Genomic DNA, 57,671 nt, shown 5'->3' with positions numbered 1-57,671 from the left:
CGGATCACGTCGTCGGTGACGACTCCGCCCGCGTTGCGGATGGTGTGGCAGTCGCCCAGCTCCAGACCGAGCGCGGCGTGCAGGTCGAGCCGCGCGTCCATGCACGCGACCACAGCGACGTGCAGAACGGGACGGGCGTCCATCCCGGGATCGGTGAAGGCGGCGGCGTACTGCTGGTTCGCGTCGACGAGGCGGTCGGTCACGGTGGGGCCGTCGCCGGCTATGGCGCCTTCGGGCTCGGTGGGAACGGAAGCGGAGGTCGTCATACCTACGACGGTACTTGGCGCGCAGGAAGCGGTCCTGCCGGGAGAAGGGACAATGAACGTGATCGTGGCTCGTTGTGAGGTAACCCACACGGGCGGTGTCGGCTCGCCCGGACGGGTTGTTCTTCCCGATGTACGGCTTCTCCGGGAGCGGGACTCACGACGCGCATGCCGGTTGATTGACCGCGAGACACCGTGGACTAAAGTGACGCGAAGCGGGAGGCGAGGCTCTCCCTGCTGGACTGTTTTCCCTGGAGACCCGGCGATTTTCCGGCGTTTCCGTACGAGCGCGGCGCGTACGTACGGCTCGGCCTCCTCCCGCTCCCGGTCGGCTGACGCCACTCTCCCGGCGCCGGCGGGCCTCCCCTTCTCGAGCGGGCGGGGACCTGGCGGTGCGTACGGCCGCGTGTATCTGAGAGGGCCCCTTGAGCGAGAGTCGACACGTCCCGGTGATGCTCCAGCGGTGCCTGGACATGCTCGCCCCGGCCATCGCCGGGCCCGGAGCCGTCGTCGTCGACTGCACGCTGGGGCTCGGCGGACACAGCGAAGCGCTCCTCACGCAGTTCCCCGAAGCCCGCCTGGTGGCCCTGGACCGCGACAAGGAGGCGCTGCGCCTCTCCGGAGAGCGGCTCGCTCCCTTCGGGGACCGCGCGACCCTCGTGCACGCCGTCTATGACGAACTCCCCGACGTACTCGACCGCTTGGGCGTCCCGCGCGTCCAGGGCGTTCTGTTCGACCTCGGTGTCTCCTCCATGCAACTCGACGAGGCGGACCGCGGGTTCGCGTACGCGCAGGACGCTCCGCTCGACATGCGCATGGACCAGACGACGGGCATGAGCGCGGCCGAGGTGCTCAACACCTATCCGCCGGGCGAACTGGTACGGATCCTGCGGGCGTACGGCGAGGAGAAGCAGGCCAAGCGGATCGTGTCGGCGGTCGTCCGCGAACGCGCGAAGGATCCCTTCAGTAACAGCGCACGGCTCGTCGAGCTGATCCGCGACTCGCTTCCCCAGGCCGCGAAGCGCACCGGCGGCAATCCCGCCAAGCGCACCTTCCAGGCGCTGCGTATCGAGGTCAACGGCGAACTCAGTGTTCTGGAGAGGGCGATCCCCGCGGCCGTCAAGACGCTCGCGGTCGGCGGCCGGATCGCCGTCCTGTCGTACCACTCGCTGGAAGACCGGCTGGTCAAGCAGGTGTTCGCGGCCGGCGCCGCCAACACGGCGCCGCCCGGCCTGCCGGTCGTGCCCGAGCGCTACCAGCCCCGGCTCAAGCTGCTCACCCGCGGTGCCGAACTTCCCACCGAGGAAGAGATCGCCGAAAACCGGCGAGCGGCTCCCGCCCGGCTGCGGGGGGCACAGCGCATCCGCGAGGAAGCCGAGTGACGCGCGCGGAGAGGGAGGACGAGTGAGTCGGAAACCCGAACTCGCGGGGTCGTTGGGGTGGGATGTCCCGGCTCGCGGTCCGCGTCTCGGTGCGGCGTCCAAACGCGCGGGAGCGCGCGGATTGGGTATCGGGACGCCTGGTCGGTGCCCGAGTGGGACGTCCGAACCCACGGAGCGGAGCGAGTCAGGGATTCCGACTCGCGAGGCGACGTGGGTCGGAGTTTCGAACTCGCGAAGCGCTCGTGAGCTGCAGAACCGAACCGGCAGGGAGGGTGTGTGAGTAGGAAACCCGAACTGAGAGGGCGAGCGGCTCGGCTCGCCCGGCTTCTCCCGGCCGGTTCCGGGACAGCCGCCCGTACCCCCTTCGTTCTCCTGGTCGTGCTGCTGCTCGGCGGCGGTCTCATCGGCCTCCTCGTGCTGAACTCCGCGCTCAGCGCGGGCTCGTTCCAGCTCGACGACCTGCAGAAGGACACCAAGAGCCTCACCGACGAGGAGCAGGCGCTCCAGCGGGACGTGGACGCCTACGCCGCCCCCGACGCACTCCAGCGCCGAGCCCGCGAGCTGGGCATGGTCCCCGGCGGCGACCCCGCGTTCCTCAACCCGGACGGCACCGTCAAGGGCGTCCCCGGCCCGGCCGCCCAGCAGTCCTCGGCACGCAATCCGGTGGTGCGCCCGCCGGAAGTCCTTGCCTCCACGCCGAGCCCGACTCCCACCGCGCCCCTGATGTCGACCGCGCCCCTGATTCCGACCGCGCTGACGACCCCGAGCGCGTCCCCGGCTCTCACCGCGCCTCCCGTGCCTCCCGTCCCGACTCCGCCGACGGCCGCCGGCTCCGTGCAGTCGTCGACGGCCACCCCGTCCGCGCAGCCCCCCACAACACCCGGCAGGTGACGGAAGTGTCCGACAGGGAACCGCCGCGTCGCCGAGTGCCCGGCCCCGCCAGGCCTGTACGTCCCGAAGGCCGGCGGCGTCCGGGACCCGGCGCCCGCCCCGCGCGCCGCCCGAGCGCGGCGAGGCCCACCGGCCCCCGTGTCCTCCGGCTCGGCAGCCCTCGCCCCCGGCTCCGTATGGTCAGCCTCGCGCTGACGCTCGTGATGATCGCCTTCGTCGTACGACTGCTCCAGGTGCAGGCCGTGGACGCGAGCACGTATGTCGCCAAGGCCGAGCAGAACCGGTACGTCGGGCGCACGCTGGCCGCCGAGCGAGGTGGGATCACCGACCGCAACGGCGTCGAGCTGGCGACCAGCGTGGACGCGTACGACATCACGGCCGACCCCACGTTGTTCACCAAGGGGGCCACGAAGATCACGGACGCGCCCGAGCAGGCCGCCGCGCTGCTCGCACCGATCCTCGGCCAGGACGTGGAGAGGGTCACCGAGAAGCTGAAGACGAAGAACACGCGCTACACCCTGCTCGCCAACCGCCAGACCCCTCAGGTCTGGACGCAGATCAAGGACCTGAGGAACACCCTCGCGGCCAAGGCAGAGACGGACTCGAGCACCGTCAACGTTCTCGCGGGCATCGTCGCGGTCCCCGCCAGCAAGCGCGTGTACCCGAACGGAGATCTCGCCGCCGGGATACTGGGCTGGGTCAACGCCGACGGAAAGGGCGGCGGCGGGCTCGAACAGGAGCTGAACAAGGAACTGGCGGGCAAGGACGGCGAGATCCGCTACGCCCAGTCCGGCGGCCTCCAGGTCCCCACCGTGGGCTCCACCGAGACGCCCGCCGTGGCCGGCTCCGACTTCGAGCTGACCATCGACCGTGACATCCAGTGGGCCGCGCAGAACGCCATCACCGAGCAGGTGAAGGAGTCCAAGGCGGACAGCGGGTACGTGATAGTGCAGGACACGCAGACCGGCGAGGTTCTCGCCATGGCCAACTCGCCGGGCTTCGACCCGAACGACCTATCCCAGGCCGACCCTACGGCGCTGGGCAACGCGGCCGTCCAGGACGCGTACGAGCCCGGTTCCACCGCCAAGGTCATGTCGATGGCCGCCGTGCTGGAGGAGAACGTCGCCACACCCGAGACGCACGTCATCGTGCCCAACCGGCTGCAGCGCGGCGACCGGCTCTTCCAGGACGACATCGACCACCCGACCTGGTACCTGACGCTCAACGGCGTGCTCGCCAAGTCCAGCAACATCGGCACCATCCTGGCGGCCGGTCAGCTCGGCAAGACACAGCAGGAAGCCAACAAGGTCCTCTACTCGTATCTGCGCAAGTTCGGCATCGGCGGCGCCACCGGTCTGGGCTTCCCCGGCGAGACGAAGGGCATTCTCGCGCCCCCCGAGGACTGGTCGACCTCACAGCAGTACACGATTCCTTTCGGCCAGGGAGTGTCGCTCAGCGCACTGCAGGCGGCCTCCGTCTACTCGACGATCGCCAACGGCGGCGTACGCATCGAACCGACTCTCGTGCGCGGTACGAAGGGTGCCGACGGCCGCTTCACACCCGCCCCCGAGCCCGAGAAGACAAGGGTCGTCAGCGCGAAGACGGCGAAGACCCTCGCCCAGATGCTGGAGTCCGTCGTGGACGACGAGCAGGGCACCGGCACCAAGGCGCGCATTCCCGGCTACCGGGTCGCGGGCAAGACGGGTACGGCCAACCGCGTGGATCCGGCCACCGGCAAGTACAACGGGTACACCTCGTCGTTCGCCGGCTTCGCGCCCGCCGACAACCCGCGCATCACGGTGTACTGCGCGATCCAGAACGCCACCAAGGGCAGCTACTTCGGCGGCCAGATCTGTGGGCCCATCTACAAGGAGGTGATGGAGTTCGCCCTGAAGACGCTTCAGGTACCGCCCACCGGGGCCAAGGCCGCGAATCTCCCCGTGACCTTCACGCCCTGATCAGCACGGAAACAGCCAGGAACCGCCCGTGACAACGATCACCCCCGATCCCGGGAACCACGCCGTGCCGCACATCCCGCCGCACACCCCGTCCACGCCCTCACTTCGCTCCGGCGGGGGTGCGCCCGGTACGCTCACCGCCGTGCCAGACCCTGATCAGTCCCAAACCACCCAGAAGGGCGTCCCTGTGACATATCCGGGGCCGCCGCGACCGGTGCAGATCTCCGCCACACCCCTGGAGGAACTCGCCGATCAGCTGGGTGCCAAGAAGCCACAGGGCGCCGCCGTGGAGGTCACGGGCATCACCCATGACTCCCGCGCCGTGCGCCCCGGTGACCTGTACGCCGCGCTGCCGGGCGCCCGCCTGCACGGCGCCGACTTCGTGACGCAGGCGGCCGGCCTCGGCGCCGTCGCCGTGCTGACCGACCCGACGGGCGCCGAACGCGCCACGGCCACCGGGCTGCCGGTCCTCGTCGTCGATGACCCGCGCGGGCAGATGGGCGAGCTGGCGGCCACCATCTACGGCCATCCCGGGCCCGACCTGCTGCAGATCGGCATCACCGGCACCTCCGGCAAGACCACCACGGCCTATCTCGTCGAAGGCGGTCTGAGGACGGTCCACAGCACCGGCCTGATCGGCACCGTCGAGATGCGGATCGGCGACGAGCGGATCAAGTCGGAGCGCACGACGCCCGAAGCCACCGACCTCCAGGCGCTGTTCGCGGTGATGCGGGAACGCGGTGTCGAGGCGGTCGCCATGGAGGTTTCCAGCCACGCGCTGGTCCTCGGCCGGGTCGACGCCTGTGTCTTCGACATCGCCGTCTTCAACAACCTCAGCCCGGAGCACATGGAGTTCCACTCCGGCATGGAGGACTACTTCCAGGCCAAGGCCCAGCTGTTCACACCGGAACGCAGCAGGCTGGGCGTGGTCAACCTCGACGACGAGTACGGGCGCCGACTGGTCAAGGAGGCCACCGTCCCGGTCGTCACCTTCTCCGCCGAGGGCCACCCCGACGCCGACTGGCGCGCCGAGGACGTCGAACTCGGCCCCATGGACTCGACGTTCACCGCCGTCGGCCCCAAGGGGGAGCGGATCACCGCGAGGTCGCCGCTCGCGGGCACCTTCAACGTGGCGAACACGCTCGCCGCGCTCGTCTCCCTCGCCGAGGCCGGGCTCGACCCGCAGACCGCCGCCGACGGCATCGCGGCGGTGCCGGGCGTACCGGGCCGCCTGGAGCGGGTGGACGCGGGCCAGCCCTATCTGGCGGTGGTCGACTACGCGCACAAGACGGACGCCGTCGAATCGGTCCTGCGCGCACTGCGCAAGGTGACGACAGGTCAGCTGCACGTGGTGCTCGGCTGCGGCGGCGACCGCGACAAGACCAAGCGCAAACCCATGGGCGCCGCCGTCGCCCGGCTCGCCGACACCGCCGTACTGACCTCCGACAACCCCCGCTCCGAGGACCCGCTCGCGATCCTCGCCACGATGCTCGCGGGGGCCGCCGAGGTGCCGGCGCACGAGCGCGGCGAGGTCCAGGTCTTCGAGGACCGGGCCGCCGCCATCGCCGCCGCCGTCGCCGCCGCCCAGCCGGGCGACACCGTGCTGGTCGCGGGGAAGGGCCACGAGCAGGGCCAGGACATCGCCGGGGTGGTGCGTCCCTTCGACGACCGCCAGGTGCTTCGCGAAGCTATCCAGAAGACTCAGGGATGAACTTGTGATCGCCCTCTCCCTCGCCGAGATCGCAGCAGTCGTCGGCGGGCAGACGTACGACATACCGGATCCGGCGGTACAGGTCACCGGACCCGTCGTCAGGGACTCCCGTGAGGTGGAGCCCGGCAGCCTCTTCGTCGCCTTCGTCGGCGAACGCGTGGACGGCCACGACTTCGCCCAGGCGGTCGTCGACGCGGGCGCGGTGGCCGTGCTGGCCTCCCGGCCCGTCGGCGTCCCCGCGATCGTCGTGGCGGACGTCCAGACGGCGCTGGGCGCCCTCGCGCGCCATGTCGTCGAACGGCTCGGCGCGACCCTCGTGGCGCTGACCGGTTCGGCGGGCAAGACCAGCACCAAGGATCTCATCGCGCAGGTACTGCGCAGCAAGGCGCCGACGGTCTTCACGCCGGGCTCGCTCAACAACGAGATCGGGCTGCCGCTCACCGCGCTCAGCGCCACCGAGGAGACCAGGTTCCTGGTCCTGGAGATGGGCGCCCGGGGCATCGGCCACATCCGGTACCTGACCGGGCTCACCCCCCCGAAGATCGGCCTCGTCCTCAACGTCGGCACCGCCCACATCGGCGAGTTCGGCGGCCGCGAGCAGATCGCGCAGGCGAAGGGCGAGTTGGTCGAGGGCCTTCCCGAGGACGGTGCGGCGATCCTCAACGCCGACGATCCCCTCGTACGGGCCATGGCATCCCGTACGAAGGCGCGCGTGATCCTCTTCGGAGAGTCCGACGAAGCGGACGTACGCGCCGAGAACGTCCGTCTCACGGAGAGCGGACAGCCTTCCTTCAGCCTTCGCACACCCTCCGGGTGCAGTGACGTGACCATGCGCCTGTACGGTGAGCATCACGTGTCGAACGCGCTCGCCGCGGCCGCCGTCGCCCATGAGCTGGGCTTGTCCGCAGACGAGATCGCAGTTGCGCTCTCCGAGGCGGGCTCCCTCTCCCGCTGGCGGATGGAGGTCACCGAGCGCCCGGACGGCGTGACGGTCGTCAACGACGCCTACAACGCGAACCCCGAGTCCATGCGAGCCGCCCTGCGCGCGCTCGTGGCCATGGGCAGAGGGCGTCGTACGTGGGCGGTGCTCGGTCAGATGGCCGAGCTCGGGGACGAGGCGCTCGCCGAGCACGACGCGGTCGGGCGGCTCGCCGTCCGACTCAACGTCAGCAAGCTCGTCGCGGTCGGGGGCAGGGAAGCGTCCTGGCTCCAACTGGGCGCATATAACGAGGGTTCGTGGGGTGAGGAGTCGGTGCACGTGTCCGACGCACAGGCGGCTGTCGACCTGTTGCGCAGTGAACTGCGCCCGGGGGACGTCGTGCTCGTGAAGGCGTCCCGGTCGGTCGGGCTCGAACGGGTGGCGCTCGCGCTGCTCGACAGCGGCGTAGAGGGTGAGGTTGCCGCCCGATGATGAAGCAGATCCTGTTCGCAGGAGTCATTGGTCTGTTCCTGACCCTGATCGGCACTCCGCTGCTGATCAAGCTGCTGGCCCGCAAGGGCTACGGTCAGTACATCCGTGACGACGGCCCGCGCGAGCACCACGCCAAGCGCGGTACGCCGACCATGGGTGGTATCGCCTTCATCCTGGCGACGATCATCGCGTACTTCATGTCCAAGGTGATCACGGGCTACCCGCCGACCTTCTCGGGTCTGCTGGTGCTCGGCCTGATGGGGGGCATGGGCCTGGTCGGCTTCCTGGACGACTACATCAAGATCGTCAAGCGGCGTTCGCTCGGCCTGCGGGCCAAGGCGAAGATGGCCGGACAGCTGACCGTCGGTATCGCCTTCGCGGTCCTGGCCCTGCAGTTCGCCGACAACCGCGGCAACACCCCGGCCTCCACGAAGCTCTCCTTCGTCCAGGACTTCGGCTGGTCCATCGGCCCCGTGCTGTTCGTGGTCTGGGCGCTGTTCATGATCCTGGCCATGTCCAACGGCGTGAACCTGACGGACGGTCTGGACGGCCTCGCCACCGGGGCCGCGACGATGGTGTTCGGCGCGTACACGTTCATCGGTGTCTGGCAGTTCCAGGAGTCCTGCGCCAACGCGCAGACGCTCACCAACCCGGCCGCCTGTTACGAGGTACGGGATCCACTGGACCTCGCGGTCGTCGCCTCGGCGCTCATGGGTGCCTGCTTCGGCTTCCTGTGGTGGAACACCTCGCCGGCCAAGATCTTCATGGGCGACACCGGTTCGCTGGCCCTCGGCGGCGCGCTCGCCGGTCTGGCGATCTGCTCCCGCACGGAGATCCTGGTCGCCCTGCTCGGCGGCCTCTTCGTCCTCATCACCATGTCGGTGGTCATCCAGGTCGGCTCCTTCAAGATGACCGGGAAACGTGTCTTCCGAATGGCCCCACTCCAGCACCACTTCGAACTCAAGGGGTGGTCCGAAGTCCTTGTCGTGGTCCGCTTCTGGATCATCCAGGGCATGTGCGTGATCGTCGGTCTCGGCCTCTTCTACGCAGGATGGGCAGCCAAGAAGTGACCAACTGGCAGGGCAGGAACGTCACCGTCGCGGGGCTCGGCGTCTCCGGGATCCCGGCGGCCCGTGTGCTGCACGGTCTCGGCGCGGTCGTCACGGTCGTCAACGACGGCGACGACGAGCGCTCCCGGGACCAGGCCGCGGACCTGGAGGCGCTCGGCATCACCGTGCGCCTCGGTGACGGCGCCACCCTGCCGGAAGGCACCGACCTCATCGTCACCGCGCCCGGCTGGAAGCCGGACAAGCCGCTGTTCGCCGCGGCCGCCGAGGCTGGCGTCCCGGTCTGGGGCGACGTGGAGCTGGCCTGGCGGCTCAGGGGTCTGGACGGCCGGGAACCAGCCCCCTGGCTCGCCGTCACCGGCACCAACGGCAAGACCACCACCGTCCAGATGCTCGCCTCCATCCTGGCGGCGGCAGGGCTACGTACGGCGGCCGTCGGCAACATCGGGGTCTCGCTCCTCGACGCGGTCCTCGGCGAGGAGACGTACGACGTCCTCGCGGTGGAGCTGTCGAGCTACCAGCTGCACTGGGCGCCCTCCCTGCGCGCCCACTCCGCCGCCGTACTGAACCTGGCACCCGACCACCTCGACTGGCACGGCTCCATGGAGGCGTACGCCGCCGACAAGGGCCGTATCTACGAAGGCAATCGGGTCGCCTGCGTCTACAACGTGGCCGACAAGGCCACCGAGGAACTGGTGCGTGAGGCGGACGTCGAGGAGGGCTGCCGGGCGATCGGGTTCACTCTCGCCGCGCCCGGGCCGTCCCAACTCGGCGTCGTGGACGGCATCCTGGTCGACCGCGCCTTTGTCGACAACCGACAGAAGAACGCCCAGGAACTCGCGGAGGTGTCGGACGTCAATCCGCCCGCCCCGCACAACATCGCCAACGCGCTTGCGGCGGCGGCCCTGGCACGCGCCTTCGGGGTGCCCCCCGCGGCCGTACGGGACGGTCTGCGGGCCTTCCGGCCGGATGCCCACCGCATCGCGCACGTCGCCGACGTGGACGGGGTCGCGTACATCGACGACTCCAAGGCCACCAACACCCATGCGGCGGAAGCCTCTTTGGCCGCCTACGAGTCGATCGTGTGGATCGCGGGCGGCCTCGCCAAGGGCGCGACCTTCGACGAACTGGTCGCCAAGTCGGCAAAGCGACTGCGGGGTGCGGTGCTGATCGGCGCCGACCGGGGCCTCATCCGGGAAGCGCTCGCGCGACACGCGCCGGAAGTACCCGTCGTCGACCTCGACCGGACCGACACTGGGGCGATGCTCGCGGCGGTTCGGGAGGCGCGGGGGCTCGCTCAGGCGGGCGACACGGTGCTGCTGGCACCGGCCTGCGCCTCCATGGATATGTTCGCCAACTACAACAAGCGCGGTGACGCTTTCGCGGAAGCGGTTCGCGAACTCGGCGCCGTCGGCGCCTGACGGCGGGTCCGAAGCCGCCGGCCCGGGCGCCCGGGACCCTTGGGAGCGACGCGTGACGCCATCGTGGCCGGTGCTTCGTCGGCGGCTTTCCGCCGGTGGCACGGCGCTGTTCAAGACCGTCCCTCCTCTCGCGCCCGAAAGGCCGGGAGAGATCCCCGGCGGCGCGACCTCCCGCAGCGACGACGGGAGCCGGTGATGCCCAGCAGCCGCACCGGCAGGCCGCCGGTCCAGCGGGCCCCGAAGCGGCCCGTCGCCGCCCGCTCCCCGCGCGACAACCCCCTGCACACCTTCTACGTACGCGTCCGCAAAGCCTGGGACCGGCCGCTGACCGCGTACTACCTGATCTTCGGCGGCAGTCTGCTGATCACTGTGCTCGGTCTGGTGATGGTCTATTCGGCCTCGCAGATCACGGCGTTGCAGCTGTCGCTGCCGGGGTCGTACTTCTTCCGGAAGCAGTTCCTGGCCGCCTGTATCGGGGGCCTGCTGATGCTCGTCGCCTCGCGGATGCCTGTGCGGCTGCACCGGGCGCTGGCCTATCCGATACTGGCGGGCTCCGTCTTCCTGATGATCCTTGTGCAGGTGCCGGGGATAGGAGTGGCGGTCAACGGCAACCAGAACTGGATCTCCGTCGGTGGCCCCTTCCAGCTCCAGCCGAGCGAGTTCGGCAAGCTCGCGCTCGTGCTCTGGGGCGCCGACCTGCTGGCCCGCAAGCAGGACAAGCGGCTGCTGGCGCAGTGGAAGCACATGCTCGTGCCGCTGATTCCGGTGGCCTTCATGCTGCTCGGGCTGATCATGCTCGGTGGCGACATGGGGACGGCGATCATCCTCACCGCCATCCTCTTCGGGCTGTTGTGGCTGGCCGGTGCGCCGACGCGACTGTTCGGCGGCGTGCTGTCCATCGCCCTGACGCTCGGGTTCATCCTCATCAAGACCAGCCCGAACCGCATGGCGCGCCTCTCCTGCCTCGGCGCGACCGAGCCTCAGGCGGGACCTGTCGACTGCTGGCAGGCCGTGCACGGCATCTATGCCCTCGCCTCCGGCGGGCTCTTCGGGTCGGGGCTCGGCGCCAGTGTGGAAAAATGGGGGCAACTGCCCGAAGCGCACACGGACTTCATCTTCGCCGTCACCGGGGAGGAACTGGGCCTGGCGGGGACGCTGTCCGTACTCGCCCTCTTCGCGGCTCTAGGCTATGCGGGTATCCGCGTGGCCGGACGCACGGAGGACCCCTTCGTGAGGTATGCCGCGGGAGGCGTGACCACCTGGATCACAGCCCAGGCCGTGATCAACATCGGTGCGGTGCTCGGTCTGCTGCCGATCGCCGGAGTCCCGCTCCCGCTGTTCTCCTACGGGGGTTCCGCCCTGCTGCCGACCATGTTCGCCATCGGACTGCTGATCGCCTTCGCCCGCGAGGACCCTGCGGCGCGGGCGGCGCTCGCGATGCGGCAACCCCGCTTTGGCAGAAAGCGGGCTGCGGTGAGAGGCTCCGCGGGGGAAAACGCGGGGCCTCGGAGATGGAACACAATGCGACGGCGTGCCTCGGCGGCGCGTTCGTCCGGAGAGCGGTGAATTTCGGTGCATGTCGTACTCGCCGGCGGGGGGACCGCCGGCCACATCGAGCCTGCGCTCGCCCTCGCTGACGCCCTGCGCAGGCAGGACCCGACCGTGGGAATCACGGCACTGGGCACGGAGCGCGGCCTTGAGACCCGACTCGTACCCGAGCGGGGTTACGACCTCGCGCTGATCCCCGCCGTCCCGCTGCCACGCAAGCCCACCCCTGAGCTGATCACCGTCCCGGGGCGGCTGCGCGGCACCATCAAGGCGACCGAGCAGATCCTGGAGCGCACCAAGGCGGACGCGGTCGTCGGCTTCGGCGGCTATGTCGCCCTGCCCGGCTACCTCGCGGCCAAGCGCCTGGGCGTGCCGATCGTCATCCACGAGGCCAACGCCCGGCCGGGCCTGGCCAACAAGATCGGTTCCCGGTACGCGGCCCAGGTCGCCGTCTCGACGCCCGACAGCAAGCTCCGCGGTGCCCGTTACATCGGCATCCCGCTGCGCCGCTCCATCGCCACCCTCGACCGGGCCGCCGTACGCCCCGAGGCCCGCGCCGCCTTCGGCCTGGACCCCGCGCTGCCGACCCTGCTCGTCTCGGGCGGCTCCCAGGGCGCCCGCCACCTGAACGAGGTCATCGAGCGGGTCGCTCCCTACCTCCAGCAGGCCGGTATCCAGATCCTGCACGCGGTCGGCCCGAAGAACGAACTGCCGCAGGTGCACCAGATGCCGGGGATGCCCCCGTACATCCCGGTACCGTACGTGGACCGGATGGACCTCGCGTACGCCGCGGCCGACATGATGCTCTGCCGTGCGGGCGCGATGACCGTCGCCGAACTTTCCGCCGTCGGGCTCCCTGCCGCCTACGTCCCGCTGCCCATCGGCAACGGCGAACAGCGGCTGAACGCCCAGCCGGTGGTCAAGGCCGGCGGCGGACTCCTTGTCGACGACGCGGAACTGACGCCCGAGTGGATCCAGGGCAACGTCCTGCCCGTGCTCGGCAACCCGCACCGGCTGTACGAGATGTCCCGCGCCGCCAGTGAGTTCGGCCGCCGGGACGCCGACGACCTGCTCGTCGGCATGGTGTACGAGGCGATCGCCTCACGCCACCGCTAGGGTCTGTCCGACGGGTCGGGCCGGAGGGAAGAAGCGGTACCTGACAAGCACGGGCGAGCGGGGGTGCGTGCGGCTGCACGGCGGAGGAGGGTGACGGCGCGGAGCGTCGGCACCCGACGACAACGCCGCAGATGTGCGCACCGCACCCCGCTTCTCGGGCGATCCGCCGGACGGACCTTAGGGACGTATGAGGGAAGGCAGGGAGCGTGGCCGGACCGACGACCGCCGAACGCGGTGAACGGCAGAAGGTGGAGTCCGGCCCGCCCCGGCGGCCCCGTATCGGGAGGCTGCCCCGGCCTCGTACGCTCATCATCCTTTTGCTCGCCGCGGTGTTGCTGGGTGCCGCTTCCGTGTGGGTTCTCTACGGCTCGAAGTGGCTGCGCGTGGAGCGTGTATCGGCCTCAGGGATGCGGGTGCTGACGGATCAACAGGTGCGAGAAGCGGCCGATGTTCCGGTCGGATCGCCGCTGATTTCCGTCGACACCGACGCCATTGAGGAACGACTCCGTCGGAAATTGCCCCGAATTGACTCGGTTGATGTCGTCCGTTCCTGGCCGCATGGAATCGGACTGAAAGTGACCGAGCGCACTCCGGTTCTGATTGAGGAAAAGGGCGGAAACTTCGTCGAAGTGGACGCCAAGGGCGTGCGATTCGCGACGGTTTCGGATGCCCCGAAGAGCGTGCCCGTACTTGAAGTGACGGTGTCGCAGTCGGCAGGCGTGCGTCGCTTCGGGACCGACCGGCTGGTGCGCGAGGCGGTGAGGGTCGCCGGTGACATTCCGGCCGCCGTCGCCCGCGACACCCAGGTGGTCAAGGTCGGCTCGTACGACTCCATCTCGCTGGAGTTGGAGGACGGCCGGACCGTCGACTGGGGGAGCAGCGAGAAGGGCGCGGCGAAGGCCCGTACGCTCACCGCTCTCATGAAAGCGGCTCCCGAGGCGCGGCACTTCGACGTAAGTGTCCCCACCGCCCCTGCGTCATCAGGGAGTTGACGCACATCCGTGCAGGCCAGCACCCTGGTTGGGCACTGCTACGGCTGATCACATAGGGTGAAAAGAAAAACGGGAGGTTCGGCGTGTTCGTTGAACGTGCGCCACTTGTCGACTTAGTGTCCTGTTCGGAAGAGTCCAAGGAACAGACACACTGGTAACCCTAAACTTCAACGTTAGGGTTCGGGTCGGCGTTCGGACCGTCCCATTCGGCATCAGTCGTCGGATCGCGAACGTGCGAGGCGACGACACGTAACTCGAGGCGAGAGGCCTTCGACGTGGCAGCACCGCAGAACTACCTCGCAGTCATCAAAGTCATCGGTGTCGGCGGCGGTGGTGTCAATGCCATCAACCGGATGATCGAGGTCGGTCTCAAGGGCGTCGAGTTCATCGCCATCAACACCGACGCGCAAGCTCTGTTGATGAGCGACGCCGACGTCAAGCTCGACGTCGGCCGGGAACTCACCCGCGGACTCGGCGCCGGAGCCAACCCGGCCGTCGGCCGCAAGGCGGCCGAGGACCACCGCGAGGAGATCGAGGAGGTCCTCAAGGGGGCCGACATGGTCTTCGTGACGGCCGGCGAGGGCGGTGGCACCGGCACCGGCGGCGCACCCGTCGTCGCCAACATCGCGCGCTCGCTCGGCGCCCTCACCATCGGCGTGGTCACCCGCCCGTTCACCTTCGAGGGGCGGCGCCGGGCCAACCAGGCGGAGGACGGCATCGCCGAACTCCGCGAAGAGGTCGACACCCTCATCGTCATCCCGAACGACCGGCTGCTGTCCATCTCGGACCGCCAGGTCTCCGTCCTCGACGCCTTCAAGTCGGCGGACCAGGTCCTGCTGTCCGGTGTTCAGGGCATCACCGATCTCATCACCACGCCCGGTCTGATCAACCTCGACTTCGCCGACGTCAAGTCCGTGATGTCCGAGGCCGGTTCGGCCCTCATGGGGATCGGCTCGGCCCGCGGCGACGACCGCGCGGTGGCGGCGGCCGAGATGGCGATCTCCTCGCCGCTCCTCGAAGCCTCCATCGACGGCGCCCGCGGCGTGCTGCTCTCCATCTCCGGCGGCTCCGACCTCGGTCTCTTCGAGATCAACGAGGCGGCCCAGCTGGTGAGCGAGGCCGCGCACCCCGAGGCCAACATCATCTTCGGCGCGGTCATCGACGACGCGCTCGGCGACGAGGTGCGGGTCACCGTCATCGCCGCCGGCTTCGACGGCGGTCAGCCGCCCTCGAAGCGGGACACCGTCCTCGGCGCGTCCTCGGCCAAGCGCGAGGAGCCCACTCCGGTGCGGTCCTCCTCCGACAGCCGTCCGTCCTTCGGCTCGCTCGGCAGCGTCACGCCGAAGGAGACGTCGGCGCCCGCACCGGAGCCGGTGAACGAGATTCCGGTCTCGCCGCCGGTCCCGCCGTCCCGCTCCTACTCGGACAGCGCGGCCGAAGAGCTGGACGTGCCGGACTTCCTGAAGTGATAGGACAGCGCTCCGGAACGAGCACAGTGAGCGGCGCGCACTTCGCCTTCACCGACAGGTGGGGCGGGGTGAGCGCCGTTCCGTACGAGGAGCTCAACCTCGGCGGAGCGGTCGGCGACGACTCCGACGCCGTACGGACCAATCGTGAACTGGCCGCCAAGTCACTGGGGCTGGATCCGGCCCAGGTCGTCTGGATGAACCAGGTGCACGGCAACCTTGTCGCCGAGGTCGACGGGCCGTGGACCAGTCGGCTCACGCCGCCGGTCGACGGTCTGGTGACCGCGACCCGGGGCCTCGCTCTCGCCGTGCTCACCGCCGACTGCGTCCCGGTCCTGCTGGCCGACCCCGTCGCCGGCGTGGTGGCCGCGGCGCACGCGGGGCGGCCCGGCATGGTCGCCGGCGTTGTGCCCGAGGCCATCGATGCCATGGAGTCGCTGGGCGCCGATCCTGCGCGCATCGTCGCCCGCACCGGACCCGCCGTCTGCGGCCGTTGCTACGAGGTGCCGGAAGCGATGCGCGCCGAAGTCGCCGCCATCGAACCCGCGGCGTACGCCGAGACGAGTTGGGGCACCCCCTCGGTCGACGTGGTCGCGGGAGTGCACGCGCAACTTGACCGGCTCGGGGTGCGTGACCGGGAGCAGTCGTCCGTGTGCACGCTCGAATCGGCGGACCACTTCTCCTACCGTCGCGACCGCACCACCGGGCGGCTCGCGGGTTATGTCTGGCTGGACTGATAGGACATGACGGACCGCAGGGATCAACTCGCCGGAAATCTGGCGCAGGTGGAGAATCGCATCATGGCGGCGTGCGTGGCCGCCGGGCGCAAGCGTGAAGAGGTGACCCTGATCGTGGTCACCAAGACCTACCCCGCCAGTGATGTGCGGATCCTGTCCGAACTCGGTGTGCGTCATGTCGCCGAGAACCGGGACCAGGACGCGGCGCCCAAAGCCGCCGAATGTTCTGATCTGCCGCTCTCGTGGCATTTTGTCGGTCAGTTGCAGACCAACAAGGTGCGTTCCGTGCTCGGTTACGCGGATCTCGTGCAGTCCGTCGATCGCGCCAGGCTCGTCACCGCGCTGTCGAAGGAGGCGGTGCGGATGGAGCGTGAGGTGGGATGTCTCATCCAGGTCGCGCTGGACGCGGAAGAGAGCGGCCGGGGGGAGCGGGGAGGCGTAGGGGTCGGCGGAATCGAGGAGTTGGGCTCTCTGGTCGCCGCGGCTCCGGGGCTCCGTCTCGACGGGCTGATGACCGTGGCGCCGCTCACCGGACCCTATGCCGGACGCCAACAGGCGGCGTTCGAGAGGCTGATGGATTTGTCGACTGCTATGCGCCGTGCCCATCCGGCTGCGAACATGGTCTCGGCAGGTATGAGTACGGACCTCGAACAAGCCGTGGCGGCCGGAGCGACACATGTACGCGTCGGTACTGCGGTACTCGGAGTCCGACCCAGGCTCGGGTAACGTCGCCAAGAAGTCGGACCACAGCAGAAAATATGGTCATTACCGCCGATGGGCGGGCATAACGACCTCGTGGATCGCGGGCACTTGGCAACTCGTCAGCCGATCCACCACAGAGCGGAGGACTCAGAGCATGGCCGGCGCGATGCGCAAGATGGCGGTCTACCTCGGCCTCGTGGAGGACGATGGGTACGACGGCAGGGGCTTCGACCCCGATGACGACTTCGAGCCCGAGCTTGATCCGGAGCCCGAGCGGGACCGTCGGCGGCACGAGCCGCCGCACCAGTCACACCAGGCGCATCAGTCCCAACGGGACGAATCGGTACGAATGGTACAGCCTCCTATGCAGCGCGACTCGGTGCCGCATTCCTCTTCGCTGACCGCGGAATCCGGGCGTCCTGCGCGAATCGCCCCCGTGGCGTCCATCACACAAGAACGTCAAAGCATGGAGAAGAACGCCCCGGTGATCATGCCCAAGGTCGTGTCCGAGCGGGAGCCGTACCGGATCACCACATTGCACCCCCGGACCTACAACGAGGCCCGTACCATCGGGGAACACTTCCGTGAGGGCACCCCGGTGATCATGAATCTGACTGAGATGGATGACACAGACGCCAAGCGACTTGTCGACTTTGCGGCCGGTTTGGTGTTTGGTCTCCACGGCAGCATCGAGCGGGTGACGCAGAAGGTGTTCCTGTTGTCGCCTGCTAACGTCGATGTCACGGCGGAGGACAAGGCTCGCATCGCAGAGGGCGGGTTCTTCAACCAGAGCTGAGACGCAGGACCGAGTCAAGGTACGGAAACGTACGGAAACAGGGGAGAGGGAAGCACGGATCATGAGCGTGGTCGGGCAGGTTCTCTACGTCGCGCTGATGTGTTTCCTCATCGTGCTGATCTTCCGGTTGGTCATGGACTACGTCTTCCAGTTCGCCCGCTCATGGCAGCCCGGCAAGGCGATGGTGGTCGTTCTGGAGGCCACCTACACTGTCACTGATCCACCGCTCAAGCTTCTGCGGCGGTTCATTCCGCCGCTGCGTCTCGGGGGCGTGGCGCTCGACCTGTCCTTCTTCGTACTGATGATCATCGTCTACATCCTGATCTCCGTCGTGAGCCGGCTGTGAACGATACGGTCTTGCCGAATGCCGACGACTACGTTGAGGTGAAGAGATGCCGTTGACCCCCGAGGACGTGCGGAACAAGCAGTTCACGACCGTCCGCCTCCGAGAAGGCTATGACGAGGACGAGGTCGATGCCTTCCTCGATGAGGTCGAAGCCGAACTGACCCGCTTGCTCCGCGAAAACGAGGACCTGCGCGCCAAACTGGCGGCGGCCACGCGCGCGGCTGCGCAGAACCAGCAGCAGGGCATGCGTAAGCCGCCCGAGCAGCAGGACCAGCAGCAGGGCCCGCCGCAGGGCATGCGAGGCCCGGGTGGCCCCGTACCCGCCGGCATATCGGGCCCGCCGCAGCAGCAGATGGGCGGCCCCATGGGCGGCCCGCCCCAGCTGCCCAGCGGTGCGCCGCAGCTGCCCGCCGGCCCCAGTGGCCAGGGTGGCCCGCAGGGTCAGGGCCAGATGGGACAAGGTCCCATGGGCCAGGGCCCGATGGGACAGGGGCCGATGGGCCAGGGCCCGATGGGTCAGGGTCCAGGCCAGCAGATGCAGCAGATGCCCGGCCAGATGCAGCCGCAGATGCAGCAGCAGATGGGTGGCCCGATGGGCGGTCCCATGGGTGGCCCGATGGGCGGCCCCATGGGCGGTCACGGCCCGCAGATGCCGCAGCCCGGTCAGGGCCCCGGTGGCGACAGCGCCGCCCGTGTGCTCTCGCTGGCCCAGCAGACCGCCGACCAGGCGATCGCCGAGGCCCGTTCCGAAGCCAACAAGATCGTCGGCGAGGCCCGCAGCCGTGCCGAGGGCCTGGAGCGCGACGCGCGCGCCAAGGCCGACGCGCTGGAGCGGGACGCCCAGGAGAAGCACCGCGTCGCGATGGGCTCCCTGGAGTCCGCCCGTGCCACGCTGGAGCGCAAGGTCGAGGATCTGCGCGGCTTCGAGCGTGAGTACCGGACCCGGCTGAAGTCCTACCTCGAGTCCCAGCTGCGTCAGTTGGAGACCCAGGCCGACGACTCGCTGGCTCCGCCGCGGGTTCCGGCGACCGCGTCGCTGCCGTCGCCTTCCGCGCCCTCCATGGCTCCGGCCGGTGCGAGTGCGCCGTCCTACGGTGGGCAGATGGGCGGTCCGGCCCCGGTTCCGCCGTCCTACGGTGGGCAGCAGCAGATGACTCCGGCGATGACTCAGCCGATGGCGCCGGTGCGGCCGCAGGGGCCTTCGCCGATGCAGCAGGCTCCCTCGCCGATGCGTGGGTTCCTCATCGACGAGGACGACAACTGACGGCCTGCGGTACGCCTTAGGCGTCGGCGGCGTTCAGGGCGGGGCCCCCGGTTTCGGGGGCCTCGCCCTTTTGCGCGCCGCTTGTCGGCGACTGTGCGGGGCTTGTCGGCGACTGTGCGGGGCGTGATGTCGAAGGCCCGGGGCCACCAGAATCCTGGTGGCCCCGGGCCTTCTTGTGCGTGTTGCGGGGGTGGGCGTGGGGGTTTGTTCGCCCCCTCCGCCCCTGCCCATCCCTTGTTCCTGGGGGCTCCGCCCCCGTACCCCCGTATCGCGCTGAACGCGCTCGTCCTCAAACGCCGGACGGGCTGGAGGGTCTGCCCGGCCGGGGTTGAAGGGTGCGGCCGCCACGGGTGGGTGGGGGATCGGGATGGTATCGGCTCGTCCTCAGACGCCGGACGGGCTGAAAATCCCCAGCTCGACCGGAGCTGAAGAGTGCTGAGGGCCCCTACGCCTTGCGGAGGCGGAAGGTGAGGGACAGGGGCTCGTCGGTGAATGGGGTGCCGTAAGTGTCGTCCGCCTCGCCCTGGGTGAAGTCCGTGGCGAGGACCTCGTCGGCGATGAGGGTGGAGTGCTCGGCGAGGGCCGCGATGACCTTCGGGTCCGTGGAGGTCCAGCGCAGGGCGATGCGGTCGGCCACGTCGAGGCCGCTGTTCTTGCGGGCCTCCTGGATCAGGCGGATCGCGTCACGGGCGAGGCCCGCCTGGCGCAGTTCCTCGGTGATCTCCAGGTCGAGGGCGACGGTCGCGCCGGAGTCGGACGCCACCGACCAGCCTTCGCGGGGGGTCTCTGTGATGATCACCTCATCCGGGGCCAGCGTCACCGTCTCGCCGTCGACCTCGACCGAGGCCGTCCCCGCGCGCAGGGCGAGGGAGAGCGCGGCGGCATCGGCTTCCGCGACGGCCTTCGCCACCGCCTGGACGCCCTTGCCGAAGCGCTTGCCCAGGGCGCGGAAGTTCGCCTTGGCCGTGGTGTCGACCAGCGAGCCGCCCACTTCGCTCAAGGAGGCCAGCGAGCTCACGTTCAGCTCTTCGGTGATCTGCGCGTGCAACTCGCGGTCCAGCGTCTCGAAGCCCGTCGCCGCGACCAGCGCGCGGGACAGCGGCTGGCGGGTCTTGACGCCCGACTCCGCGCGCGTGGCGCGGCCCAGCTCCACGAGACGGCGTACGAGCACCATCTGCCTGGACAGTTCCGGGTCGATGACGGACAGGTCCGCCTCCGGCCAGGAGGCCAGGTGTACGGACTCGGGGGCGCCCGGCGTGACCGGCACCACCAGGTCCTGCCAGACCCGCTCGGTGATGAACGGGGTCAGCGGGGCCATCAGACGCGTGACCGTCTCGACGACCTCGTGCAGGGTGCGCAGCGCCGCCTTGTCGCCCTGCCAGAAGCGGCGACGGGAGCGGCGTACATACCAGTTGGACAGGTCGTCGACGAACGCCGACAGAAGCTTGCCGGCGCGCTGGGTGTCGTACGCCTCCAGCGCCTGTGTCACCTGGTCGGTGAGCGCGTGGAGTTCGGACAGGAGCCAGCGGTCCAGGACCGGGCGGTCGGCCGGGGCCGGATCCGCCTCGCTCGGTGCCCAGCCGGACGTCCGCGCGTACAGGGCCTGGAAGGCGACCGTGTTCCAGTACGTGAGGAGCGTCTTGCGGACGACCTCCTGGATGGTGCCGTGGCCCACGCGGCGTGCGGACCAGGGGGAGCCGCCGGCCGCCATGAACCAGCGGACCGCGTCGGCGCCGTGCTGGTCCATCAGCGGGATCGGCTGCAGGATGTTGCCCAGGTGCTTGGACATCTTGCGGCCGTCCTCGGCGAGGATGTGGCCCAGGCACACCACGTTCTCGTACGACGACTTGTCGAAGACGAGGGTGCCGACGGCCATCAGCGTGTAGAACCAGCCACGGGTCTGGTCGATGGCCTCCGAGATGAACTGCGCCGGGTAGCGGGACTCGAACAGGTCCTTGTTCTTGTACGGGTAGCCCCACTGCGCGAACGGCATCGAACCCGAGTCGTACCAGGCGTCGATGACCTCCGGTACGCGGGTCGCGGTCCCGGCGCACCGGGGGCACGGGAAGGTGACCGCGTCGATGAACGGGCGGTGCGGGTCCAGCTCCGACTGGTCGGTGCCGGTCAGTTCGGTGAGTTCCGCGCGGGAGCCCACGACGGTGAGGTGGTCGTCCGTGCAGCGCCAGATCGGGAGTGGGGTGCCCCAGTAGCGGCTGCGGGACAGCGCCCAGTCGATGTTGTTGTTCAGCCAGTCGCCGTACCGGCCGTGCTTGACGGTCTCCGGGAACCAGTTGGTGTTCTCGTTCTCCTGGAGGAGGCGGTCCTTGACGGCTGTGGTGCGGATGTACCAGGAGGGCTGCGCGTAGTAGAGGAGCGCGGTGTGGCAGCGCCAGCAGTGCGGGTAACTGTGCTCGTAGGGCACGTGCTTGAAGAGCAGACCGCGGTCCTTGAGGTCCTCGGTGAGCTTTTCGTCCGCCTTCTTGAAGAAGACGCCGCCCACCAGCGGCACGTTCTCGGCGAAGGTGCCGTTCGGACGGACCGGGTTGACCACCGGCAGGCCGTACGCGCGGCAGACCTTGAGGTCCTCCTCACCGAAAGCGGGGGACTGGTGGACCAGACCCGTACCGTCCTCGGTCGTCACGTACTCCGCGTTCACCACGTAGTGGGCGGGCTCCGGGAACTCCACGAGCTCGAACGGACGTTGATACGTCCAGCGCTCCATTTCGGCGCCGGTGAAGGACTCGCCCGTGGTCTCCCAGCCCTCGCCGAGCGCCTTGGAGACGAGCGGCTCGGCGACGACGAGCTGCTCCTCGCCGTTGGTCGCGACGACGTAGGTGACGTCGGGGCGCGCGGCGACCGCGGTGTTGGAGACCAGCGTCCACGGGGTCGTCGTCCAGACCAGGAGCGCGGCACGGCCGGCGAGCGGACCGGAGGTGAGCGGGAAACGGACGTACACGGAAGGGTCGACGATGGTCTCGTAGCCCTGCGCCAGCTCGTGGTCCGACAGACCCGTCTCGTCGCGCGGGCACCACGGCGCGACGCGGTAGTCCTGGACCAGCAGCCCCTTGTTGAAGATCTCCTTGAGCGACCACCAGACCGAGTCGATGTACTCGGGGTCCATCGTGCGGTAGGGATCGTGGAGGTCCGCCCAGTAACCCATGCGGGTCGTGAGCTCCTCGAAGGCGTCGGTGTGGCGGGTCACGGACTCGCGGCACCTGGCATTGAACTCGGCGATGCCGTACGCCTCGATGTCCTGCTTGCCGGTGAAGCCGAGTTCCTTCTCGACGGCCAGCTCGACGGGGAGGCCGTGGCAGTCCCAGCCGGCCTTGCGCGCCACGTGATAACCGCGCATGGTGCGAAAGCGCGGGAAGACGTCCTTGAAGACGCGCGCCTCGATGTGGTGGGCCCCCGGCATGCCGTTGGCGGTGGGCGGGCCCTCGTAGAACACCCATTCGGGGCGGCCCTCGGACTGCTCAAGGCTCTTGGCGAAGATCTTCTGCTCGCGCCACAAGTCGAGCACGGCGTGCTCAAGGGCGGGCAGGTCGACCTGGGCGGGGACCTGGCGGTACGTCGGCGCTGTCATCAGCGAGCTTCCTCCAACGGACTTGCTGCCTTCCGTCGGAGGGACGAGAGCCTGTGCGGCTGCCTAGCAGCCGCTGCGGACGCCGTGTGCGGCGCGCTCCCGCGGTACCACCCTCCTTGGCCCTCCGGTGCCCTGTGCGCACCGGTGAGCCCCCTCATTGGGGTCGCGATACCGGGTCTACTGGCCTTGGCAGCTGGGCTGCGGCTTTCTTCCGGCGGCTCCGGGGTGATCTTCGCGTCGCGCTCGCCCCCGGGCTTCCACCGCCCCCGGGTCGCTCCTGGCCGCTCACGCCGCTACTCGTCCCCATCCAAGCTTCTCGCTCCGCCCAGTGTACGGCGCCGCGAGGACAGTGCCCGACCGGTTTTCCGGTGAGGCCCGGTGGCCTGCGAAGTGACCCGAATGGCCAGCTGTCGACGTCCGGATCCTGGAACGCCGGACTCGGCGGATTACCGGGCGGGGAGCTGGGCACAACGCTTGAAGGCTTGTCGTGCGGGAGCCGCGGGGCGGGCGAATCGCTGGTGTGCCCCGTTGCCGCGGGTCGGAAGTCGATTTATCGTCCCAGCACGATTCGCGTGCAAGATCACAATATGTGAAGGGGCCGCGGCCATGGTGGCGAAGAAGACCGCCGTACAGCAGTCGGCGTCCGGCAGATCCACGGGTCCGGCGGCCAAGGATGTGAGTGGGAAAAAGAGCGTGCAGGGGACACCGGCGGAGGGCAAGAGCACCGCCTCCAAGCCGGTGAAGAGCACTTCCAAGAGGGCTGCCAAGGCGTCCCGGGCGTCCACGGCGCCCGAGGCGGCAACCGGGGCCACAGGGAAGGCGGCCGCCTCTGAGGCGCCGTCTGCGAAGACGGCCGCCTCCAGGGGGTCCGCTTCGAAGACGGCGGTCAACAAGGCTTCGGCCAAGAAGGCCGTGGCCAAGAAGACGGCGGCTAAGAAGACGGCGGCTAAGCAGGCGGTCGGGAAGAAGACGGTCGGGAAGAAGGCCGTCGCCAAGAAGGCCGCGGTGGCGGGGGCCGCTCCGGAGGAGTCGGCGGCTCCTGAGCGCGGTACGACGAAGAAGACCGGTGCGAAGCGTGCCGCAAAGAAGAGCACCAGCGGTACGAGCAGTACGAGCAGTACGGCGAAGAAGGCGGTCGCGTCCGCGGCCCAGGGCGCGGCCCAGGCCGCGAAGACGACGGGAGCCACGACGGTGGTTGCGAAGAAGACTCCTGGAACGGCCACGGCGGCCAAGAAGCCCCGCCCGGTCCCCAAGGCACGGGTCTCCGCGGTGGTGGAGCCCGGCGAACTCGCGGTGCGCCCCGGCGAGGAACCCTGGACCCCTGCCGAGGTCGCGGAGGCACGGGCGGAGCTCCAGTCCGAGGCGCTGCGGCTGAGCTCCGAGATCTCCTCGTCCGAGGAGGCGCTCGCGGGCCTGATGCGGGACTCCGGGGACGGCGCGGGCGACGACCAGGCGGACACCGGCACGAAGAACATCACGCGCGAGTCCGAGATGGCGCTCAACGCCAACGCGCGCGAGATGCTGGAGCAGACCCAGCGGGCGCTGGAGCGCCTCGACGCGGGTACGTACGGACTCTGCGAGAACTGCGGCAACCCCATCGGCAAGGCGCGTATGCAGGCCTTCCCGCGCGCCACCCTGTGTGTCGAGTGCAAGCAGAAGCAGGAGCGTCGCTACTGATCGGCGCGGGAGGGCTCCTGAGCACATGGGCGTCAGAGGGTGTGTCGTACCCTCGTCCTCAGTCAGGAACCTAGGTTGAGGGACTCACGTGGCAGAGGCGGAGCGCATCATCGGTACGCCGGACATCCCAGGCGCGGCGGGGTCCGGGCCGGAGGAGTCCGACGAGAACGCGGCGTCGGCCGACCGGTCCGGCGTGGACGGATCGGCCCAGGACGAGTCGGCCCCTGACGGGCACTCCGGCGTGGACGGGACCGATGCCCCCGCCGGGCGCTCCGGCCTGGACGAGAGCGGGGTCCCGGCCGGCCGCTCGGCTGTGGACCCGACCGAGATCCAGGCCGAGCGGCCGAAGGGCAAGCGGAGGATCGCCGTCCTGTTCTCGGTCGCCGCCCTGGCGTACGTCCTCGACCTGGTCAGCAAGATGATCGTGGTCGCGAAGCTGGAGCACCACGACTCGATCGAGATCATCGGGGACTGGCTGAAGTTCGAGGCGATCCGCAACGCGGGCGCGGCCTTCGGACTCGGCGAGGCCTTCACCATCATCTTCACGGTGATCGCGGCGGTCGTGATCGTGGTGATCGCCCGGCTCGCGCGCAAGCTGTACAGCCTCCCCTGGGCGATCGCGCTCGGTCTGCTGCTGGGCGGCGCGCTCGGCAACCTGACCGACCGCATCTTCCGCTCGCCGGGCGTCTTCGAGGGAGCGGTCGTCGACTTCATCGCGCCCAAGCACTTCGCGGTCTTCAACCTGGCCGACTCGGCGATCGTCTGCGGCGGCATCCTGATCGTGCTGCTGTCCTTCCGCGGCCTCGACCCGGACGGGACCGTGCACAAGAACTGAGCGCGGTCTGCGGGGCCGTTCAAAGGCACTGATGTTCGGGCTGTGGTCGGGCGGTGTCGGACCCGTCCGGCATACTCGACGGGTGAGCACCGTTCCCGAGATCCGCAACCTGCCCGTGCCCGACGGCCTGGAGGGCGAGCGCGTCGACGCCGCCATCTCCCGCATGTTCGGCTTCTCCCGCACGAAGGCCGCCGAGCTCGCCGCCGCGGGGAAGGTCACGGTCGACGGCTCGGTGGTCGGCAAGTCCGAGCGGGTGCACGGTGGTGCGTGGCTGGAAGTGGAGATGCCGCAGGCCCCGGCGCCCGTGCAGATCGTGGCCGAGCCCGTCGAGGGCATGGAGATTGTTCATGACGACGACGACATTGTTGTGATCATGAAGCCGGTCGGCGTCGCCGCACACCCGAGCCCCGGCTGGACCGGGACGACCGTCATCGGCGGACTCGCCGCCGCGGGCTACCGGATCTCGACCTCCGGTGCCGCCGAGCGCCAGGGCATCGTGCACCGGCTCGACGTCGGCACCTCGGGCCTGATGGTCGTGGCCAAGTCGGAGCGCGCGTACACCTCGCTGAAGCGCCAGTTCAAGGAGCGCGTCGTCGACAAGCGCTACCACTCGCTGGTGCAGGGCCACCCGGACCCGATGAGCGGCACGATCGACGCCCCGATCGGCCGTCACCCGAACCACGACTACAAGTGGGCCGTGACAGCGGAGGGCAAGCCCTCGGTCACGCACTACGACCTCATCGAGGCGTTCCGTTCCGCCAGCCTCCTCGACATCAAGCTGGAGACGGGACGTACGCATCAGATCCGCGTCCACATGTCCGCGCACCGGCATCCCTGTGTCGGCGACCTGACGTACGGCGCGGACCCGACGCTGTCCAAGCGGCTCGGGCTCACCCGGCAGTGGCTGCACGCGGTGCGGCTCGGCTTCGAGCACCCCGGTGACGGTCAGTGGGCGGAGTTCGAGAGCGGCTACCCGGAGGACCTGCAGAAGGCGCTCGACAAGGTCCGTGAGGAGAGTTACGCGTGAGTGCCTCCTACGAGGTGCGGGTCGCCGAGGACGCCCCCGACCGCGAGGCGTGCTTCGCGGTGCGCAAGGAGGTCTTCGTCGGCGAGCAGGGTGTGCCCGAGGACATCGAGTACGACGCGTACGACGACGGGGCCCTGCATGTGCTGGCCGTCCGTGCGGACGGCGTGCCGCTCGGCACCGGACGTCTCCTGTACGGCGAAGCCGCCGCCGCGAAGACCGACGGCGACGTGACGGTCGGCTCGCTCGGGCGGCTCGCCGTGACGCGGGAGGCGCGCGGACTCGGTGTCGGCGCCGCGCTCGTACGCGGCATCGAGGACGCGGCACGCGCGCGTGGACTGGCCGCGGTGGATCTGCACGCGCAGACGCATGCCCTCGGTTTCTACGAGCGGCTCGGGTACGTGGCCTACGGTGCGGAGTTCCCGGACGCCGGGATCGCCCACCGGGCGATGCGCAAAACGCTCTGAGGCGGAGTCGAGTGGCCGGCGCCGACCCTTTGTCGTAGGCGCGTGGCAGGCTTGGGGTCTGGATCTTCCCTGATCGCCCAGACCCCGCCGGAGCGTTGACCGTGGATCAGTTGGCCCTGCTGTTCGCGCTGTTGCTCGGGGCCGTGCTGAGTGTCCCGTTGGGGGACCGGCTGGGGCTGCCCGCGCCGGTGCTGATGACGCTTCTCGGGATCGTCCTCGCCGTGCTGGACTTCGTGCCCAATGTGGACATCCCGCCGGACCTGATCCTGCCCGCGCTGTTGCCACCACTGCTCTACGCATCCGTGCGGGGCACGTCGTGGAGACAGTTCGCGGCCAACAAGCGTCCGATCTTCCTGCTGGCCGTGGCGCTGGTGTTCGTCACCACCGCGGCGGTGGCCACGGTCGCGAGCGCGATCGTGCCCGGCCTGCCGATCGCCGCCGCGGTCGCGCTCGGCGCCCTCGTGGCCCCGCCCGACCCGGTCGCGGCGACCGCCGTCGCGGGCCAACTCGGGCTGCCGAGACGGCTGGTGTCGACTCTGGAGGGCGAGGGTCTCTTCAACGACGTGACGGCCATCGTGCTGTACCACGTCGCGATCGCAGCGGCCGTCAGCGGGACCTTCTCGCCCTGGCGGGCCGGCCTCGACTTCGTGCTCTCCGCCGTCATCGCGCTCGCCGTGGGGCTCGCCCTCGGCTGGGGCACGAACAAGCTGATGGGCCTGCTCGACGACGCCACGCTGCACATCGGTCTGACCCTGCTCGTGCCGTTCGCCTCGTACGTGATGGCCGAGGAGCTGCACGGGTCCGGGGTGCTCGCGGTGCTCACCACGGCCCTGTTCCTCGCGGAGTACGCCACCGATGCCGATGACGTCCTGATCCGGCTCGCCGGGCAGTCGTTCTGGGACGTGGTGGACACCCTGGTCACCGGGGTCGCCTTCGGGCTGATCGGACTCGAACTGCACAACGCGATCAGGACGGCGTCGGGGCGGTGGGGGGAGATGCTGGGCTGGGCGGCGGCCATCGTGGCCGTCGTCGTGTTCGTACGCCTCGCGTGGCTGTTGCCGGCGACCTGGCTGGCGCGGCGGCTGCACGCCAAGCGGGACTACGACGAGGACATCCCGGTCTCCTGGCGGGAGACCGTCGTGATGTGGTGGGCGGGGATGCGAGGGGTCGCCTCCGTGGCCCTCGCCCTGGCGATCCCGCTGAAGACGGACGACGGGTCGGCCTTCCCCAACCGGGACGAGATCGTGTTCATCGCTTTCGGGGTGATCATGGCGACGCTCGTGGTGCAGGGGCTGACGCTGCCCTGGATCGTCAAGAGGCTCGGCGTGCGGTCCGACACCAAGGCGGAGATGGCCTTCGAGAGAGAGCTCGCGGTGCGGGCGGCGAAGGCGGCCCGGGGGAGGCTGAAGGAGATCGAGGCGGAGGAGGAGCTGCCGGACGAGGTGTCCGAGCAGTTGCGGCGGCGGGCGCTCGACATCGGGTTGCGGATCAGCCCGGACCTGGGGGAGGGCGAGCGGCGGGAAGGGCATGAGCAGCGGGTCCGGCGGATCAAGAGGTTCCGCCGGATCCAGGGCGAGATGTTGAGTGCGGCCCGGCACGAGGTGCTCTCCGCACGGAGCGAGCCGGGGGCGGACCCGGAGATCGTGGACAGGGTGCTGCGGCACTTGGATGTGCGCAGCCTGCGGTGACGCGGCGCTGGGCTTGAGCGGGTCCTCTCCCGCCCGCGCACCGCCTGCTTCTGCGCTGAAGACAGGTGCAAGTTGCCTGTGGGATCGGTGTCGTTGGCGGCTGCGGGGGTGCATGACAGACCTTGAACCCAAGGTCAGCCTCTGCCCGGGCCTGTCCTCGGGGGTTCGGTGGCTCGGTCGCGGTTTTGGCGGGGGGCCACGCCGTTGGTGTGGCCCGGCGGGAGTATGGCGTCTGCTGTGTTGACCCGGGGGAGCGCGTAGGGGTGTGTCTCGGTCAGCCAGCGGATCATCCGTTCGCGGACGGTGACCCGTACCGTCCAGATGTCGTCCGCGTCCTTGGCGGTGACCAGGGCGCGTACTTCCATGGTGTTGGGTGTCGAGTCCGTGACGGCCAGTCCGTAGTCGCGGCCGTCCCAGGCCGGGCACTCGCGCAGGATGTCCCGCAGCTGCTCGCGCATCGCCTCCACGGGGGCGGCGTGGTCGAGTTGGAAGAAGATGATGCCGGTCATCTGGGCGCTGCCGCGCGACCAGTTCTCGAAGGGCTTGGAGACGAAGTACGAGACCGGCATCGTGATCCGTCGTTCGTCCCAGGTCCGTACCGTCAGGAACGTCAGTGTGATCTCCTCGACCGTGCCCCACTCGCCGTCCACCACGACCGTGTCGCCGAGGCGCACCATGTCACCGAAGGCGATCTGCAGCCCCGCGAACATGTTGGCGAGCGTCGACTGGGCGGCGACACCGGCGACGATGCCGAGGATGCCGGCCGAGGCCAGCAGGGAGGCACCGGCCGCGCGCATCGCCGGGAACGTGAGCAGCATCGCGGCGACCGCCACCACACCCACGATCGCGGAGACCACGCGCTGGATCAGCGTCACCTGCGTCCGTACCCGGCGGACCCGCGCCGGATCGCGGTGGGCGTGCGCGTAGCGCGAGTACGAGGTCTCGACGATCGCCGCCGCGATCCGCACGATCAGCCACGCGGCGGACCCGATCAGGACCAGCGACAGGACCCGGCCGATGCCGGCCGAGTGCTCGCGGGCGATCTGTGCCTGGTCGTAGGAGCCTCTCAGCAGTGCCACGCACAGTACGAGCTGGAAGGGGATGCGGGCGCGGCGGAGCAGGCCCCACAGCACGGTCTCACCGTGCCGGGCGTCGGCCCGTCGCAACGTGATGTCCACGGCCCACCCGATGAGCAGCGTGAGCACGACCGAGCCGCCGAGGACGATCAGAGGGCGCAGTACGTTCTCCATGCCTGAGACCGTAACCGGCCCGAGGGGCTCATGAACATGTGTTCTTGGCCCGGTACGGGGTACCGCGTCCTCGCTCCTGGCCTGATCAGGTGTTGTCAGTGCGGGCTGGCACGATGGGGCTCATGAACATCATGCTCTTTCACTCGACCTACGGGCTCCGGCCTGCGGTGCACGCCGCGGCGGACCGGCTGCGTGCGGCGGGCCACGAGGTGTGGACCCCCGACCTCTTCGAGGGGCGCACCTTCGAGACCGTGGAGGAGGGCATGGCCTTCAACGACGGGATCGGCAAGGACGAGCTGCTCAGACGCGCGGTCCTGGCCGCCGCGCCCTACTCGGATCGAGGCGTGGTGTACGCGGGATTCTCGCTCGGCGCCTCCATCGCGCAGACCCTCGCGCTGGGCGATGAGAAGGCTCGCGGACTGCTGCTCCTGCACGGCACGTCGGACATCGCGGAGAGCGCGTCGGTGGACGAGCTGGCCGTCCAGCTGCATGTCGCCGAGCCCGACGCGTTCGAGACGGATGACTGGCTGAGCTCCTGGTATCTGCAGATGCGCAGAGCCGGGGCCGATGTGGAGGTGTACCGGTACGCCGGTGCTGGGCACCTGTACACCGACCCCGAGCTGCCCGATTACGACGCGGAGGCCGCCGAGGCCACCTGGAAGGTGGCGCTCGGTTTCCTCGACAGTCTGTAACAGGTCTTTCTGTAACGGGATTTGGGCCGCAACGGGATTTGGGCCGCAACGGGATTTGGGCCGCAACGGGATTTGGGCCGTAACGGGGCTTCGGGGCCGTCACACCGGGTCGTACGTCCGCTCCACCTGCTGCGTGCCGCTGCGCGTGCGGTACGAACGGGCCCAGGACGAGGTCGCGTCCGCCTTCGTGCGGTCGGAGAGCACGTAGTAGTCCATCTGCGCCCGGTCGGCGGTGATGTCCAGGACGCCGTAGCCGTGGCGGTCGGTGTCGACCCAGTGGACATGCCGGTTGGCGACGCGGATGATCGGCGCGGCGATCGCGGAGACGCTGCCCTCGGGCACCTTGAGAATGTCGTCGAGGTTGTCGGAGGTGACCGAGGTGACGACGAACTCCGTGGCGGCGGAGGCGGACAGCGGGTACGTACCGGCGTCGACCGGCACGTCGTTCGCCCAGGCCATGTGGATGTCGCCGGTCAAAAAGACGGTGTTGCGGATCGCGTTGGACCGCAGGTGGGCCAGGATCTCGCGGCGGTCGTCCGTGTAACCGTCCCACTGGTCGGTGTTGAGGGCCAGGCCCTCCTTGGGGAGGCCGAGCAGCTCGGCGAGCGGCTTCAGGAGGTCGGCGGCGAGCGAGCCGATGGCGAACGGCGAGATCATCACCGAGTTGCCGACCAGGCGCCAGGTGGTGTCCGAGGTCTTGAGCCCCGACTTCAGCCAGTCGAGCTGGGCTCGGCCGGTGAGCGTACGGTCCGGGTCGTCGACCGAGCCGCTGCCGACGGCCGCCTGCTGGGAGCGGAAGGAGCGCAGGTCCAGCAGCGAGAGGTCGGCGAGCTTGCCGAAGCGGAGGCGGCGGTAGGTGGTGCCCGCGATCGCCGGGCGGACCGGCATCCACTCGAAGTAGGCCTGCTTCGCGGCGGCCTGACGTGCCGTCCAGGTGCCCTCCGCGCCCTCGGTGTGGTTCTGCGCGCCGCCCGACCAGGCGTCGTTGGCGAACTCGTGGTCGTCCCAGATGGCGACGACCGGGGCCGCGGCGTGCAGAGCTTGGAGGTCGGGGTCGGTCTTGTAACGCCCGTGCCGGGTGCGGTAGTCGGCGAGGGTGGTGATCTCGTTGGCGGGGGCGTGCGAGCGTACGACCGTGTCGCGGGTGCCGTAGTCGCCGGCCGCGTACTCGTAGATGTAGTCGCCGAGGTGCAGCCAGGCGTCCAGGTCGCCGCGCGCCGCGAGATGGCGGTACGAGGAGAAGTAGCCCGCCTCCCAGTTGGCACAGGAGACGACGCCGAAGCGCAGGCCGGTCACGGCGGCGTCGGCCGCCGGGGCGGTGCGGGTGCGGGCGGCGGGCGAGTCGGTGCCGCCGGCGGAGAAACGGAACCAGTAGTCGGTGGCCGGCTGCAGGCCGCGGATGTCCGCCTTCACGGTGTGGTCGGAGGCGGCCGACACGTTGGTGGAGCCCTTGGCCACGATCGAGCCGAACGCCCTGTCCGTGGCGACGGTCCAGCTCACCTCGGTGTCCGGGCCGAGTCCGGAGCCGGGTATCGCCTCGGCGGTGGGCGTCACCCGGGTCCACAGCAGAATGCCGTCGGGCAGCGGATCGCCGGAGGCGACACCGTGCAGGAAGGCCGGGGTCTCGGTGGCGGCGCGGGCCGGGAGAGAGGCCGCGAGCGGAGCAGCGAGGACGGCGGTGGCGGCCGCGGCCTTGACGACCGTACGGCGGCGCGGGGCGCGGGAGTCGGCGGCGCCCGAGGAGTCGGATGATCTGAAGCGACTGGTCACGAGCGAGCAGGTTACCGGCCAGTACAAGACAAGAGCGGGCGAACTCCGAAAAGTTCGCCCGCTCTTCGACTGCCGGACCCGTCAAGTCGGGGGAGGGACGGGCCTGTTCAGACCTTGTGGCTACCGGACTCGTCAGGCCTTGAGCGCCGCGTCGATCGCCGTGGTGAAGTCGGCCACCGTCATCGGCGCGTTACCGTCGGCACCGGTGAGCGTCTTGCCGTCCATCTTGAGCGTCGGCGTGCCCTGCACTCCGCTGTCGTCGAACTTCGCGGACATGTCCAGCGCCCACTTGTCGTACGTGCCGTCCTTGACGGCAGTCTGGAACTTGGTGTTGTTCTTCAGCGCCGGGACGGTGTCCGCCACCTCGATCAGGTACGAGTCGTCCTTGAACTTGTCGTCGGTCTCCTCGGGGTGGTACTTCGTCGAGTACAGCGCGGTCTTGTACTCGAGGAAGGCATCGGGGCTGACGTTCAGCGCGGCGCCCATGGCACTGAGCGCGTTCTTGGAGCCCTCACCGCCCAGGCTGTTGTCGAGGAAGGAGGCGCCGATGTACTGGATCTTGTACTCGCCGTCGTCGACGCCCTTGTCGACGGTCGCGCCGACGGTCTGCTCGAACTGCGCGCAGACCGGGCAGCGCGGGTCCTCGTACATCTCAAGGGTCTTCTTGGCGGTGCTCTTGCCGATGACGACGGTCGTGCCGTCCGTGCCCGTGGTGTTGGCCGGCTTGACGAGCTTGTCGTCCTTCGCGGCCTCCCAGTAGCCGGGCTTGTTGCCCTGGACGACCGCGTAGCTGATGCCGCCGGCTATCGCGAGGACGCCGACGATGGAGCAGGCGACGATGACCTGGCGCTTGATCTTGTCGCGCTTGGCCTGCCGCTCGCGCTCGATGCGCAGGCGCTCACGGGCCGCCGTCTTCGCGGCCTTGCTGTTCCGCTGGCTCATGTTGGTGATCTCCATGTGGGACGCGCACAGGTCGTACGCGGGATACGTATGGGGGACTGCAGGTGCTCGGATGCTGTCGCTCAGGCGGGCTCGGTCACGCGAAGGCGGCTGTCGCTCAGGCGGGCGTGCTCACGCGAAAGCGACGGAGCTCGGCGGTCCGCGGAGTCCCAGGGAATGCACGAGAAGGCGTGTGCGGGCGGTGGCCGTCCGGCGGGTGGGGCGCGGCAGCCGGCGGACCGGGGCGAGCAGCCGCACGGTCACCGCGGCGACCGCGATCAGCAGCGGCCGGAAGGTGGACGCGGCCGCCGCGTGCAGCAGCTGTTCAAGGGCACGCTCGCCGCGGCGCAGCCAGGCGGCCGCGAGCAGTCCGACGCCGATGTGCGCGCCGAGCAGCAGCCAGGCGGCGGTCGGGTCTGTGTGGGTGAGCAGGGCGGCGGCTCGGTCGCCGCCGGTGCCGGTCACCCTCGTCAGCGGGGTGCCGACGGCGCCCCCGCCGCACAGCAGGTCGAAGCCGACGGAGCGCAGCGGGCCGGCGACCGGGCCGCCCGCCCTGCCGTAACAGACGTGCTGGCCCGTGGTGAAGACGGTGTCGGCGGCCAGCTCCAGCGGTATCAGCAGGGCGGCGATCCGCCCGAAACCGCGCTCGCGGCCACCGAGGGCGTAGGCGAGGACGAAGACGGCGGCGGCGATCGCGGCCACCGTCCCCATCGGCAGCGGGACCCGGGACAGCAGCACGTGCGACGCGGTGCTGAGCGTCACGACCATGGCCGTGAACAGCACCGCGCGAACGGCTCTGAGATGGGTCCCGGATATGTCCATAGCGGGGAGAGTGTGTCACGTGCTCCTGTAGGGGACCCCTAAAGGGTCCCTGTGAGTTAGCCGCCCGCTACAGACCCGGAATCCGTCCGTTACGGAACAGGTCGACGAAGATCTGGTGGTCGGCGCGGGCGCGGGCGCCGTAGGTGTGGGCGAAGTCCACCAGGAGGCCGGGGAAGGCGTCCTCGTCGGCTGCGATCGCCGCGTCGATGGCGCGCTCCGTGGAGAACGGGACCAGCTCCGAGTGGCCGCTCTCGTCGTCCGCCGCGGCGTGCATCGTGGCCGTGGCGCGGCCGAGGTCGGCGACGACGGAGGCGATCTCCTCGGGGTCGTCGATGTCGCCCCAGTCCAGGTCCACCGCGTACGGGGACACCTCGGCGACCAGCTGGCCCGCGCCGTCCAGCTCGGTCCAGCCCAGCCACGGGTCGGCGTGTGCCTGGAGGGCGCGCTGCGAGATGACCGTGCGGTGGCCCTCGTGCTGGAAGTATTCGCGGATCGAGGAGTCCGTGATGTGCCGGGAGACGGCGGGGGTCTGGGCCTGCTTGATGTAGATCACCACATCGTTCTCCAGGGCGTCGCTGTTGCCCTCCAGCAGGATGTTGTAGGACGGCAGCCCCGCCGAGCCGATGCCGATGCCACGGCGGCCGACGACGTCCTTGACGCGGTAGGAGTCGGGGCGGGTCAGTGAGGACTCCGGGAGTGTCTCCAGGTAGCCGTCGAAGGCGGCCAGCACCTTGTAGCGGGTCGCGGCGTCCAGCTCGATGGAGCCGCCGCCGGACGCGAAGCGCCGCTCGAAGTCACGGATCTCGGTCATCGAGTCGAGCAGTCCGAAGCGGGTCAGCGAGCGGGCGACGCGCAGCGCGTCCAGGAGCGGGCCGTCGGCGGTGTCCAGGGTGAAGGGCGGCACCTCGTCGCTCTTGGCGCCGGTGGCGAGGGCGTGGATCCGCTCGCGGTAGGCGGCCGCGTAGGTGTGCACCAGGTCGGTGATCTGCTCGTCGCTGAGCGCCTTGGCGTAGCCGAGCAGTGCCACGGAGGCAGCGAAGCGCTTGAGGTCCCAGGTGAAGGGTCCTACATAGGCTTCGTCGAAATCGTTCACGTTGAAGATCAGACGGCCCTGGGCGTCCATGTACGTGCCGAAGTTCTCGGCGTGCAGGTCGCCGTGGATCCACACGCGAGAGGTGCGCTCGTCCAGGTAAGGGCCGCCCCGCTTCTCCTGCTCCAGGTCGTGGTAGAACAGGCCCGCCGTGCCCCGGTAGAAGGCGAAGGCGGAGGCCGCCATCTTGCGGAACTTCACGCGGAACGCGGCCGGGTCGGCGGCCAGGAGCTCGCCGAAGGCGGTGTCGAATACGGCGAGGATCTGCTCGCCGCGTTGCTCGTCGCTGAGCTGCGGGACCGACATCGCTGGGTGCCTCCTGGTGCAGGTGATGCTGATGTGTGGGACATGTGCGGGGTCAGGCGCCCCGTCCACGTGCAACGTGCGACGGAAGGCCGGAGTGCCCGGATTTCCCGGACGAAGGTACGCCCTCGGAGCCCGAGTACCCGCATGAAGGTACGTGTGATGGCCCGCGGAGTGTCAGTGCCCCGGCATAGACTTCGACGCTGTCCGCCCAGACTGTCCGCAGCCTGTCGCCCAGTGTTTCCTCAGGAGGCCGAAGCCGTGTCAAAGCCGCCGTTCACGCACCTGCACGTCCACACCCAGTACTCGCTGCTGGACGGTGCCGCGCGGCTCAAGGACATGTTCAACGTCTGCAATGAGATGGGCATGACGCACATCGCCATGTCGGACCACGGCAACCTGCACGGGGCGTACGACTTCTTCCACACGGCCAAGAAGGCCGGCGTCACGCCGATCATCGGGATCGAGGCGTATGTGGCCCCCGAGTCGCGCCGCAACAAGCGCAAGATCCGGTGGGGCCAGCCGCACCAGAAGCGCGACGACGTGTCCGGTTCGGGTGGTTACACGCACAAGACGATCTGGGCGGCGAACAGCACGGGCCTGCACAATCTCTTCAGGCTCTCCTCGGACGCGTATGCCGAGGGCTGGCTGCAGAAGTGGCCGCGGATGGACAAGGAGACCATCTCCCAGTGGTCGGAGGGCCTCATCGCCTCCACCGGCTGCCCTTCCGGTGAGCTCCAGACCCGGCTGCGGCTGGGCCAGCACGACGAGGCACTGAAGGCGGCCGCCGAGTACCAGGACATCTTCGGCAAGGACCGGTACTTCCTGGAGCTGATGGACCACGGCATCGAGATCGAGCGCCGGGTCCGCGACGGCCTCCTGGAGATCGGCAAGAAGCTCGGCATCCCGCCCCTGGTGACGAACGACTCGCACTACACGTACGCGCACGAGGCGACCGCGCACGACGCGCTGCTGTGCATCCAGACCGGCAAGAACCTCTCGGACCCCGACCGCTTCCGCTTCGACGGCACCGGCTACCACCTGAAGTCCACGGACGAGATGTACGCCATCGACTCCTCGGACGCCTGGCAGGAAGGCTGCGCCAACACGCTCCTGGTGGCCGAACAGATCGACACCAGCGGCATGTTCGAGGCGCGGAACCTCATGCCGAAGTTCGACATCCCCGAGGGCTTCACCGAGGTCACCTGGTTCCAGGAGGAGGTCCGCCGCGGCATGGAGCGGCGCTTCCCCGGCGGTGTCCCGGACGACCGGCAGAAGCAGGCCGAGTACGAGATGGACGTCATCATCCAGATGGGGTTCCCGGGGTACTTCCTCGTCGTCGCCGACTTCATCATGTGGGCCAAGAAGCAGGGCATCGCGGTGGGTCCGGGCCGTGGTTCGGCGGCCGGTTCGATCGTCGCCTACGCCATGGGCATCACCGACCTCGACCCGATCCCGCACGGTCTGATCTTCGAGCGGTTCCTCAACCCCGAGCGCGTCTCCATGCCCGATGTCGACATCGACTTCGACGAGCGCAGGCGCGTCGAGGTGATCAGGTACGTGACCGAGAAGTACGGCGCCGACAAGGTCGCCATGATCGGTACGTACGGAAAGATCAAGGCGAAGAACGCCATCAAGGACTCGGCGCGCGTGCTGGGTTACCCGTACGCCATGGGCGACCGGCTCACCAAGGCGATGCCCGCCGACGTCCTCGGCAAGGGCATCGACCTCAGCGGCATCACCGACCCCGCGCACCCGCGCTACGGCGAGGCCGGCGAGATCCGCGCGATGTACGAGAACGAGCCGGACGTGAAGAAGGTCATCGACACCGCCAAGGGCGTCGAGGGCCTGGTCCGGCAGATGGGCGTGCACGCCGCCGGCGTGATCATGTCCAGCGAGCCGATCGTCGACCACGCCCCGGTGTGGGTGCGGCACACGGACGGCGTGACCATCACGCAGTGGGACTACCCCCAGTGCGAGTCGCTGGGCCTGCTGAAGATGGACTTCCTGGGCCTGCGCAACCTCACGATCATGGACGACGCCGTCAAGATGGTGAAGGCCAACAAGGGCGTCGACCTCGATCTGCTGGCCCTGCCGCTGGACGACCCGACGACCTTCGAACTGCTCCAGCGCGGCGACACCCTCGGCGTCTTCCAGTTCGACGGCGGCCCCATGCGCTCGCTGCTGCGCCTGATGAAGCCCGACAACTTCGAAGACATCTCCGCCGTCTCGGCGCTCTACCGTCCCGGCCCGATGGGCATGGACTCGCACACCAACTACGCGCTCCGCAAGAACGGCCTGCAGGAGATCACGCCGATCCACAAGGAGCTGGAGGAGCCCCTCCAGGAGGTCCTGGCCGTCACCTACGGCCTGATCGTCTACCAGGAGCAGGTGCAGAAGGCCGCCCAGATCATCGCCGGGTACTCGCTCGGCGAGGCCGACATCCTGCGCCGCGTGATGGGCAAGAAGAAGCCCGACGAGCTGGCGAAGAACTTCACCATCTTCCAGGCCGGCGCCAAGAAGAACGGCTACAGCGACGAGGCGATCAAGGCCCTGTGGGACGTGCTGGTCCCGTTCGCCGGATACGCGTTCAACAAGGCGCACTCGGCGGCCTACGGCCTGGTCTCGTACTGGACCGCGTACCTGAAGGCGAACTTCCCCGCCGAGTACATGGCGGGGCTGCTCACCTCGGTCAAGGACGACAAGGACAAGTCCGCGGTCTATCTGAACGAGTGCCGGCGCATGGGCATCAAGGTGCTCCCGCCGAACGTCAACGAGTCGGAGCAGAACTTCGCCGCGCAAGGCGACGACGTGATCCTCTTCGGGTTGTCCGCCGTCCGTAACGTCGGGACGAACGTGGTCGAGTCGATCATCAGGAGCCGCAAGGCCAAGGGGAAGTACGGCTCGTTCCCCGACTACCTCGACAAGGTCGAGGCGGTCGCCTGCAACAAGCGCACCACCGAATCGCTGATCAAGGCGGGCGCGTTCGACACGATGGGGCACACCCGCAAGGGCCTCACCGCGCAGTTCGAGCCGATGATCGACAACGTGGTGGCGGTCAAGCGCAAGGAGGCCGAGGGGCAGTTCGACCTCTTCGGGGGCGGCGACGACGACACCAGTGAGCCCGGCTTCGGACTCGACGTCGAGTTCACGACCGATGAGTGGGACAAGGTCTATCTGCTCGCCCAGGAGCGGGAGATGCTCGGTCTGTACGTCTCCGACCACCCGCTCTTCGGCCTGGAGCACGTGCTGTCCGACAAGGCGGACGCGGGTATCTCCCAGCTCACCGGCGGTGAGCACGCGGACGGCGCGGTGGTGACCATCGGCGGCATCATCTCGGGTCTCCAGCGCAAGATGACCAAGCAGGGCAACGCCTGGGCGATCGCCACCGTCGAGGACCTCGCGGGCTCCATCGAGTGCATGTTCTTCCCGGCCACCTACCAACTGGTGTCGACCCAACTCGTCGAGGACGCCGTGGTGTTCGTCAAGGGACGCCTCGACAAGCGCGAGGACGTGCCGCGTCTGGTCGCGATGGAACTGCAGGCCCCGGACCTGTCGAACGCGGGCACCAACGCGCCGGTGATCCTCACCATCCCGTCGGTGAAGGTCACTCCGCCGATGGTGAGCCGGCTCGGTGAGATCCTCAGCCACCACAAGGGCGAGAGCGAGGTCCGCATCAAGCTCCAGGGACCGCTCAAGACGACGGTGCTGCGGCTCGACCGGCACCGGGTGAAGCCGGACCCGGCGCTCTTCGGCGACCTGAAGGTGCTGCTCGGACCGGCCTGCCTGGCCGGCTGAGCCGGCGGGTGACCGACGTACGCGAGGGGCGCATCCGGATCCGGATGCGCCCCTCACGGCGTGCCTGGGCTGCAACAGCCCTGCCGGGCCTCTCAACCTGCCGGGCTTCAGCGGCCCTGCCGGGCTTCAACGGCCCTGCACCAAAACTTAGTTGTGGCCGAAACGCTTCTGGTGCTTACGGGCGACATCCGCGGGGCTGCCCTGGGTCTGCGGCATCGGCGACTGCTGCGCCTCCGCCGAGGACCGCTCGGCCTGCTCCTGTGCACGCTCGGCCTGCGAGGAGCGGTCCTGCTGGCCGCCCTGCTTGCGGTTCTTGTTCTTGGCCATGGTGATTGCCTCCTACGGGGTTCCAGGGGCCAGGGCCGGGACCAGACTCACATAGGCGGAGAACCACCGCATTTCGGAGAATTACCGTGCGTAATAAGCCCTGTCGGAGCGTGATGTTCCGATACGCCACGCCGAAGATCGAGTTCCGGCCGTTAACCTCCGCGTGGTCGGGCAGACTCGAAGGAAGCCCAAAGCAAACCTCCCGGAAAGAGGGTGGACCGCGTGGACCGCTGCATCGTCCTGGTGGACGCCGGGTATCTGCTCGGGGCTGCTGCCAGCCTCCTCGCCGGGGATTCGTCCCGCTCCCGGATCACCGTCGACCACGCCGCCCTCATCCAGGGCCTGCGCGAGCGCGCCGAGTCCGACACGGAGCGCCCGCTGCTGCGCATCTACTGGTTCGACGGTGCCCCCGACCGGGTGCCCCAGCCCGAGCACCGCAGGCTGCGGGTGATGCCGCGCGTCACGGTGCGGCTCGGTGCCCTGACCCGTAGCGACGGGCGGTGGGCCCAGAAGGGCGTCGACGCCGCCATGCACGCCGAGCTGACCGAGCTGGCCCGCAACCGGGCCTGCTCCGACGTGGTCCTGGTGACCGGCGACGGCGATCTGCTGCCGGGCATGATGGCCGCCAAGGAGCACGGGGTCGCCGTACACCTGTGGGCCGTGCAGGCGGCCGACGGGGACTACAACCAGTCCGAGGACCTGGTGGCCGAGGCCGACGAGCGCCGGGTGCTCGACCGGGTGTGGATCACCAAGGCCGTACGCGCCAAAGAGCTCGGCGGGGTCTGCGCGCCACCGCCCGTGCCGCGCCCCGAGATCGCCGCGATCCTCTCCGCGCCGTTGCCCGAGTCGCACGGCACCGCGAGCGAGCGGCCGGCGCAGGAGACGGAGCACGCCTCGGCGGCCGAGTCCCCGAACGGCATCGAGGAGCGCGCGCCCGCGCCCAAGGGCGTACCCACCCCGAAGGACCTGGCCGCGCTGCGCGGTCCCGGCACACAGCCCGCCCAGCACCCCGCGAGCGCGACCCTGCGCTGGTCCTCCGACAAGGGCTGGGTCGAGCGCCCCGGGGGCGCCGCCGAGTCCGCGGAGGCCGCCTCGCTGCCCACGCTCGCCCAGCTGACCTCCGCCGAGCAGCGCTGGGCGGACCGCGAGGAGGACATCACCACCGTCGGTGGCGATCCGTACGAGGTGGGGCAGGTCTTCGCACGCCGCTGGATGGAGCGGCTCATCGACCAGAGCCATCTGCAGAAGCTGTCCGCGATGTACCCCCGTGTTCCGCACCGGGTGGACGGTGAACTGCTGCGCTACGCGGCCCGTTTCGGGCTGCTCACACACAAGGACGACCAGATCGACGAGCACGACCGGTATGCGATCCGGGCCGGGTTCTGGCGCGAGATCGACGTGCGTACGGCGGCGGAACACGCGCCTGTGGGGGAGTGAGCGGAGGGCCGCGGGCTGCTCTTGGCACAGGCTGAGACCGCCCCTCCCGGGAGCGGGCCAAGGTCCTGGAACAGGCCTTTCGAGGGTCGGCCGGCCATCGCCACCGGACTGGCCTCTCCCAGGCGGAGGTCCAGGAGCGGCCCGCGGAGGGGTGCGGCGAGGCCCCGGGCTCATATCGGGGCATCGGACCCCGTAGTCTCGTCCCTCGTGAGTACGCGCACGGCAGGGACAGCCCGGAACGGGCACAGAGGTGATCTGGTGTGCGCGGTGCGCGGGCTCACCAAGACCTACCCGGCCACCCGCGGACGGCGCGGCACCCCCGGTACGCCGGAGGTGCGGGCCACCGACGGGGTACGTCTGGACATCCGGCGCGGTGAGATCTTCGGGCTGCTCGGGCCGAACGGTGCCGGCAAGTCGACCCTTGTGCGACAGCTGACCGGGCTGCTGCGCCCCGACAGCGGCAGTGTGGACATCCTCGGGCACGACATCGTGCGCCACCCCGAGCGGGCGGCGCGGCTCCTCGCGTACCTCGGTCAGGAGTCGACCGCCCTCGACGAGCTGACGGTGTCGCTCGCCGCCGAGACGACCGCGCGGCTGCGCGGGCTCGAACTCCGTGCGGCGCGGGCCGAGCGGGACGCCGTACTCGACGAGCTGGGTCTCACCTCGATCGCCTCCAGCCCTCTGAAGAAGCTGTCCGGCGGCCAGCGGCGCCTCGCGTGCGTCGCCGCCGCCCTGGTGGGGGAGCGGCCGCTGCTCGTCCTGGACGAGCCGACCACGGGCATGGACCCCATCGCCCGCCGGGCCGTCTGGACCGCGGTGGACCGGCGCCGGGCCGAGCGCGACACGACCGTTCTGCTGGTCACCCACAACGTCATCGAGGCCGAGACCGTCCTCGACCGGGTCGCCGTCCTGGACCGGGGCCGGGTCATCGCCTGTGACAGCCCGGCCGGGCTGAAGGAGAAGGTCGCGGGCGAGGTGCGGGTCGAACTCGTCTGGCGCGAGAGCGCGCCGCTGCACGTCCCCGAGGTCGCCGCGCTGCGTGAGCGGGCCGTCGAGTCCGGCCGCCGCTGGACCCTGCGGCTCGCCCCCGAGGAGGCCCGCGCGGTCGTCGCCACGGTCACCGGTGGCGCCGCCTTCGCCGCCCTGGACGATTTCACGCTGGCCACCCCGAGCCTGGAGGATGTGTATCTGGCCCTCGGCGGGGCCGCCACGCAGGGGCTGGTGAAGGCGTGAGGGCCGTGAGGGTGGGAGTGGGTGTCTTGAGTGTGCGGGGCGCGGAATCCGTACGGACTGTCGTAGGCCCCGAGAGCAGGACTGCTGCCGGAGCGAAGAGGAGCAGCTCGACGTGAGTGTCGTACCCGCTGAGGTGCTGCCGGGCAGTGCGCTGTCCGTGGCCGAGGACGTCACCGATGCCGCGGAACCACTGGGGCCCCGGGCACGGCTGTGGCCGTCCATGGCCGCCGTCTACCGGGCACAGCTGTCCCGGGCGCGCGTCGCGCGGATTCCGCTGCTGTTCGTGGCCACCTTCCAGTCCGTCGGGATCATGGTCCTGATGCGGGGCGTGGTGGACGGCGGCGGCGAGGCGCAGGCCGTGGTGGCCGGGTCGGCGGTGCTCGTGGTGGCCTTCGTCGCGCTCAACCTCCTGGCCCAGTACTTCGGACAACTGCGCGCCGACGGCGGACTCGACCACTACGCGACGCTGCCCGTGCCGCCGGCCGCGGTAGTGCTCGGTGCCGCGGGAGCGTATGCCTCCTTCACCGTGCCCGGGACCATCGCCACCGCCGTCTGCGGCTGTCTGCTCTTCGGGCTGCCGATGGCCAACCTGTGGGTGCTGGTCCTGGTGATCCCGCTCGCGGGCGCCGCGCTCGCCGGGCTCGGGGCGGCGTTCGGGCTGCTCGCGCCGCGACCCGAACTCGCCACGCTCCTTGGCCAGATGGGGATGTCGGCGGCTCTGCTGCTCGGGGTGCTGCCGGCGGACCGGTTGCCGGTGGTCGTGCAGTACGGGCGGGATCTGCTGCCCTCGACGTACGGGGTCGACGCTCTTGCGCGGACCTTCGACGCGCATCCCGACTGGGCCGTCGTCCTCGGAGACCTGGCCGTGTGCGCGGGTGTCGGGGTGGCTTCGCTGGCCTTGGCGACCTGGGCGTACCGCCGTGCGGCCGTCCGGTGACGCGGCTGACAGACGGGCCTGGCACGATGTCAGGGTGACCGCTCCGCTGACTCCGCCGCCGCCGCCGCACCACCAGCCCTCGCACGACGCCTGGCAGGTCCCGCCCGCCGATGGTGTGGCGGGGGCCGCCGGGTATGAAGAGGACGGCCCCGGGATGAAGACCGAACTGCGAGAGGCCGCCGTGATCGTGGTGGCCGTGGCGCTCGGTGGGGTGCTCCTCGGGGTGCTGTGGTGGTGGCTGGCGCCGTCGGTGCCGTTGGTCGCGGACGACAGTGCGGTGTACCTCAAGGACTCCGAGGGGGAGCAGGCCATCGGGGTCGACGGAACGTTCACTCTGCTGGCGTTGGCGTTCGGGGCGGTGAGTGCGCTGGTCGTGTTCCTGTGGCGGCGGCGTGGGGGTGTTCCGCTGGTCGTCGCTCTCGCGGTGGGGGGACTGCTCGGGTCGCTGCTCGCTTGGCGGATCGGGATCTGGCTGGGGCCCACGCAGGATGTGGTCGCGCATGCCAAGGAAGTGGGCAAGGGGGTCACGTTCTCCGCGCCGTTGAAGTTGGGGGCGCACGGGGCGCTGCTCGCGTGGTCTCTGGCGGGGCTGGTCGTTCACCTCGGGCTGACCGCGCTCTTCGGGCCGCGGGACCCTGATCCGTTCCTGAGCCCGTACGAGGCTGCGCCGCCTTCGCCGCCGGTCGGTTAGTCGCCCTGGGTGGGGCGGGCCCTGGGTTTTTCGCCCCCTCCGCCCCTGCCCGTCCCTTGGTTCTGGGGGCTGCCGCCCCCAGGCCCCCGCTTCGGCCTGGACGGCCTCGTCCTCAAACGCCGGACGGGCTGAAAGATCCCCCCGACCGGATTTCGAGAGGCGGGCTACGCCGGGCGGCTGCCGTGGTTTGCTCGGCCCTTTTTGGTGCGCCATTTGCGTTTTCGGGTTTTCTTCGACATGTCTCTCGTGCTTAGCCGAGGACGGGACCTACGTCGAGGGGTCAGGCGCGGCCGATGGGGGCGGACACCGCTGCGGTGAGGGTCAGGAGGTCGGCGGGGGCGAGTTCGACCTCCAGGCCGCGGCGGCCGGCCGAGACGCAGATCGTGGGGTGGGCGGCGGCGGAGGCGTCGAGGACCGTGGGGAGCTTCTTGCGCTGGCCGAGGGGGGAGATGCCCCCGCGGACGTACCCCGTGGTGCGTTCGGCGGCCGACGGGTCCGCCATCGTCGCGCGTTTGCCGCCCACCGCCGTGGCCAGAGCCTTCAGATCGAGCGAGCCCGCGACGGGGACGACCGCGACGGTGAGCGTGCCGTCCACGTCGGCCACCAGCGTCTTGAAGACGCGCTCCGGAGAGACGCCCATCGCCTCCGCGGCCTCCTCGCCGTAGGAGGGGTGCGCGGGGTCGTGGTCGTAGGCGTGCACGGTGTACGGGACGCCCGCGGCCGTCAGGGCCACCGTCGCCGGGGTCCCCCCGGCCTGCTGCTGTTTCTTCGGCTTCTTCGCCATCGGCCTTCCCGGATGCGTCGGTGGGGAGTCGTCAGTTGAGACTCGTCGGGCCGCGCGTCAGCTCCGCCGCCGGCAACGACGGCAGGTTACGGATGATCGCGGTCTCCGCGCGCAGGAGTTTCAGCTCCGCGCGCAGGCGGGCGGCCGTGTCCGGCGCCTGGAGAAGCTGTTGCTTCGCCGGGATGTCCAGCATCACGGCGGCTGCGACGAGGTAGGAGACGACAGCCGGCTCGTCCGGAAGGTCGGCGCCGGTGGACAGCGAGCGCTCGCGGGCCCCCGCCAGCCGCTTCTGGTACTGCCGGAAGGCGCGCAGGACGCCCTCGGCGAGCGCGCCGGCCTCCTCGCCGGGGTCTTCGGGCAGTTCCTCCAGTTCGGCAGTGAGGAACTCGCCCGAGGTGTCGATGGAGAGAAGCCTGACACGCGTGGTGCCGGTCGCCAGTACCTCGAAGCTTCCGTCTGCGCGCTCCCGGATGGTCGCCGCGTCCGCGACGCAGCCCACCTCGTGGAAGGCCTTGGCCAGGTCGTCGCCGAAGCCGGCGGCGGGCCCGCGCCGGGGCACGGAGGTCTGGTCCGGCATGCCGGGTGCGGTGGGCGCGACCTCGTGGCCGTCCCGGATGGCGACGACGGCGAACCGGCGCGGTTCGTCCTCCGGGGTCTTCAGCAGGCTGCGCATCATGGCGCGGTAGCGCTCCTCGAAGATGTTCAGAGGAAGCACGAGCCCCGGGAACAGAACCGAGTTCAGGGGGAAGAGCGGGAGCCGCACGGTGGTCACGTCGGGAGAGCCTAATGGTCGCCGGAGTGGACGGGTCCGTCACGCTCACTCCGTGGATGCAGCGGCATACCCGCGGCGACTTCCAGACGGACCCCGTCGCGCAGTTCCAGGAACTGGCCCAGAGGGTCGTCCGAGACCCGGTCCCAGGGGAACGAGGTCGCGTACGGGCCGATCGCGCGGAGCTGTTCCAGCGCGTCCGCCCAGCGCTCCAGCCTGACCAGGACGTACGTGAGGAGGTTGCGTACCTCCGCGGGCCAGGCGTCGCCGTCGGTGTACGTCGCCGAGACCGCGATCGCCAGGTCGGCCGCCGCATCGAGGCGCTCGCGCGGCACCACGGCGCCACCGCCCTCGGTCAGATACGCGAACGCGGCGCGCACCGGCAGCGCCTGCACCAGGGAGCCGGGCAGTGCGTCGTGCGCGGCCCGCTCGGCGAAGTCGAAGCACTCGCGGTGCGAGCCGTACCAGGCTGCCGACAGATACCGCAGGGCGGCCACATGACAGCCGTAGTGATGCGGGGAACGGCGTACGGCCTCGCCCCACAGCTGCCCGAACTCGGTGTGCCCGGCGTTCGTGCCGCGGGCCTGGTCGAGCGCGATCCGCCAGGGCACCGGATCGCGCGGGTCGCCCTCGGCGGCGGCGGCGATCAGCGGGCCGACCTCGCGCAGCAGCTCGACGCGGGCCGGGGACTCCCAGCCCCGGGACACCGCCAGCTCGGCCTTGACCAGCAGGGCGTCCGGGTCGTGCGGGGAGGCGGCCTGCCACTCCTGGAGCCACTCGTCGCGGGAGCGCGCGAAGGTGGCGAGACGTGTCGCGTACCGGTCGCGGTTCTCCCACTCGGCGGCCTCCCGCGTGGTCGTGAGCAGTTTGGCCGCGGGGGCGTATTCGCCACGGCCCGCCGCGACCAGCGCGGGGCCGAGTCGCTCGTCCGGGGCGTCGAGCAGTACCTCCTCGTCGGCCGGCAGTCCGGCGGCGAGGCGCGAGGTGTTCTTGGCCATCCGGGCGGTACGGATGAACGCGCGCAGCAGTGCCATGGTGGAGACCATTGAAAGCTGCAGGTCGGGCCCGTACCAAGGAGGTGCGGTGAAGCTTTCGTAACCGCCGATTGGTTGTACGGGCAAGAGTCAAAGGAAGGTAAAAGGTGACTGTTGTTCTACTGTCGGTGAGCTGTCAACGCTGGTGAGCACAGTGCGCTGAACGTCAGCCGCGCCGCAGCAGCCGGGTCGCCCCCGCCGCCACCGTCGTGGCCAGGATCCAGCCAAGGAGGATCACCGCGGCGGCCAGCCACTGCCAGCCGCCGCGCAGCTGCCAGAAGCCCACCTGACCCAGGTCGATCACCGGAAGCAGCAGGTCCAGGGCGAACAGTGACGGGTTCCACGGTGGATGTTCGCCGCTCTTGAGAGGCGGATGGTCGGCATGCCGGAAGGCGATGGACGTCGCCGCCCACAGCACCGCCATCCACAGGGCGGCGCGCCCCGGCCGGTACCCGTAGGCGACTGTCAGGTCCTGCGCGTACCCCCAGAGCTTCGCGGCGAGCGGCAGCGTCTCGCGGCGGCGGCGCTGCTTGGCGAGCAGCACCTCGCGGGCGTCCTCGTCCTCGCCGGTGTTGCGCAGCACGGTGGCGAGGCGCTCGTAGGGCTCCGGGTTGTACTCGGCGGTCGCCGCGGCCACCCATTCCAGGCGCCGGGCCAGCGGGAACGCGCCCTGCGGCACCAGGTTCTCGTAGCCGAAGCCGCCCATGTGGAGGCCGCCGGGTCCCGGCCAGCTCGCCGCCCTGTCGACCAGGTTGACCACCTTGGCGCCCGACAGCACCACCTTGCCGCGCTCCGGCTTCTCCCCGAGGAAACGCAGCTCGGGCGTCTGGACCCGGCGCAGCGACAGTTCCTGGTCGTCGTCGAAGGTGAAGCGGGCCCGCTCCATGTCGAGCGCGTCCCCGAACCTCCCGTCGTCCAGGCGGATCCCGCCCTGGCACTCGAAGCGCTGCACCACCGTGCCGCGCGCCGGGGTGGTCCCGCCGGTCAGGATGGGATTGCCGACAGCGGCCGGGGTCAGGTAGAGCGTGCGGTTGACGGTGAGCTGGGGGGCGTTCAGCGCGAGGCGTGTGTACGGGTTGGTCAGCCTGCTGCCGCGCAGGCTGAGCGAGACGCCGACGGTGGCGCCCCGCAGGCTCAGCTCACCGTGCGACTCCAGCATCTCCGCCTGCAGGTCCTGCCCCACGGTCATGCCGTCGCCGGTGATCGAACGCCCGCGCCGGTCCCGGTAGACCACGGCCTGGTTGAGCAGCAGATCCGTGCCGATGTGCGCGTCGGTGAGGCGTACGCCGTTGTGGAAGCGGCAGCGCGGCAGATGCAGGTCGCCCTCGGTGTGCAGGCGGGCCGCCTCGAGGCGCGGCACCGAACAGTTCACCAGCCGTACGGTCTGGAACCGGGCCTCCGGCAGCAGGATCTCCTTCTCGAACCGGCACGCCTTCAGCTCGACGTACGGCACCACGGTGCCGCCCGCGAGATCGAGCACGTCGGTTATCTGCACCCCGGTCAGCTTCAGGGAGGAGACGCGGCCCTGGAGTGCGGGCGGCCCGTCGAGCAGCAGCCACGCCACGATCCGGGCCCGCACACTGCGCTCGGGGCCCCAGGGATGGCCGCCGTGCGGATCGTCGGCGAGCGCGTCGCCGCTGCGCAGGTCGTACACGCTGCCGTTGCGGAAGGACTGCCACATTCCGGCCTCGGCGGCGGTCAGTTCGTCCGGCAGGTCCCCATGGTGGATGCCGGCACCCTCGCTCACGGTTTTCCCTTCCTCCCCAGTTCCAGGCGTCCTCCCCAACTACTCGCGGGTTTCGGACAACCGTTCAATGCCCGCTGGGTGACGCCTCGAACGCTAACCGTGAAGCTGATCTTCCGGGGCTTGTATCAGCCATTGATACGGACGTCCGACGCCTCAGCGCCGTCTGAGAGAATTGGGCATGTGATCTCCCGAATCGATCTGCGCGGCGCTGCCCTCCCCGAGGGTTCCGCTCTGCGCGACCTGCTGCCCCGAGCCGACTTCGACGTTTCGGCCGCCCTGGAGAAGGTGCGTCCGATCTGCGAGGCCGTGCATCATCGGGGCGACGCGGCGCTGATCGACTTCGCCGAGAAGTTCGACGGCGTACGCCTGAAGTCGGTACGGGTCCCGGCCCAGGCGCTCAGCGCGGCGCTGGAGCAGCTCGACCCCGCGGTGCGCGCGGCCCTGGAGGAGTCCATCCGGCGCGCCCGGCTCGTCCACCGTGCGCAGCGGCGTACGACGCACACCACGCAGGTCGTGCCCGGCGGCTCCGTCACCGAGAAGTGGGTGCCGGTGGACCGCGTGGGGCTGTACGCCCCCGGCGGACGCTCCGTCTACCCCTCCTCTGTGATCATGAACGTGGTGCCCGCGCAGGAGGCCGGTGTCGAGTCGATCGCCCTGGCCTCGCCCGCCCAGGCGGAGTTCGACGGGCTCCCGCACCCCACGATCCTCGCCGCCTGTGCGCTGCTCGGCGTCGACGAGGTGTACGCGGCCGGTGGCGCCACCGCCGTCGCGATGTTCGCGTACGGCACCGAGTCCTGCCCGCCCGCCAACATGGTCACCGGCCCCGGCAACATCTGGGTCGTCGCCGCGAAGCGCTTCTTCACCGGCAGGATCGGCATCGACTCGGAGGCCGGACCCACCGAGATCGCGGTCCTCGCGGACGACACCGCCGACCCGGTGCACGTCGCCTCCGACCTGATCAGCCAGGCCGAGCACGACCCGCTCGCCGCCGCCGTCCTCGTCACGGACTCCGTGGCGCTGGCCGACGCGGTCGAGAAGGAGCTGGAGCCGCAGGTCGCGGCCACCAAGCACATCGAGGACCGGATCGTCCCGGCCCTGAACGGCAGGCAGTCGGCGATCGTCCTCGTCGACGGCATCGACGAGGGCCTGCGGGTCGTCGACGCGTACGGCGCCGAGCACCTGGAGATCCAGACGGCCAACGCCGCGGCGGTGGCCGACCGGGTGCGCAACGCGGGCGCGATCTTCGTGGGCCCCTGGGCGCCGGTCTCCCTCGGAGACTACGCGGCCGGCTCCAACCACGTGCTGCCCACCGGCGGTTGCGCCTGCCACTCCTCGGGGCTGAGCGTTCAGTCCTTCCTGCGCGGGATCCACATCGTGGACTACACGCGCGATGCCCTCGCGGACGTCGCCCACCACGTGGTGACGCTCGCGGAGGCGGAGGACCTGCCCGCACACGGCGCGGCGATCAAGGCACGCTTCGAGTGGAAGGTGCCCGGCAAGTGACCTTCGGAATTGATGACCTCCCGGTACGCGACGAGCTGCGCGGCAAGACCCCCTACGGCGCGCCCCAACTCGACGTCCCCGTACGGCTCAACACCAACGAGAACCCGTACCCGCTGCCCGAACCGCTCGTCGAGCGGATCGTCGAGCGGGTCCGCGAGGCCGCCCGGAACCTCAACCGCTATCCCGACCGGGACGCGGTCGAACTCCGGACCGAGCTGGCCAAGTACCTGACGAAGACCGGCAAGTACCCGGTCGCCGTCGAGAACGTCTGGGCGGCGAACGGTTCGAACGAGGTCATCCAGCAACTGCTGCAGACCTTCGGCGGACCCGGCCGGACCGCGATCGGTTTCGAGCCCTCGTACTCGATGCACGGGCTCATCGCGCGCGGCACGGGAACGGGCTGGATCTCCGGCCCGCGCAGCGAGGACTTCACGATCGACCTCGCCGCCGCCGAGCAGGCCGTCGCCGAGAACCGGCCGGACGTCGTCTTCATCACCACCCCCAACAACCCCACGGGCAACGCGGTGCCGCCCGAGACGGTCCTCGCGCTGTACGAGGCCGCGCAGGCCGCGAAGCCTTCGATGGTGGTGGTCGACGAGGCGTACATCGAGTTCAGTCACGGCGACTCGCTGCTGCCGCTGCTCGAAGGTCGGCCGAATCTCGTCGTCTCGCGGACGATGTCGAAGGCGTTCGGCGCGGCCGGACTGCGCCTCGGCTATCTCGCCGCGCACCCGGCGGTCGTCGACGCCGTCCAGCTCGTACGGCTGCCGTACCACCTGTCGGCGGTCACCCAGGCGACCGCGCTGGCCGCCCTGGAGCACACCGACACCCTGCTGGGATACGTCGAGCAGCTGAAGGCCGAGCGGGACCGGCTGGTCGCCGAACTGCGCGCGATCGGCTACGACGTGACCGAGTCGGATGCCAACTTCGTGCAGTTCGGGCGGTTCGCCGACGCCCAGGAGGTCTGGCGGAAGATCCTCGACCGGGGCGTCCTGGTCCGGGACAACGGCATCCCGGGATGGCTGCGGGTCACCGCCGGAACTCCCGCCGAAAACGACGCGTTCCTGGACGCGGTACGTGAACTGAAGAAGGAGCAGAGCGCATGAGCCGCGTCGGAAGAGTTGAGCGGGTGACCAAGGAGACCTCGGTCCTCGTCGAGATCGACCTCGACGGAACGGGCAAGGTCGACGTGTCGACAGGGGTCGGCTTCTACGACCACATGCTCGACCAGCTCGGCCGGCACGGTCTATTCGACCTGACCGTGAAGACCGAGGGCGATCTGCACATCGACTCGCACCACACCATCGAGGACAGCGCCCTCGCGCTCGGCGCCGCCTTCAAGCAGGCGCTCGGCGACAAGGTGGGGATCTACCGCTTCGGCAACTGCACGGTCCCGCTGGACGAGTCGCTCGCCCAGGTGACTGTCGACCTCTCCGGCCGCCCCTACCTGGTGCACACCGAGCCCGAGAAGATGGCGCCGATGATCGGCGAGTACGACACGACGATGACCCGGCACATCTTCGAGTCCTTCGTCGCACAGGCCCAGATCGCGCTGCACGTGCACGTGCCCTACGGCCGCAACGCGCACCACATCGTGGAGTGCCAGTTCAAGGCGCTGGCCCGCGCACTGCGTTACGCCTCCGAGCGTGACCCGCGCGCCGCCGGCATCCTTCCGTCCACGAAGGGTGCGCTGTAAAGCCATGACAGGCCTCAACACCATCCTCATCGTCGTCGGACTCTTCCTGCTCGGCGGTGTCTACTCCTTCGTCAAGCAGAAGATGCCGATGAGCCTCATCGTGCTGCTCTCGATCGCCGCCGCGATGTGCCTCGTGGCGGGGGTCCTGCGCTTGGAGGTGTGGAATTGACCGCGCCGAAGAAGGTTGTTGTCTTCGACTACGGCTTCGGGAACGTGCGTTCCGCCGAGCGGGCGATCGCGCGTACCGGTGCCGAGGTCGAGATAACGCGTGACTACGACAAGGCCATGAACGCCGACGGGCTGCTGGTGCCGGGCGTCGGCGCGTTCGAAGCGTGCATGAAGGGCCTGCGGGAGGCGCGCGGCGACTGGATCGTCGGCCGGCGACTGGCCGGCGGCCGCCCGGTGATGGGCATCTGCGTCGGCATGCAGATCCTCTTCGCGCGGGGCATCGAGCACGGCGTGGAGACCGAGGGCCTGGACGAGTGGCCCGGCGCGGTCGAGCCGCTGCAGGCCGAGATCGTGCCCCACATGGGCTGGAACACCGTCGAAGCCCCGGCCGGCTCGCAGGCCTTCGCGGGGCTCGACGCCGACGCGCGCTTCTACTTCGTGCACTCGTACGCCGTCCACGACTGGACCCTGGAGGTCGGGAACCCGCTGATACGGGCACCCCTGGTGACCTGGTCCACGCACGGCAAGCCCTTCGTGGCGGCCGTCGAGAACGGCGCCCTGTGGGCCACCCAGTTCCACCCCGAGAAGTCCGGCGACGCCGGAGCCCAGCTGCTCACCAACTGGATCGGAACCCTGTAGACCATGGCCAAGCTCGAACTCCTCCCCGCCGTCGACGTCCGTGACGGCCAGGCGGTCCGCCTGGTGCACGGCGAGTCCGGCACGGAGACCTCCTACGGCTCCCCGCTGGAGGCGGCCCTCGCCTGGCAGCGGTCGGGCGCCGAGTGGCTGCACCTCGTCGACCTGGACGCCGCGTTCGGCACCGGCGACAACCGCAAGCTGATCGCCGAGGTCACCGGCGCCATGGACATCAAGGTGGAGCTGTCCGGCGGCATCCGCGACGACGACACCCTCGCCGCGGCGCTCGCCACCGGCTGCACCCGCGTCAACCTCGGCACCGCGGCTCTGGAGACCCCCGAGTGGGTCGCCAAGGTCATCGCCGAGCACGGCGACAAGATCGCGGTCGGTCTCGACGTACGCGGCACGACGCTGCGCGGCCGCGGCTGGACCCGCGACGGCGGCGACCTCTACGCGACGCTGGAGCGCCTCAACTCCGAGGGCTGCGCGCGGTATGTGGTGACGGACATCGCCAAGGACGGCACCCTGCAGGGCCCGAACCTGGAACTGCTGCGCGATGTGTGCGCGGCGACCGACCGCCCGGTCGTGGCCTCCGGAGGCGTCTCCTCCCTGGACGACCTGCGTGCCATCGCCGAGCTCGTGCCCCTCGGCGTCGAGGGCTCGATCGTCGGCAAGGCCCTGTACGCGAAGGCGTTCACCCTGGAAGAGGCCCTGGAAGCGGTGGCTGCCCTGTGAGCGGCGTACGACGTATCCAGACCGGCGCGCCCTGGGAGGAGTCCTTCGGGTACTCCCGTGCGGTGGAGCTGCCGAACGGCCTGGTGCTGGTCGCCGGGTGCACCTCCGTGATCAACGGGGAGATCGCAGCCGGAGACCCGTACGAGCAGACGGTCAACTCCTTCAACGTGGCGTTCGCCGCGCTCGAGCAGCTCGGCCTCGGCCGTGACGACGTCGTCCGTACGCGCATGTACATCACCCACGCCCGGGACGTGGAGGACATCGGCCGCGCCCACAAGGAGCTGTTCGACTCAGTGCGCCCCGTCGCATCGATGATCATCGTCTCCGGTTTCGTGGACCCGAGTCTGGTCGTCGAGGTCGAGGTGGAGGCGTTCCGGGGAGAGTCGGCGTCATGACCCTCGCCGTACGAGTCATCCCCTGCCTGGACGTCGACAACGGCCGGGTCGTCAAGGGCGTCAACTTCCAGAACCTGCGCGACGCGGGCGACCCCGTCGAGATGGCCAAGGTGTACGACGCCGAGGGCGCCGACGAGCTGACCTTCCTGGACATCACCGCCTCCTCCGGCAACCGCGAGACCACGTACGACGTGGTGCGCCGCACGGCCGAGCAGGTCTTCATCCCGCTGACCGTGGGGGGCGGTGTCCGCACCGCCGAGGACGTGGACAAGCTGCTGCGGGCCGGTGCGGACAAGGTCGGGGTCAACACGGCGGCCATCACCCGGCCCGAACTCATCCGGGAGATCGCGGAGCGGTTCGGGCGGCAGGTCCTGGTGCTGTCGGTGGACGCCCGGCGCACGGAGAGCGGCTCCTTCGAGGTCACCACGCACGGCGGGCGCAAGGGCACCGGCATCGACGCCGTCGAGTGGGCGCACCGGGCCGCCGAGCTGGGCGCGGGGGAGATCCTGCTCAACTCGATGGACGCGGACGGCACGAAGGACGGCTACGACATCGAGATGATCGAGGCCGTACGCAAGCACGTGACCGTTCCGCTGATCGCCAGCGGCGGCGCGGGGCGGCTCGCCCACTTCCCGCCGGCCATCGCCGCGGGCGCCGACGCGGTCCTCGCCGCGTCCGTCTTCCACTTCGGGGACCTGCGGATCGGTGAGGTGAAGGAGACGCTGCGGGGGGCGGGGTATCCCGTTCGCTGAGGCCAACCGCCTTTGAGCCCCGGTCACTTGGTGGCCGGGGCTCAGTTGTGTGTCCGCACGGAGTTCATGAAAGGAAAGTTGCGCAATTTTAGTTGCGCAATTTTCCTTTCGCATCTAGGGTCGAGGCATGGCAAGCAAGGAGAACCGCCGGATCACGGACGTGGGCACGCTCAAGGCCCTGGGGCATCCGCTGCGGATGAAGCTGTACCGGGCGTTGATCGTGACCCGCGCCGCGACCGCGTCCCAGTTGGGCGAGCAGGTCGACGAGGCGCCCTCACTGGTCAGCTACCACCTGCGCAAGCTCGCCGAGCACGGGCTGATCGAGGAAGCCGAGCAGCGCAGCGAGGACGGCCGTGAGCGCTGGTGGCAGCCCGCCTCGGACGGCGTGAGCGTCCGGGGCGAGGACTTCCGGGACGCGCCCGAGAAGGAGGCCGCGCACCTGGCCTTCACCCGGCTCTTCTACGAACAGCGCGGCGACGCCTACCGGCGCTACCTGGACGAGCGTGCCACCTGGCCCACCGAGTGGAACGACGCCGCGGCCGACTCGGAGGCCACGCTCCGGCTGACGGCCGTCGAACTCGACGCGCTCAAGGACGAGTTGCTCACGGTCATCAGGAAGTACGACGACAAGGGCCGCGTCGACGAAGCGGCCGGCGCCACCGAAGGGCGCGAGAACGTCGCGCTGCACGTGTACGGCTTCCCCTTCCGCCCCTGAGAGCCCTGAGAGCCCTGAGAGCCCTGAGACCACTGAAAGTCCTGAGCCCCTGAGAGTCCTGAGAGGACGCGCTCCGTGACCATGACCGCCGCACCCCGGACCCAGGGCCCGGCCCCGGTCATCACCGAAACACCCGCCCACCGCGACGGCAACGTGCTGCGCTGGCTCGGCGCCTACGCCTCGTCGATGATCGGCGACAACGTCTACTACATCGCGTTGTCCTGGGCGGCCGTCCAGGCCGGTACGCCTTCGCAGGCCGGGCTCGTGATGGCCGTGAGCGCCGTGCCGCGGGCGCTGCTGATGCTGGGCGGGGGAGTCGTCGCCGACCGCTTCGGGCCGCGGAAGGTCGTCATCGGCAGTGACGCCATACGCTGCGTGGCCGTCCTCGCGGTGGCCGCACTGCTGTTCACGGCGAGCCCCGGACTGTGGCCGCTGGCCCTGCTCGCCGTCGTCTTCGGCGCCGTCGACGCGGTCTTCATGCCCGCGGTGGGCGCCCTCCCCGCCCGCGTCACCGGCCACGGCCAGCTCGCCCGCGTCCAGGGCATGCGCGGCCTCGCGATACGCCTCGCCAACGTGGTGGGCGCACCGCTCGGCGGTCTCTGCGTGGCCCTCGGGGGCGCGGCGGCGGCCTTCGGCCTGGCGGGGATGCTGATCGCCGTGTCGGTGCCGCTACTGGTCTCCGTACGGATGAAGGACCTGCCCGCCGACGACAAGGTCGCGCGGGGCACCCCGTGGCGCGACCTCCGGGACGGGCTGCGGTACATCCGGCGCCACCCCGTCCTCGCCCCGCTCATCGTCGCCATCGCGCTCGGCGACCTCGGCTTCGTCGGCCCGCTCAACGTGGGCCTGACCCTGCTGGCCGATCAGCGCGGCTGGGGCGCCTCCGGGATGGGCTGGGTGCTCGCCGGGTTCGGGACCGGTGCGGGGGCCGCCGGACTGCTGCTGACCGTGCGTGGCCGGCTGCCGCACGCAGGGCGGGTCTCGGCGGTGGCGATCCTGGCGGGTGCGGTCGCGATCGGTTCGCTCGCGTACGTCCCCACGGTTGCCGCCGCCGTCGGTGTCGCCCTCCTCATCGGACTGCTCGCGGGGCTCAGCGGCGCCCTGTGCGGCGCGCTGCTGCAGACCCAGGCGGACCCCGCCTACCTCGGGCGGGTCAGCTCCGTCTCGGGCATCGTCAGCCTCGGCCTCGCCCCGCTCAGCATGCCGTTGACCGCCGCCGCGATCGGCTGGTGGGGCACCGGGCCCGTCTTCGTCACCAGCGCGGTGGTCTGCGGGCTCGGCGGGGTGCTCGCCCTGAGCGTCGCCCCCTTGCGCCGCGCCGAGCTGCCGAAGTAGCCGGGCTGCCGCAGCAGCGGTCAGAGGTCGAGCTGCTTCGCCTCGTGCAGCTTCGTGATCGCGTCCTTGTCGCCCTCCAACTCGACATCGGCCACCTGCTGCCGTCCGAACACGAACATCAGCAGTTCCGAGGGCTCGCCGGTCACCGTCACGACCGGCGTGCCCTTGTGCGCGACCGCCGTCTGGCCGTCCGGCCGGCGCAGTACCAGGCCGGTCGGGGCGCTGCGCCCCGTCAGCCGGGCCGTGCGCTCCAGACGGGACCACAGGGCGTCCTGGAAGACCGAGTCCAGCGCCCGCGGTGTCCAGTCGGGCTGCGCACGGCGTACGTCCTCGGTGTGGACGTAGAACTCGATGGTGTTCGCCGCCTCGTCGATCTGCTTCAGGGAGAACGGCGAGAAGCGCGGCGGACCCGTACGAATCAGCTGGATCAGCTCTTCGTACGGCTTCTCGGCGAACTCTGTCATCACCCGCTCGAGGCGCGGCGCGAGCTGCTTGATCCACGTTCCGCCGACGGCGTCGGCGCGGCGCTCGCGTATCACCACGTGCGCGGCGAGATCACGGGTGTTCCAGCCCTCGCACAAGGTGGGGGCGTCCGGACCCTCGGCCTCCAACAGGTCGGCGAGGAGAAGTCGTTCACGCTTTGCATGGGTCGACATGCCAGCAAGCCTACGACCGCCTTACCGGTCCGCCCAGTGGACGGCGGCCAGTAGGGCAGCGGGAGGGGCCCTGGGCGGGTGGACGACCGGCGTGCCGTGCCCGGTCCGGCCCGTGGGGCGAATGCCGGGCGATACCCGGCCCGGCCTGCGGGGCGAATGTCGAGCGATACCCGGTCCCGCCTGTGGGGCGAATGTCGAGCGATACCCGGTCCCGCGTGTGGGAAAAATGCCAAGCGATACCCCGGTCCCGCCTGTGGACAAACATCGGGCCATGCCCGGTCCGGCCTGTGGACAACTGGCGGGCGCGTCTCGTCGGCGCGGCACAATGGTCCCCATGACCAGCACGCCTCCGCCCAGCAGGCCCAGCAGCCTGGACCCCGAGATCGCCGCGCGCCTCAAGCGCGGCACCGACGGGCTCGTCCCCGCCATCGCCCAGCAGTACGACACCGGTGAGGTGCTGATGCTCGGCTGGATGGACGACGAGGCGCTGCATCGCACGCTCACCACGGGCCGCTGCACGTACTGGTCGCGCAGCCGCCAGGAGTACTGGGTCAAGGGCGACACGTCCGGCCACTTCCAGCACGTGAAATCCGTCGCGCTGGACTGTGACGCCGACACGGTTCTCGTGCAGGTCGACCAGGTCGGCGCGGCCTGCCACACGGGTGCCCGCACCTGTTTCGACGCCGACGTACTGGTCGACGTAGTGCTCAAGGGCGCCGATTCCGGCGTACCGGCACGGGATCAGTAAGGTCAGCCGCCATGGACCTCGAGACCTTCCGCAAGCTGGCCACCGACCGCCGTGTGATCCCCGTCAGCCGCAAGCTCCTCGCGGACGGTGACACACCGGTCGCGCTCTACCGCAAGCTGGCCGCCGAGCGCCCCGGCACCTTCCTCCTGGAGTCCGCGGAGAACGGCCGCACCGCGATTGCGTGGTCCCGCTACTCCTTCGTGGGCGTCCGAAGCCGAGCCACCCTCACCGAGCGGGACGGGCAGGCCCACTGGCTCGGCACCCCGCCCGTCGGCGTCCCCGTCGACGGGGACCCGCTCGCCGCGCTGCACGCCACCATCGAGGCCCTGCACACGCCGCACGGCGAGGGACTGCCGCCGTTCAC

The 57,671-nt window shown here is 69.9% G+C and carries 52 protein-coding genes (2 of these 52 running past the window's edge); 39 read left to right on the top strand and 13 right to left on the bottom strand.

Annotated elements, in window-relative coordinates; all coding sequences use genetic code 11:
* Positions 1–266, bottom strand: partial view of a beta-class carbonic anhydrase gene (locus ACFYPC_RS18710; RefSeq protein ID WP_388677141.1) — the start only. 286 nt of this gene lie to the left of the window's left edge; 266 of the gene's 552 nt are visible here — the first part of the coding sequence; it begins with the start codon at positions 264–266; the stop codon falls past the left edge of the window.
* Between the two features lie 422 nt (positions 267–688).
* Between ACFYPC_RS18710 and rsmH the strand changes: the two genes are divergently transcribed.
* The 16 genes from rsmH to ACFYPC_RS18630 all read left to right on the top strand — a co-directional run bounded on the left by rsmH (position 689) and on the right by ACFYPC_RS18630 (position 19,071).
* A complete protein-coding gene (rsmH, locus tag ACFYPC_RS18705) occupies positions 689–1,645 on the top strand; it encodes a 16S rRNA (cytosine(1402)-N(4))-methyltransferase RsmH (protein ID WP_388677139.1) in 957 nt (318 codons plus the stop codon).
* Positions 1,646–1,921: 276 nt separating this feature from the next.
* Positions 1,922–2,536, top strand: coding sequence for a hypothetical protein (locus ACFYPC_RS18700; RefSeq protein ID WP_388677137.1), 615 nt, complete (start codon positions 1,922–1,924; stop codon positions 2,534–2,536).
* 5 nt (positions 2,537–2,541) lie between these two features.
* Positions 2,542–4,494, top strand: a complete 1,953-nt coding sequence (locus ACFYPC_RS18695) for a peptidoglycan D,D-transpeptidase FtsI family protein (protein ID WP_388677134.1) — start codon at positions 2,542–2,544, stop codon at positions 4,492–4,494.
* Positions 4,495–4,681: 187 nt separating this feature from the next.
* Positions 4,682–6,205: a UDP-N-acetylmuramoyl-L-alanyl-D-glutamate--2,6-diaminopimelate ligase gene (locus ACFYPC_RS18690; protein ID WP_388677308.1), complete on the top strand. Its 1,524-nt coding sequence runs from the start codon at positions 4,682–4,684 to the stop codon at positions 6,203–6,205.
* Between the two features lie 4 nt (positions 6,206–6,209).
* Positions 6,210–7,616 (top strand): UDP-N-acetylmuramoyl-tripeptide--D-alanyl-D-alanine ligase, encoded by a 1,407-nt coding sequence (gene murF / locus ACFYPC_RS18685; protein WP_388677132.1) that lies wholly within the window; start codon positions 6,210–6,212, stop codon positions 7,614–7,616.
* The gene (gene mraY, locus ACFYPC_RS18680; RefSeq protein ID WP_388677130.1) at positions 7,613–8,686 is read left to right on the top strand and encodes a phospho-N-acetylmuramoyl-pentapeptide-transferase; all 1,074 of its coding nucleotides are present in this window, start codon (positions 7,613–7,615) and stop codon (positions 8,684–8,686) included. Before murF ends, mraY begins: the two co-directional genes overlap by 4 nt.
* Positions 8,668–10,104, top strand: a complete 1,437-nt coding sequence (gene murD / locus ACFYPC_RS18675) for a UDP-N-acetylmuramoyl-L-alanine--D-glutamate ligase (RefSeq protein ID WP_388677127.1) — start codon at positions 8,668–8,670, stop codon at positions 10,102–10,104. The genes mraY and murD overlap by 19 nt, the downstream gene beginning before the upstream one ends.
* Before the next feature lie 195 nt (positions 10,105–10,299).
* Positions 10,300–11,670 (top strand): putative lipid II flippase FtsW, encoded by a 1,371-nt coding sequence (ftsW, locus tag ACFYPC_RS18670; protein ID WP_388677123.1) that lies wholly within the window; start codon positions 10,300–10,302, stop codon positions 11,668–11,670.
* A 6-nt stretch (positions 11,671–11,676) separates the two neighbouring features.
* Entirely contained in the window at positions 11,677–12,768 is a 1,092-nt protein-coding gene (murG, locus tag ACFYPC_RS18665; RefSeq protein ID WP_388677120.1) for an undecaprenyldiphospho-muramoylpentapeptide beta-N-acetylglucosaminyltransferase, read from the top strand.
* A gap of 206 nt (positions 12,769–12,974) precedes the next feature.
* Positions 12,975–13,760, top strand: coding sequence for a cell division protein FtsQ/DivIB (locus ACFYPC_RS18660; protein ID WP_388677117.1), 786 nt, complete (start codon positions 12,975–12,977; stop codon positions 13,758–13,760).
* Positions 13,761–14,035: 275 nt separating this feature from the next.
* Entirely contained in the window at positions 14,036–15,229 is a 1,194-nt protein-coding gene (ftsZ, locus tag ACFYPC_RS18655; protein WP_388677115.1) for a cell division protein FtsZ, read from the top strand.
* Positions 15,226–15,963: a peptidoglycan editing factor PgeF gene (gene pgeF, locus ACFYPC_RS18650; protein WP_388677113.1), complete on the top strand. Its 738-nt coding sequence runs from the start codon at positions 15,226–15,228 to the stop codon at positions 15,961–15,963. Before ftsZ ends, pgeF begins: the two co-directional genes overlap by 4 nt.
* A 6-nt stretch (positions 15,964–15,969) precedes the next feature.
* Entirely contained in the window at positions 15,970–16,689 is a 720-nt protein-coding gene (locus ACFYPC_RS18645; RefSeq protein ID WP_388677111.1) for a YggS family pyridoxal phosphate-dependent enzyme, read from the top strand.
* A 130-nt stretch (positions 16,690–16,819) separates the two neighbouring features.
* Positions 16,820–17,461: a cell division protein SepF gene (locus ACFYPC_RS18640; protein ID WP_388677109.1), complete on the top strand. Its 642-nt coding sequence runs from the start codon at positions 16,820–16,822 to the stop codon at positions 17,459–17,461.
* A gap of 61 nt (positions 17,462–17,522) precedes the next feature.
* Positions 17,523–17,807 carry a YggT family protein gene (locus ACFYPC_RS18635; protein WP_149513177.1) on the top strand — a complete coding sequence of 95 codons (285 nt, stop codon included), beginning with the start codon at positions 17,523–17,525 and terminating at the stop codon, positions 17,805–17,807.
* A gap of 46 nt (positions 17,808–17,853) precedes the next feature.
* The gene (locus ACFYPC_RS18630; RefSeq protein WP_388677106.1) at positions 17,854–19,071 is read left to right on the top strand and encodes a DivIVA domain-containing protein; all 1,218 of its coding nucleotides are present in this window, start codon (positions 17,854–17,856) and stop codon (positions 19,069–19,071) included.
* Between the two features lie 445 nt (positions 19,072–19,516).
* On the opposite strand, the gene ileS is transcribed toward ACFYPC_RS18630, so the two are convergent.
* Positions 19,517–22,654 (bottom strand): isoleucine--tRNA ligase, encoded by a 3,138-nt coding sequence (gene ileS, locus ACFYPC_RS18625; protein WP_388677103.1) that lies wholly within the window; start codon positions 22,652–22,654, stop codon positions 19,517–19,519.
* 606 nt (positions 22,655–23,260) lie between these two features.
* Here ileS and ACFYPC_RS18620 point away from each other — a divergent pair.
* The 5 genes from ACFYPC_RS18620 to ACFYPC_RS18600 all read left to right on the top strand — a co-directional run bounded on the left by ACFYPC_RS18620 (position 23,261) and on the right by ACFYPC_RS18600 (position 28,345).
* Entirely contained in the window at positions 23,261–24,331 is a 1,071-nt protein-coding gene (locus tag ACFYPC_RS18620) for a TraR/DksA family transcriptional regulator (RefSeq protein WP_388677101.1), read from the top strand.
* Positions 24,332–24,419: 88 nt separating this feature from the next.
* Positions 24,420–25,166 carry a signal peptidase II gene (gene lspA, locus ACFYPC_RS18615; protein ID WP_388677099.1) on the top strand — a complete coding sequence of 249 codons (747 nt, stop codon included), beginning with the start codon at positions 24,420–24,422 and terminating at the stop codon, positions 25,164–25,166.
* 82 nt (positions 25,167–25,248) lie between these two features.
* Positions 25,249–26,193 carry an RluA family pseudouridine synthase gene (locus ACFYPC_RS18610; RefSeq protein ID WP_388677096.1) on the top strand — a complete coding sequence of 315 codons (945 nt, stop codon included), beginning with the start codon at positions 25,249–25,251 and terminating at the stop codon, positions 26,191–26,193.
* Complete coding sequence (locus ACFYPC_RS18605; protein WP_388677093.1) at positions 26,190–26,657, top strand: GNAT family N-acetyltransferase; 468 nt, start codon at positions 26,190–26,192, stop codon at positions 26,655–26,657. The genes ACFYPC_RS18610 and ACFYPC_RS18605 overlap by 4 nt, the downstream gene beginning before the upstream one ends.
* A gap of 101 nt (positions 26,658–26,758) precedes the next feature.
* Positions 26,759–28,345: a Na+/H+ antiporter gene (locus ACFYPC_RS18600; RefSeq protein ID WP_388677091.1), complete on the top strand. Its 1,587-nt coding sequence runs from the start codon at positions 26,759–26,761 to the stop codon at positions 28,343–28,345.
* A gap of 134 nt (positions 28,346–28,479) precedes the next feature.
* On the opposite strand, the gene ACFYPC_RS18595 is transcribed toward ACFYPC_RS18600, so the two are convergent.
* Positions 28,480–29,595, bottom strand: coding sequence for a mechanosensitive ion channel family protein (locus tag ACFYPC_RS18595; RefSeq protein WP_388677088.1), 1,116 nt, complete (start codon positions 29,593–29,595; stop codon positions 28,480–28,482).
* 122 nt (positions 29,596–29,717) lie between these two features.
* Between ACFYPC_RS18595 and ACFYPC_RS18590 the strand changes: the two genes are divergently transcribed.
* A complete protein-coding gene (locus tag ACFYPC_RS18590; RefSeq protein ID WP_388677086.1) occupies positions 29,718–30,287 on the top strand; it encodes a dienelactone hydrolase family protein in 570 nt (189 codons plus the stop codon).
* A 99-nt stretch (positions 30,288–30,386) separates the two neighbouring features.
* Here the strand turns inward: ACFYPC_RS18590 and ACFYPC_RS18585 are convergent, their stop codons facing one another.
* The 4 genes from ACFYPC_RS18585 to ACFYPC_RS18570 form a co-directional block, all read right to left on the bottom strand.
* The gene (locus ACFYPC_RS18585) at positions 30,387–32,057 is read right to left on the bottom strand and encodes an alkaline phosphatase D family protein (protein ID WP_388677083.1); all 1,671 of its coding nucleotides are present in this window, start codon (positions 32,055–32,057) and stop codon (positions 30,387–30,389) included.
* A gap of 132 nt (positions 32,058–32,189) precedes the next feature.
* Positions 32,190–32,999: a thioredoxin domain-containing protein gene (locus tag ACFYPC_RS18580; RefSeq protein WP_388677080.1), complete on the bottom strand. Its 810-nt coding sequence runs from the start codon at positions 32,997–32,999 to the stop codon at positions 32,190–32,192.
* Between the two features lie 129 nt (positions 33,000–33,128).
* Positions 33,129–33,818 carry a hypothetical protein gene (locus tag ACFYPC_RS18575; RefSeq protein ID WP_388677077.1) on the bottom strand — a complete coding sequence of 230 codons (690 nt, stop codon included), beginning with the start codon at positions 33,816–33,818 and terminating at the stop codon, positions 33,129–33,131.
* A gap of 67 nt (positions 33,819–33,885) precedes the next feature.
* Positions 33,886–35,214, bottom strand: a complete 1,329-nt coding sequence (locus ACFYPC_RS18570) for a DUF2252 domain-containing protein (RefSeq protein ID WP_388677075.1) — start codon at positions 35,212–35,214, stop codon at positions 33,886–33,888.
* A 258-nt stretch (positions 35,215–35,472) separates the two neighbouring features.
* Between ACFYPC_RS18570 and dnaE the strand changes: the two genes are divergently transcribed.
* Complete coding sequence (dnaE, locus tag ACFYPC_RS18565; RefSeq protein ID WP_388677072.1) at positions 35,473–39,009, top strand: DNA polymerase III subunit alpha; 3,537 nt, start codon at positions 35,473–35,475, stop codon at positions 39,007–39,009.
* Between the two features lie 147 nt (positions 39,010–39,156).
* On the opposite strand, the gene ACFYPC_RS18560 is transcribed toward dnaE, so the two are convergent.
* Positions 39,157–39,336, bottom strand: a complete 180-nt coding sequence (locus ACFYPC_RS18560; RefSeq protein ID WP_388677070.1) for a hypothetical protein — start codon at positions 39,334–39,336, stop codon at positions 39,157–39,159.
* Positions 39,337–39,558: 222 nt separating this feature from the next.
* On the opposite strand from ACFYPC_RS18560, the gene ACFYPC_RS18555 reads away from it, so the two are divergent.
* From ACFYPC_RS18555 to ACFYPC_RS18540, 4 genes are all read left to right on the top strand, one after another.
* Positions 39,559–40,773, top strand: a complete 1,215-nt coding sequence (locus ACFYPC_RS18555; RefSeq protein ID WP_388677067.1) for an NYN domain-containing protein — start codon at positions 39,559–39,561, stop codon at positions 40,771–40,773.
* A 258-nt stretch (positions 40,774–41,031) separates the two neighbouring features.
* Positions 41,032–42,006, top strand: a complete 975-nt coding sequence (locus tag ACFYPC_RS18550) for an ABC transporter ATP-binding protein (RefSeq protein ID WP_388677305.1) — start codon at positions 41,032–41,034, stop codon at positions 42,004–42,006.
* 112 nt (positions 42,007–42,118) lie between these two features.
* Complete coding sequence (locus ACFYPC_RS18545; protein ID WP_388677064.1) at positions 42,119–42,943, top strand: ABC transporter permease; 825 nt, start codon at positions 42,119–42,121, stop codon at positions 42,941–42,943.
* Positions 42,944–42,977: 34 nt separating this feature from the next.
* Complete coding sequence (locus tag ACFYPC_RS18540; RefSeq protein ID WP_388677061.1) at positions 42,978–43,634, top strand: AAA family ATPase; 657 nt, start codon at positions 42,978–42,980, stop codon at positions 43,632–43,634.
* Positions 43,635–43,914: 280 nt separating this feature from the next.
* On the opposite strand, the gene ybaK is transcribed toward ACFYPC_RS18540, so the two are convergent.
* From ybaK to ACFYPC_RS18520, 4 genes are all read right to left on the bottom strand, one after another.
* The gene (gene ybaK / locus ACFYPC_RS18535; RefSeq protein ID WP_388677059.1) at positions 43,915–44,418 is read right to left on the bottom strand and encodes a Cys-tRNA(Pro) deacylase; all 504 of its coding nucleotides are present in this window, start codon (positions 44,416–44,418) and stop codon (positions 43,915–43,917) included.
* A 31-nt stretch (positions 44,419–44,449) separates the two neighbouring features.
* Entirely contained in the window at positions 44,450–45,190 is a 741-nt protein-coding gene (locus ACFYPC_RS18530) for an LON peptidase substrate-binding domain-containing protein (RefSeq protein WP_388677056.1), read from the bottom strand.
* Between the two features lie 11 nt (positions 45,191–45,201).
* Positions 45,202–46,221: a hypothetical protein gene (locus ACFYPC_RS18525; protein ID WP_388677053.1), complete on the bottom strand. Its 1,020-nt coding sequence runs from the start codon at positions 46,219–46,221 to the stop codon at positions 45,202–45,204.
* A 166-nt stretch (positions 46,222–46,387) separates the two neighbouring features.
* Complete coding sequence (locus ACFYPC_RS18520; RefSeq protein ID WP_388677050.1) at positions 46,388–47,968, bottom strand: oxidoreductase; 1,581 nt, start codon at positions 47,966–47,968, stop codon at positions 46,388–46,390.
* Between the two features lie 180 nt (positions 47,969–48,148).
* Between ACFYPC_RS18520 and hisD the strand changes: the two genes are divergently transcribed.
* From hisD to ACFYPC_RS18470, 10 genes are all read left to right on the top strand, one after another.
* Positions 48,149–49,471, top strand: coding sequence for a histidinol dehydrogenase (hisD, locus tag ACFYPC_RS18515; protein WP_388677047.1), 1,323 nt, complete (start codon positions 48,149–48,151; stop codon positions 49,469–49,471).
* Positions 49,468–50,577 (top strand): histidinol-phosphate transaminase, encoded by a 1,110-nt coding sequence (locus ACFYPC_RS18510; RefSeq protein WP_388677044.1) that lies wholly within the window; start codon positions 49,468–49,470, stop codon positions 50,575–50,577. Before hisD ends, ACFYPC_RS18510 begins: the two co-directional genes overlap by 4 nt.
* Positions 50,574–51,167 carry an imidazoleglycerol-phosphate dehydratase HisB gene (hisB, locus tag ACFYPC_RS18505; RefSeq protein ID WP_055612125.1) on the top strand — a complete coding sequence of 198 codons (594 nt, stop codon included), beginning with the start codon at positions 50,574–50,576 and terminating at the stop codon, positions 51,165–51,167. Before ACFYPC_RS18510 ends, hisB begins: the two co-directional genes overlap by 4 nt.
* A gap of 4 nt (positions 51,168–51,171) precedes the next feature.
* The gene (locus ACFYPC_RS18500) at positions 51,172–51,336 is read left to right on the top strand and encodes a hypothetical protein (RefSeq protein WP_388677042.1); all 165 of its coding nucleotides are present in this window, start codon (positions 51,172–51,174) and stop codon (positions 51,334–51,336) included.
* The gene (gene hisH, locus ACFYPC_RS18495) at positions 51,327–51,974 is read left to right on the top strand and encodes an imidazole glycerol phosphate synthase subunit HisH (RefSeq protein ID WP_388677039.1); all 648 of its coding nucleotides are present in this window, start codon (positions 51,327–51,329) and stop codon (positions 51,972–51,974) included. Before ACFYPC_RS18500 ends, hisH begins: the two co-directional genes overlap by 10 nt.
* Positions 51,975–51,977: 3 nt before the next feature.
* Positions 51,978–52,706, top strand: a complete 729-nt coding sequence (priA, locus tag ACFYPC_RS18490; RefSeq protein WP_385738455.1) for a bifunctional 1-(5-phosphoribosyl)-5-((5-phosphoribosylamino)methylideneamino)imidazole-4-carboxamide isomerase/phosphoribosylanthranilate isomerase PriA — start codon at positions 51,978–51,980, stop codon at positions 52,704–52,706.
* The gene (locus ACFYPC_RS18485) at positions 52,703–53,101 is read left to right on the top strand and encodes a RidA family protein (RefSeq protein WP_388677036.1); all 399 of its coding nucleotides are present in this window, start codon (positions 52,703–52,705) and stop codon (positions 53,099–53,101) included. Before priA ends, ACFYPC_RS18485 begins: the two co-directional genes overlap by 4 nt.
* Positions 53,098–53,853 carry an imidazole glycerol phosphate synthase subunit HisF gene (gene hisF / locus ACFYPC_RS18480; protein ID WP_388677033.1) on the top strand — a complete coding sequence of 252 codons (756 nt, stop codon included), beginning with the start codon at positions 53,098–53,100 and terminating at the stop codon, positions 53,851–53,853. The genes ACFYPC_RS18485 and hisF overlap by 4 nt, the downstream gene beginning before the upstream one ends.
* A gap of 127 nt (positions 53,854–53,980) precedes the next feature.
* Positions 53,981–54,568, top strand: coding sequence for an ArsR/SmtB family transcription factor (locus tag ACFYPC_RS18475; RefSeq protein WP_388677030.1), 588 nt, complete (start codon positions 53,981–53,983; stop codon positions 54,566–54,568).
* Between the two features lie 81 nt (positions 54,569–54,649).
* Positions 54,650–55,903 carry an MFS transporter gene (locus tag ACFYPC_RS18470; protein WP_388677302.1) on the top strand — a complete coding sequence of 418 codons (1,254 nt, stop codon included), beginning with the start codon at positions 54,650–54,652 and terminating at the stop codon, positions 55,901–55,903.
* A gap of 20 nt (positions 55,904–55,923) precedes the next feature.
* On the opposite strand, the gene ACFYPC_RS18465 is transcribed toward ACFYPC_RS18470, so the two are convergent.
* A complete protein-coding gene (locus ACFYPC_RS18465; protein ID WP_388677027.1) occupies positions 55,924–56,559 on the bottom strand; it encodes a TIGR03085 family metal-binding protein in 636 nt (211 codons plus the stop codon).
* 334 nt (positions 56,560–56,893) lie between these two features.
* On the opposite strand from ACFYPC_RS18465, the gene hisI reads away from it, so the two are divergent.
* Positions 56,894–57,307, top strand: a complete 414-nt coding sequence (gene hisI, locus ACFYPC_RS18460; protein ID WP_388677025.1) for a phosphoribosyl-AMP cyclohydrolase — start codon at positions 56,894–56,896, stop codon at positions 57,305–57,307.
* Positions 57,308–57,318: 11 nt separating this feature from the next.
* Positions 57,319–57,671 carry the 5' portion of an anthranilate synthase component I gene (locus ACFYPC_RS18455; protein ID WP_388677022.1) on the top strand. Its footprint extends 1,135 nt past the window's final position, so 353 of the gene's 1,488 nt are visible here — the first part of the coding sequence; its start codon is at positions 57,319–57,321; its stop codon lies beyond the right edge, outside the window.

The organism is Streptomyces sp. NPDC005808, assembly GCF_042871385.1.
Taxonomy (GTDB): Bacteria; Actinomycetota; Actinomycetes; order Streptomycetales; family Streptomycetaceae; genus Streptomyces.
Note: the sequence above shows the minus strand (reverse complement) of the source record. Positions and strands in the feature narration are given on the sequence as shown.

Bases quoted from the DNA above. Each gene is read 5' to 3' on its own strand.
- ACFYPC_RS18475 (WP_388677030.1), top strand. From the start codon at position 53,981: ATGGCAAGCAAGGAGAACCGCCGGATCACGGACGTGGGCACGCTCAAG.
- hisB (WP_055612125.1), top strand. From the start codon at position 50,574: ATGAGCCGCGTCGGAAGAGTTGAGCGGGTGACCAAGGAGACCTCGGTC.
- murD (WP_388677127.1), top strand. From the start codon at position 8,668: ATGGGCAGCCAAGAAGTGACCAACTGGCAGGGCAGGAACGTCACCGTC.
- ACFYPC_RS18560 (WP_388677070.1), bottom strand. From the start codon at position 39,336: ATGGCCAAGAACAAGAACCGCAAGCAGGGCGGCCAGCAGGACCGCTCC.
- hisI (WP_388677025.1), top strand. From the start codon at position 56,894: ATGACCAGCACGCCTCCGCCCAGCAGGCCCAGCAGCCTGGACCCCGAG.
- ileS (WP_388677103.1), bottom strand. From the start codon at position 22,654: ATGACAGCGCCGACGTACCGCCAGGTCCCCGCCCAGGTCGACCTGCCC.
- hisF (WP_388677033.1), top strand. From the start codon at position 53,098: ATGACCCTCGCCGTACGAGTCATCCCCTGCCTGGACGTCGACAACGGC.
- ACFYPC_RS18570 (WP_388677075.1), bottom strand. From the start codon at position 35,214: ATGTCGGTCCCGCAGCTCAGCGACGAGCAACGCGGCGAGCAGATCCTC.
- ACFYPC_RS18620 (WP_388677101.1), top strand. From the start codon at position 23,261: ATGGTGGCGAAGAAGACCGCCGTACAGCAGTCGGCGTCCGGCAGATCC.
- ACFYPC_RS18575 (WP_388677077.1), bottom strand. From the start codon at position 33,818: ATGGACATATCCGGGACCCATCTCAGAGCCGTTCGCGCGGTGCTGTTC.
- ACFYPC_RS18590 (WP_388677086.1), top strand. From the start codon at position 29,718: ATGAACATCATGCTCTTTCACTCGACCTACGGGCTCCGGCCTGCGGTG.
- ACFYPC_RS18525 (WP_388677053.1), bottom strand. From the start codon at position 46,221: ATGGCACTGCTGCGCGCGTTCATCCGTACCGCCCGGATGGCCAAGAAC.
- ACFYPC_RS18465 (WP_388677027.1), bottom strand. From the start codon at position 56,559: ATGTCGACCCATGCAAAGCGTGAACGACTTCTCCTCGCCGACCTGTTG.
- mraY (WP_388677130.1), top strand. From the start codon at position 7,613: ATGATGAAGCAGATCCTGTTCGCAGGAGTCATTGGTCTGTTCCTGACC.
- ACFYPC_RS18630 (WP_388677106.1), top strand. From the start codon at position 17,854: ATGCCGTTGACCCCCGAGGACGTGCGGAACAAGCAGTTCACGACCGTC.
- priA (WP_385738455.1), top strand. From the start codon at position 51,978: ATGGCCAAGCTCGAACTCCTCCCCGCCGTCGACGTCCGTGACGGCCAG.
- ACFYPC_RS18500 (WP_388677042.1), top strand. From the start codon at position 51,172: ATGACAGGCCTCAACACCATCCTCATCGTCGTCGGACTCTTCCTGCTC.
- ACFYPC_RS18595 (WP_388677088.1), bottom strand. From the start codon at position 29,595: ATGGAGAACGTACTGCGCCCTCTGATCGTCCTCGGCGGCTCGGTCGTG.
- ACFYPC_RS18635 (WP_149513177.1), top strand. From the start codon at position 17,523: ATGAGCGTGGTCGGGCAGGTTCTCTACGTCGCGCTGATGTGTTTCCTC.
- ACFYPC_RS18640 (WP_388677109.1), top strand. From the start codon at position 16,820: ATGGCCGGCGCGATGCGCAAGATGGCGGTCTACCTCGGCCTCGTGGAG.
- ACFYPC_RS18580 (WP_388677080.1), bottom strand. From the start codon at position 32,999: ATGAGCCAGCGGAACAGCAAGGCCGCGAAGACGGCGGCCCGTGAGCGC.
- ACFYPC_RS18470 (WP_388677302.1), top strand. From the start codon at position 54,650: ATGACCGCCGCACCCCGGACCCAGGGCCCGGCCCCGGTCATCACCGAA.
- ftsW (WP_388677123.1), top strand. From the start codon at position 10,300: ATGCCCAGCAGCCGCACCGGCAGGCCGCCGGTCCAGCGGGCCCCGAAG.
- ACFYPC_RS18645 (WP_388677111.1), top strand. From the start codon at position 15,970: ATGACGGACCGCAGGGATCAACTCGCCGGAAATCTGGCGCAGGTGGAG.
- ybaK (WP_388677059.1), bottom strand. From the start codon at position 44,418: ATGGCGAAGAAGCCGAAGAAACAGCAGCAGGCCGGGGGGACCCCGGCG.